Annotated in this window: 48 protein-coding genes and 1 tRNA gene (2 of these 49 cut by a window edge); 40 read left to right on the forward strand and 9 right to left on the reverse strand. The window is 41.7% G+C overall.

Annotation, left to right across the window (positions count from 1 at the left end):
* From NQ560_RS00305 to NQ560_RS00330, 6 genes are all read left to right on the forward strand, one after another.
* Positions 1-1,024 carry the end of a cation-translocating P-type ATPase gene (locus NQ560_RS00305; RefSeq protein ID WP_005331780.1) on the forward strand. Its footprint begins 1,520 nt before the window's first position, so 1,024 of the gene's 2,544 nt are visible here — the last part of the coding sequence; its start codon lies off the left edge, out of view; the stop codon is at positions 1,022-1,024.
* A gap of 37 nt (positions 1,025-1,061) precedes the next feature.
* Positions 1,062-2,222, forward strand: a complete 1,161-nt coding sequence (locus NQ560_RS00310) for an AI-2E family transporter (RefSeq protein ID WP_005331781.1) — start codon at positions 1,062-1,064, stop codon at positions 2,220-2,222.
* A 312-nt stretch (positions 2,223-2,534) separates the two neighbouring features.
* The gene (locus NQ560_RS00315; protein WP_181973726.1) at positions 2,535-2,750 is read left to right on the forward strand and encodes a hypothetical protein; all 216 of its coding nucleotides are present in this window, start codon (positions 2,535-2,537) and stop codon (positions 2,748-2,750) included.
* A 220-nt stretch (positions 2,751-2,970) separates the two neighbouring features.
* Complete coding sequence (locus tag NQ560_RS00320) at positions 2,971-4,956, forward strand: RCC1 domain-containing protein (RefSeq protein ID WP_005331783.1); 1,986 nt, start codon at positions 2,971-2,973, stop codon at positions 4,954-4,956.
* An 11-nt stretch (positions 4,957-4,967) separates the two neighbouring features.
* Positions 4,968-5,486: a hypothetical protein gene (locus NQ560_RS00325; RefSeq protein WP_005331784.1), complete on the forward strand. Its 519-nt coding sequence runs from the start codon at positions 4,968-4,970 to the stop codon at positions 5,484-5,486.
* Positions 5,487-5,747: 261 nt separating this feature from the next.
* Entirely contained in the window at positions 5,748-6,686 is a 939-nt protein-coding gene (locus tag NQ560_RS00330) for a hypothetical protein (RefSeq protein WP_005331785.1), read from the forward strand.
* 178 nt (positions 6,687-6,864) lie between these two features.
* Here the strand turns inward: NQ560_RS00330 and NQ560_RS00335 are convergent, their stop codons facing one another.
* A complete protein-coding gene (locus NQ560_RS00335) occupies positions 6,865-7,416 on the reverse strand; it encodes a hypothetical protein (protein WP_040015364.1) in 552 nt (183 codons plus the stop codon).
* Positions 7,417-7,523: 107 nt separating this feature from the next.
* Between NQ560_RS00335 and NQ560_RS00340 the strand changes: the two genes are divergently transcribed.
* From NQ560_RS00340 to NQ560_RS00350, 3 genes are all read left to right on the forward strand, one after another.
* A complete protein-coding gene (locus NQ560_RS00340) occupies positions 7,524-8,231 on the forward strand; it encodes a LytR/AlgR family response regulator transcription factor (RefSeq protein ID WP_005331788.1) in 708 nt (235 codons plus the stop codon).
* Positions 8,232-9,539, forward strand: a complete 1,308-nt coding sequence (locus NQ560_RS00345) for a sensor histidine kinase (protein ID WP_005331796.1) — start codon at positions 8,232-8,234, stop codon at positions 9,537-9,539.
* Positions 9,540-9,643: 104 nt separating this feature from the next.
* Complete coding sequence (locus NQ560_RS00350; RefSeq protein WP_005331798.1) at positions 9,644-10,120, forward strand: hypothetical protein; 477 nt, start codon at positions 9,644-9,646, stop codon at positions 10,118-10,120.
* 159 nt (positions 10,121-10,279) lie between these two features.
* Here NQ560_RS00350 and NQ560_RS00355 read toward each other — a convergent pair whose 3' ends face one another.
* A complete protein-coding gene (locus tag NQ560_RS00355) occupies positions 10,280-10,804 on the reverse strand; it encodes a hypothetical protein (RefSeq protein ID WP_005331799.1) in 525 nt (174 codons plus the stop codon).
* A 119-nt stretch (positions 10,805-10,923) separates the two neighbouring features.
* Between NQ560_RS00355 and NQ560_RS00360 the strand changes: the two genes are divergently transcribed.
* Together NQ560_RS00360 and NQ560_RS00365 are read left to right on the forward strand one after the other, a co-directional pair.
* Entirely contained in the window at positions 10,924-12,225 is a 1,302-nt protein-coding gene (locus tag NQ560_RS00360) for a sensor histidine kinase (protein WP_005331801.1), read from the forward strand.
* A 215-nt stretch (positions 12,226-12,440) separates the two neighbouring features.
* A complete protein-coding gene (locus NQ560_RS00365; protein WP_233420461.1) occupies positions 12,441-12,815 on the forward strand; it encodes a hypothetical protein in 375 nt (124 codons plus the stop codon).
* A gap of 25 nt (positions 12,816-12,840) precedes the next feature.
* Here the strand turns inward: NQ560_RS00365 and NQ560_RS00370 are convergent, their stop codons facing one another.
* Together NQ560_RS00370 and NQ560_RS00375 are read right to left on the reverse strand one after the other, a co-directional pair.
* Positions 12,841-13,461, reverse strand: a complete 621-nt coding sequence (locus NQ560_RS00370; RefSeq protein WP_005331805.1) for a nucleoside recognition domain-containing protein — start codon at positions 13,459-13,461, stop codon at positions 12,841-12,843.
* Positions 13,462-13,523: 62 nt separating this feature from the next.
* The gene (locus NQ560_RS00375; protein ID WP_052302911.1) at positions 13,524-14,930 is read right to left on the reverse strand and encodes an MATE family efflux transporter; all 1,407 of its coding nucleotides are present in this window, start codon (positions 14,928-14,930) and stop codon (positions 13,524-13,526) included.
* Positions 14,931-15,026: 96 nt separating this feature from the next.
* Between NQ560_RS00375 and NQ560_RS00380 the strand changes: the two genes are divergently transcribed.
* From NQ560_RS00380 to NQ560_RS00395, 4 genes are all read left to right on the forward strand, one after another.
* A complete protein-coding gene (locus tag NQ560_RS00380) occupies positions 15,027-15,554 on the forward strand; it encodes a spore maturation protein (RefSeq protein ID WP_040015365.1) in 528 nt (175 codons plus the stop codon).
* A 116-nt stretch (positions 15,555-15,670) separates the two neighbouring features.
* Positions 15,671-17,134: a Wadjet anti-phage system protein JetA family protein gene (locus NQ560_RS00385; RefSeq protein WP_081445657.1), complete on the forward strand. Its 1,464-nt coding sequence runs from the start codon at positions 15,671-15,673 to the stop codon at positions 17,132-17,134.
* A 77-nt stretch (positions 17,135-17,211) separates the two neighbouring features.
* Complete coding sequence (locus NQ560_RS00390; RefSeq protein WP_040015366.1) at positions 17,212-17,856, forward strand: DUF4194 domain-containing protein; 645 nt, start codon at positions 17,212-17,214, stop codon at positions 17,854-17,856.
* Positions 17,813-21,175, forward strand: coding sequence for an SbcC/MukB-like Walker B domain-containing protein (locus NQ560_RS00395; protein ID WP_040015394.1), 3,363 nt, complete (start codon positions 17,813-17,815; stop codon positions 21,173-21,175). Before NQ560_RS00390 ends, NQ560_RS00395 begins: the two co-directional genes overlap by 44 nt.
* A gap of 49 nt (positions 21,176-21,224) precedes the next feature.
* On the opposite strand, the gene NQ560_RS00400 is transcribed toward NQ560_RS00395, so the two are convergent.
* Positions 21,225-23,027, reverse strand: a complete 1,803-nt coding sequence (locus NQ560_RS00400) for a DUF885 domain-containing protein (RefSeq protein WP_005331818.1) — start codon at positions 23,025-23,027, stop codon at positions 21,225-21,227.
* Positions 23,028-23,196: 169 nt separating this feature from the next.
* Between NQ560_RS00400 and moaC the strand changes: the two genes are divergently transcribed.
* From moaC to NQ560_RS00480, 16 genes are all read left to right on the forward strand, one after another.
* Positions 23,197-23,706 carry a cyclic pyranopterin monophosphate synthase MoaC gene (gene moaC / locus NQ560_RS00405; RefSeq protein ID WP_005331819.1) on the forward strand — a complete coding sequence of 170 codons (510 nt, stop codon included), beginning with the start codon at positions 23,197-23,199 and terminating at the stop codon, positions 23,704-23,706.
* An 85-nt stretch (positions 23,707-23,791) separates the two neighbouring features.
* Positions 23,792-24,760: a LysR family transcriptional regulator gene (locus NQ560_RS00410; protein WP_154104215.1), complete on the forward strand. Its 969-nt coding sequence runs from the start codon at positions 23,792-23,794 to the stop codon at positions 24,758-24,760.
* 78 nt (positions 24,761-24,838) lie between these two features.
* On the forward strand, positions 24,839-25,639 hold the full coding sequence (gene yqeB / locus NQ560_RS00415; protein ID WP_005331821.1) for a selenium-dependent molybdenum cofactor biosynthesis protein YqeB: 801 nt from the start codon (positions 24,839-24,841) through the stop codon (positions 25,637-25,639).
* 270 nt (positions 25,640-25,909) lie between these two features.
* Positions 25,910-26,932, forward strand: coding sequence for a molybdopterin-binding protein (locus tag NQ560_RS00420; RefSeq protein ID WP_040015367.1), 1,023 nt, complete (start codon positions 25,910-25,912; stop codon positions 26,930-26,932).
* A gap of 10 nt (positions 26,933-26,942) precedes the next feature.
* Complete coding sequence (locus NQ560_RS00425) at positions 26,943-27,965, forward strand: XdhC family protein (protein ID WP_005331823.1); 1,023 nt, start codon at positions 26,943-26,945, stop codon at positions 27,963-27,965.
* A gap of 6 nt (positions 27,966-27,971) precedes the next feature.
* The gene (gene moaA, locus NQ560_RS00430) at positions 27,972-28,979 is read left to right on the forward strand and encodes a GTP 3',8-cyclase MoaA (RefSeq protein WP_040015368.1); all 1,008 of its coding nucleotides are present in this window, start codon (positions 27,972-27,974) and stop codon (positions 28,977-28,979) included.
* Positions 28,980-28,983: 4 nt separating this feature from the next.
* Positions 28,984-29,919, forward strand: a complete 936-nt coding sequence (locus NQ560_RS00435) for an MOSC domain-containing protein (RefSeq protein WP_005338178.1) — start codon at positions 28,984-28,986, stop codon at positions 29,917-29,919.
* A 173-nt stretch (positions 29,920-30,092) separates the two neighbouring features.
* Positions 30,093-30,983, forward strand: coding sequence for a molybdate ABC transporter substrate-binding protein (gene modA / locus NQ560_RS00440; RefSeq protein WP_005331826.1), 891 nt, complete (start codon positions 30,093-30,095; stop codon positions 30,981-30,983).
* A gap of 115 nt (positions 30,984-31,098) precedes the next feature.
* Positions 31,099-31,803: a molybdate ABC transporter permease subunit gene (modB, locus tag NQ560_RS00445; protein ID WP_005331828.1), complete on the forward strand. Its 705-nt coding sequence runs from the start codon at positions 31,099-31,101 to the stop codon at positions 31,801-31,803.
* A 131-nt stretch (positions 31,804-31,934) separates the two neighbouring features.
* Positions 31,935-32,996: a sulfate/molybdate ABC transporter ATP-binding protein gene (locus NQ560_RS00450; RefSeq protein WP_005331830.1), complete on the forward strand. Its 1,062-nt coding sequence runs from the start codon at positions 31,935-31,937 to the stop codon at positions 32,994-32,996.
* Between the two features lie 94 nt (positions 32,997-33,090).
* The gene (locus NQ560_RS00455) at positions 33,091-33,711 is read left to right on the forward strand and encodes a hypothetical protein (RefSeq protein WP_040015369.1); all 621 of its coding nucleotides are present in this window, start codon (positions 33,091-33,093) and stop codon (positions 33,709-33,711) included.
* Between the two features lie 608 nt (positions 33,712-34,319).
* The gene (gene metG / locus NQ560_RS00460) at positions 34,320-36,266 is read left to right on the forward strand and encodes a methionine--tRNA ligase (protein WP_005331833.1); all 1,947 of its coding nucleotides are present in this window, start codon (positions 34,320-34,322) and stop codon (positions 36,264-36,266) included.
* Positions 36,267-36,422: 156 nt separating this feature from the next.
* The gene (locus NQ560_RS00465) at positions 36,423-37,409 is read left to right on the forward strand and encodes a diaminopimelate dehydrogenase (protein ID WP_005331834.1); all 987 of its coding nucleotides are present in this window, start codon (positions 36,423-36,425) and stop codon (positions 37,407-37,409) included.
* 1 nt (position 37,410) lies between these two features.
* Positions 37,411-38,184, forward strand: coding sequence for a TatD family hydrolase (locus NQ560_RS00470; protein WP_005331835.1), 774 nt, complete (start codon positions 37,411-37,413; stop codon positions 38,182-38,184).
* A 209-nt stretch (positions 38,185-38,393) separates the two neighbouring features.
* Positions 38,394-39,272: a 16S rRNA (adenine(1518)-N(6)/adenine(1519)-N(6))-dimethyltransferase RsmA gene (gene rsmA / locus NQ560_RS00475; protein ID WP_005331837.1), complete on the forward strand. Its 879-nt coding sequence runs from the start codon at positions 38,394-38,396 to the stop codon at positions 39,270-39,272.
* A gap of 3 nt (positions 39,273-39,275) precedes the next feature.
* Positions 39,276-40,661, forward strand: coding sequence for a citrate/2-methylcitrate synthase (locus NQ560_RS00480; protein WP_005331839.1), 1,386 nt, complete (start codon positions 39,276-39,278; stop codon positions 40,659-40,661).
* A 94-nt stretch (positions 40,662-40,755) separates the two neighbouring features.
* Here NQ560_RS00480 and NQ560_RS00485 read toward each other — a convergent pair whose 3' ends face one another.
* Positions 40,756-41,103: a sporulation initiation factor Spo0A C-terminal domain-containing protein gene (locus tag NQ560_RS00485; protein ID WP_005331841.1), complete on the reverse strand. Its 348-nt coding sequence runs from the start codon at positions 41,101-41,103 to the stop codon at positions 40,756-40,758.
* A 228-nt stretch (positions 41,104-41,331) separates the two neighbouring features.
* Here NQ560_RS00485 and NQ560_RS00490 point away from each other — a divergent pair, with 228 nt between their 5' ends.
* From NQ560_RS00490 to NQ560_RS00510, 5 genes are all read left to right on the forward strand, one after another.
* Positions 41,332-42,027 carry a response regulator transcription factor gene (locus tag NQ560_RS00490; protein ID WP_005331843.1) on the forward strand — a complete coding sequence of 232 codons (696 nt, stop codon included), beginning with the start codon at positions 41,332-41,334 and terminating at the stop codon, positions 42,025-42,027.
* A 51-nt stretch (positions 42,028-42,078) separates the two neighbouring features.
* Entirely contained in the window at positions 42,079-44,721 is a 2,643-nt protein-coding gene (locus NQ560_RS00495) for a sensor histidine kinase (protein WP_005331845.1), read from the forward strand.
* 132 nt (positions 44,722-44,853) lie between these two features.
* Entirely contained in the window at positions 44,854-46,005 is a 1,152-nt protein-coding gene (locus NQ560_RS00500) for a class I SAM-dependent methyltransferase (RefSeq protein WP_005331848.1), read from the forward strand.
* Complete coding sequence (locus NQ560_RS00505) at positions 46,006-48,438, forward strand: hypothetical protein (protein ID WP_005331849.1); 2,433 nt, start codon at positions 46,006-46,008, stop codon at positions 48,436-48,438. It abuts the gene before it with no gap.
* Positions 48,439-48,541: 103 nt separating this feature from the next.
* Positions 48,542-49,924 carry a hypothetical protein gene (locus NQ560_RS00510; protein WP_005331851.1) on the forward strand — a complete coding sequence of 461 codons (1,383 nt, stop codon included), beginning with the start codon at positions 48,542-48,544 and terminating at the stop codon, positions 49,922-49,924.
* Between the two features lie 116 nt (positions 49,925-50,040).
* Here the strand turns inward: NQ560_RS00510 and NQ560_RS00515 are convergent, their stop codons facing one another.
* Positions 50,041-50,526, reverse strand: coding sequence for a QueT transporter family protein (locus NQ560_RS00515; protein ID WP_005331853.1), 486 nt, complete (start codon positions 50,524-50,526; stop codon positions 50,041-50,043).
* A gap of 841 nt (positions 50,527-51,367) precedes the next feature.
* Here NQ560_RS00515 and NQ560_RS00525 point away from each other — a divergent pair.
* The 4 genes from NQ560_RS00525 (at position 51,368) to NQ560_RS00540 (ending at position 55,503) form a co-directional block, all read left to right on the forward strand.
* A tRNA-Lys gene (locus NQ560_RS00525) sits at positions 51,368-51,440 on the forward strand.
* A gap of 332 nt (positions 51,441-51,772) precedes the next feature.
* Positions 51,773-53,335, forward strand: coding sequence for a glycogen synthase (locus NQ560_RS00530; RefSeq protein ID WP_005331857.1), 1,563 nt, complete (start codon positions 51,773-51,775; stop codon positions 53,333-53,335).
* Positions 53,336-53,503: 168 nt separating this feature from the next.
* Positions 53,504-54,664, forward strand: coding sequence for a phosphopentomutase (locus tag NQ560_RS00535; RefSeq protein ID WP_005331859.1), 1,161 nt, complete (start codon positions 53,504-53,506; stop codon positions 54,662-54,664).
* 113 nt (positions 54,665-54,777) lie between these two features.
* Positions 54,778-55,503, forward strand: coding sequence for an HAD family hydrolase (locus tag NQ560_RS00540; RefSeq protein ID WP_040015371.1), 726 nt, complete (start codon positions 54,778-54,780; stop codon positions 55,501-55,503).
* 771 nt (positions 55,504-56,274) lie between these two features.
* Here NQ560_RS00540 and aroB read toward each other — a convergent pair.
* Together aroB and aroF are read right to left on the reverse strand one after the other, a co-directional pair.
* Entirely contained in the window at positions 56,275-57,336 is a 1,062-nt protein-coding gene (gene aroB / locus NQ560_RS00545; protein WP_005331863.1) for a 3-dehydroquinate synthase, read from the reverse strand.
* 67 nt (positions 57,337-57,403) lie between these two features.
* Positions 57,404-57,671: the end of a 3-deoxy-7-phosphoheptulonate synthase gene (gene aroF, locus NQ560_RS00550; RefSeq protein ID WP_005331864.1), read on the reverse strand. 746 nt of this gene lie beyond the right edge of the window; the window shows 268 of its 1,014 coding nt (coding positions 747-1,014); the start codon falls outside the window, past its right edge; it ends in the stop codon at positions 57,404-57,406.

Here is a 57,671-nt window from a genome sequence, read left to right on the forward strand (position 1 = left end):
AGGAATCAAGCCAATCATGATTACAGGAGACCATAAAGTAACAGCAGCGGCCATTGCAAAACGGATCGGAATTCTGGAAAATATGTCGGAAGCCTGTGAAGGTGCGATTATTGAGGATATGACTGATGAAGAACTTCAGGATTTCGTACCACAGATATCCGTGTATGCAAGAGTTTCACCGGAACACAAGATCCGTATCGTGCGGGCATGGCAGGAGCGTGGAAATATTGTGGCAATGACGGGAGATGGCGTGAATGATGCCCCGGCACTGAAGCAGGCAGATATCGGAGTTGCCATGGGAATCACGGGAAGTGAGGTGGCGAAAGATGCGGCAGCTATGGTGCTGACGGACGACAACTTTGCAACAATTGTCAAGGCAGTGGAAAATGGACGAAACATTTATCAGAATATTAAAAATGCGATTCAGTTCTTGCTTTCTGGAAATTTTGCAGCGATTCTTGCAGTTTTGTACGCATCACTTGCAAGTCTGCCGGTTCCATTTGCACCGGTACATCTGCTGTTCATCAACCTTCTGACAGACAGCCTGCCGGCGATTGCGCTTGGACTGGAGCCGCACAATCCGGAAGTGATGAAAGAAAAACCACGTGCCATGGGAGAGTCCATTTTGACAAAACCATTTCTTACAAGCATCGGAGTGGAAGGTCTGTGTATCGGAATCATGACCATGACAGCATTTATGATCGGATATCGCGATGGAAATGCAGTGCTGGCAAGTACGATGGCATTTGGAACACTTTGCAGCAGCCGTCTGGTTCACGGATTTAACTGTAAAGCAAACAAACCGATCATTTTTACGAAACGATTCTGGAATAACATTTATCTGATCGGAGCATTTGTACTTGGCTGGCTTTTGATTACAGGAGTACTGATGATCCCGGCGCTTCAGGGAATGTTCAAAGTGCAGACACTGACGGTGGCACAGTTGATGACTGTATATGGACTGGCTCTTTTGAATCTGCCGGTTATTCAGCTGCTGAAATGGATCAGAACGCGAAAGAAATAGAGGATTTGACAGGATATTGAATAAAGGAAGGAATTAAATGGAACTGAATAAGGAAAATATGCGGAAAATCCGGGAGCTGATTTTGTTTACAGCACTGCTGATCGTGGTGCTGTGGAAATATGAAGAGGTGTTGGAGGTACTGGGATATGTGGGACATCTGATCTTTCCATTTCTGCTTGGAGGAGCCATCGCATTTGTACTGAATGTACCGATGAACTTTATCGAGCGGCACTTGTTTACGGAAAAAGTAAGAAAAAATAAAGTGGCAGATAAGCTTGCAAGACCGGTGAGTCTGTTGAGTGTACTTTGTATCGTAGTTGGCGTGTTAACGGTAGTGATCTTTGGTGTTGTACCTCAGCTTGTAAATACATTTGGAAATCTGGGGCAGAGTATTACCCAGTTCATCCCACATGCACAGGCGTGGGGGAAAGAGGTCTTTCATGGAAACAAGGAGGTTGTCGAACTGATCAACAGTGTACAGTTTGACTGGGACAAGATTGTGGAGACACTGATTGATTTCCTGAAAAATGGTGCAGGAAATATGCTGAATTCGACACTTACCGCTGCAAAAAGCATTATCAGCGGAGTTTCAACATTTGTCATCGCTTTTGTATTTGCGATTTATATTTTGCTGCAGAAGAAAAAGCTTGGGATACAGGCGAAAAAGGTACTGTTTGCATTCGTACGAAGAGGTCGTGCGGAGGCTGTGGTGGAAGTCTCTTCCCTGACTTACAGTACATTTTCAAGCTTCCTGACCGGGCAGTGCCTGGAGGCTGTGATTCTTGGAAGCATGTTCGTACTGGCCATGACGATCTTCCGGCTGCCGTATGCACTGCTGGTGGGAATTTTTATCGCATTTACCGCACTGATACCGATCTTTGGAGCATTCTTAGGCTGTGCGGTGGGAGCATTTTTAATCTTCATGGTCGATCCGATGAAGGCGCTTATGTTCATCGTGTTGTTTCTTGTGCTCCAGCAGATAGAAGGGAACCTGATTTATCCGCATGTAGTAGGTAATTCTGTAGGACTGCCGTCCATCTGGGTGCTGGCAGCGGTCAGCATCGGAGGCAGCCTTATGGGCGTGGTCGGAATGTTGATATTTATACCGATCGTGTCGGTGGCATATGCACTGTTCCGGGAAATTGTGTATCTGAAGCTGAAGAAACAGGGTGTAGATCCGGCAGAGCTGGAGGTTTAATAAAGACAATTAAGTCAGACCAACGAAGTGCTTATGTGTAGAATAATGTAAAAAATTAAGAAAAGTTCGTGCAGTTTAGTGTAAAAAATAAGGCAAAAATCACACTATTTTACATGAATGCAATATTAGTTGAATAAATCAATTTGGATACAATTCTGACTATATTAATTTTAGAAAAATATCTCGACATAATAAATCAATTGTAGTACAATCCTTTCAAGTATTATATTTCCAAGATGCCGGAACAGAGTGTTTTACGTTTATCCGATGCTTATGAAAGTAAATCGGAAGAACAGAGCAGAGGTGTTAAGGGTGAGCATATTTGAATACGATGAAGAAGAACATATGAGGCAGGAACGAGAAGAAATCAGGCAGGAAGGCTTTGAAGAGGGTGAAAAATGTAGTGAAGTGCGAATAGCAAAATTGATTATAGAATTAAATCGACAAGGTAGAACGGAAGATATTGTAAAAATGGCTACAGATTCCGAATGTAGGAAGAAGTTATTAGAAGAATTTCACTTTGATTAAAATTTTATAGAATAAGACATTAAGATACCGCTGGAGTTGCTTATAGTAATTGCCAGCGGTATTTTCATACAATCAGGAAAATGTGCGAGATAATGCCGGATTGTTACCAGTTATGCCAATGGATTCCATATATATAGAAAAAATGTTATGATAAATGGGGATTTTGGATTTATCAGGATGAACCGGTGAAGCTGTTGATCAGGGGAAAAGAGAGGTGCCTATGGAACGGACAAAAAGAAAAAATGTGTTTCGAGCAGAACTTATTATTTTTCTGGCTGTAATTGTAGTCAGTCTGCTAGTTTTGTGGATTCGCTGGGAGAATTCCCATGCCACTTATAAGAATTATGATATTGTTGTGAAGAAGAATGTGTATTGTGAGAAGACGCAGACAGGGCGAGTGGATCTGCAGATCAGGCGAAAAGGCGGAAAGAAGGCTAAGCTGCTACAGACACAGCAGGAGCTTAAGCAGAGCCAGTCTTTTCAGATTGTAGAAGATTCTTATAAACTGGGGATTGTCGATGATGCGTCTGCCTATGATGGAAATATTTATGAGCAGAAAAATGCCGGCGGGATTCAGTATCTTACGCTTTATTATGTAAACCATGAAGCTTCCGGCAGGCAAGGAAAAATGCATCTGGTGATGAATGACGCAAAAACGGGTAAGGAGCTTATCAACATTAAGACTTCACCGAAAGTCAAAAAGGACGCGCGCAGATATGAGTACCGGGGAAAAGATCTGTATGTGAGTGAGGAAGGAATTCTGTTAGATGCGGGAACTGACGAAGAATTTTACAATTCGCAGGCAATGACCGCCGGGCTTATGACGGTATGCTGGAAAAATGGGAAAGAGAAACAGATTCAGTTTGATCCAAATGCAGACGTATCAGAGTATGAAGCTGCGGATATTATCATCCCGAAAGTAACTTCCACAGGGGAAGAAAAATCAGAAGAAAACCGTTGTTATTATGCCTTGGAACTTAGTGACTGGGAGAATATCCGAGAGATAAAGCTTGGGGAAAATGTATTTGCGAAGGCAGAGAACCTGGAAAAAGCGACAGATGATTTGAACAAAAAGAAGAAAAAATCGAAGGAAGAAAAAGCAAAAGAAGAAGCCGAAAAGAAGGCAGAAAATCAGAAAAAGAAGGAATTTTATACAACAGATATGTCTTTATTGAACCAGCCGGAAGATTTTCACATTTCTGATTATTATATTACGAATAAGGTGATTGCAGGCAACCGATATTATATTGATGAAAATCATGTGCTGTGGGGACAGGGCATGAACTACTATGCCCAGCTTGGAATCAATCACCCGGAAGATGTGGGCAACTGGTATCACGAGGAGTACATGGAACCTCAGAAAATAGCCGAGCATGTTGTTCATGTAGATGCATCAGCCAATGGATATTTTATGATGTATCTTACGGAAAATGGAGAACTGTACGGCGCAGGTGCGAATCTGCAGGGAATTCTTGGAAAAGAACCAGGCGAAAACGATGCCATGAATCCACAGCAAAATGTGGTGAACCAGCCGAAGCTTCTGATGAGTGATGTGTCTTATATGCGGGCTGGTGCGACCTGTGCGGTTGCGCTCAAAAAGAATGGGGAAGCGTACTGGTGGGGTGAGTTTATGTCCGGCGAAGCAAGTAGCATTTACGGGGAAGGAACGCTGATGTACACCGAACCACACAAGATGCTGGATCAGGCAATTTACGTCACGACCACCAACAGACGTTCAGCAGCGATAACGGTGAATGGTGACCTGTACACCTGGGGCGATAACACCTATGGCCAGTGTGGATATACCGGTGAGAAAACATTTCTGACAGAGCCGGAAAAGGTCATGGAAAATGTACGAATGGTCTGGTGTGATGAGATTGAGCAGAATGCAATTTGGACAGATCTGGCCAATGTAAACCCGAATGATTACGGTACGACCTGTTATGATGATACATTTATCCTGACAAAGGACGGAAAAATGTACGCGGCCGGAACTAACATTGGAACTGATTCCAAGCGGAATACTCCATACGGAGAAGGGGAAGACGATGAGCGGTCGGACGAGAATAAATGTACGACATATTCCGCAAAATTCCTGCCGATAGAAGTAAAAGAATATGTGCCGGAAAGCAATCCGACAGAAGAGTATACCGGAGAAAAGAAGATTCAGATTGAAGGAACCGCGGCAGAAGGACTGGCGGAGTAGGGGAAGCTGCTATGAGAAAGAAAATATGTATAGGTCTTTTGGCAGTTCTATTGGGAACAGGATTGGGAGCTATGCTTGTCAATCACATATGGAAAGAACCAAAACAGGGAGTAGATCTGGGAGCGACACAGATGATTGTAAAAGATTTGACTGTGCAGACTCTGGGGCAGGTTTCTTGCAGTGACTCTGTAAAGGAAAACCTGAGAGAATCAGGAAAAGATATCAAGATTCCGGTTTTGACGGTAGATATAAAAAATCCTACAAAAGACTGGCAGTCATTTACCATTTACAAGGTGAATCTGGAAGTTGGAAAATGGTCTTCAGCAGTGAGCTGGGATTTATTCTCGAAAATGAATGACAACTCAGAGTTAGTTTGGTCGATACCAGCAGGCAAAACGAAAACAATCGTCATACCATATGTGGCGTACAGACAACTCATGTCTGAAAGTGACTGGGAAAAATTAGATCAGGATAATATGAAGCTAAGATTTAGCGTAGTGCAAGGCAGTATTACGGTGAATGTAAAGTAAAAAGCAATTAATGGTTATAGTTGCTTTCCAGTAGCATTATTTTAGGAAAATATCTCGACATAATATATTAATTGTGGTACAATTCTTTCAAGCATTATATTTTCAAGATCTTGAAGGTTTGTACCATTTCTAATTTCAATATATTTTCTAGGAATTTTCAATGCTTGAATTACCACAATGAACAAGCAGAAGGGATTCTTAGAAAGCTTAGAAAAAGTCAGGAGGAGAGTCCTTTCGAACACAGAAGAAGGAGGATACTGAATGACAAAAAGTATGAAAGCAGTAAGGGACAGAAAAACAGATAACAGAAGAATCTCACAAAATATGGAGAAAGCCTTTAAGAAAATGGCGCAAGTATTTGGATATCCAAATCGCGAGTACAAAGACCGGGTGTTCCGAATGTTGCTGAAGGAACCCAAAGTAGCACTGGAAGTTTACAACGCTATGAATGGAACTTTGTACGATAATCCAGACGAACTGATTATAACAACGTTGGAAAATGCAGTTTATTTAGGCATGAAGAATGATGTGTCATTTATATTGGGAACACAGTTGGTTTTATATGAACATCAATCAACGCCGAATCCTAACATGCCATTACGGAATCTGGCATATGTGGCTTGTGTTTATATGGCGTATGTATTTGGGGATAATCTGTATGGACGGAAGTTGATTAAGATACCAGAACCGAGATTTGTAGTATTCTATAACGGAACAGACAAGATGCCGGAACAAAGTGTTTTACGTTTATCTGATGCTTATGAAAGTAAGTCTGAAGAATTAGATTTAGAGTTGAAGATTCGGTTTGTAAATATAAATCCTGGATATAATGAGGAAATGGTAGAAAAAAGTCCGACATTATATCAATATGTGAAATTTGTAGATATAGTTCGCAAATATCAGAAGGAAATGCCATTTCCGGAAGCTGTGGAAAAGGCAATTGACGAATGTATCAAAAAAGGTATTCTTGCAGAGTTTTTGAGGAAGAATAGAGCAGAGGTGTTAAGAGTGAGCATATTTGAGTATGATGAAGAAGAACATATGAGGCAGGAACGAGAAGAAAGCAGGCAGGAAGGTATAGAACAAGTGAATGATTTGTATGATAAATTGCATGACTTAAATCGAGAAGAAGATATTTGGAAAGCTATAAAAGATGTTGAATACAGAAAGAAATTGCTGGAAGAATTTCACCTTGATTAAAATTTCATAGAGTAAGACATAAAGATACTGCTGGAGATGCTAGAAGTAATTGCCAGTGGTATCTTTTAATATTGAAAAATATACGAGATATATCATGATTGATACCAACTATGTCAAAAACACCAATGAATTAAGAAAAAATGCTATTATGAAACATAAAGTAAAAAGCAACTAATGGTTATAGTTGCTTTACAGTAGCGTTATTAAAAATGGATTTGTCTTTTATAAAGTTATAAAAATCAAATTGATTACCAAAGACAAAGGATTTTTTCATAACAGGTATTATATAAGTTCTGTCTAATTTTAGACTGAGACAATAGAGAGAAGAAGTTATCGTAATAGAAATAATATTTGCGTAGGAGTAGGTAGCGGTGGAAGTAAGCTGATCATTACTATATACCTGAACTTGAAATGAATCTTTATAAAAAGATATCCTTTCAAAACCGGTTTCTTTAAAAAATTTGGTGCCGGCTTTTAATGCAGAACGGGCGCGCAGCCATGGTTCCATAAAGAAACATACGAAATATAAACAACCCGCGGGTAACGGAATAAGCCATGAGAAATCACGAAATCCGGACATTCCCCAAAGAACAAGAAAGAATATCATAATAAGGATTATGACAGGTGTAAATATAAGAAAATTTCGAGAGGGCTTTTTTCGTAAAATAGGTACCATTTCATAATAGCTTTTATTATCGAATTTACATTCTGTTACAAAAAGTGGTTCCATAAACATATCCTCCATAAATAGCGTTATGTTATGATAGCATAATTTTATGTCTGGAGGAAGCAGATTGGCACAGATGGTATGTTTTTGGATATAGAAGGGAAGAAATTATGTTACATATATCAATTTGTGATGATGAGAGAATTGCTGTGGAAAAGATGCAGCGAATTGTGGAAAATGTGTTGGAGCAGGAGCATTTACTGGTAAAACTTGAGACTTTTGAAAATGGGGAAGAGTTTCTGAAGCAGTATGTCATCAGGGACGATGAACTGGTGATACTGGATCTTGATATGCCGGTAAAAAATGGAATTGATGTCTTACAGGAGCTTGAAAAAATTCAGAGAAATGAAGTCGTGATTCTAGTCACAGCGTATGATAATCTGGCACTGAAGACTTTTTCTTATGGGCCATTTCAGATTGTCAGAAAAGAGCAGATGGAAGAGGATTTGCCGAAGGCGATAGGCAGATTTCTGAATATACGAAAAAGAAATCAGGAGGAATTGGAATTTCGGATAAAGGGAGAACTAATTCATGTGAAACTGGAGGATATTGTATATTTTGAAAAATATAAACATCAGGTTTATGTGCATTTGGCGGATCAGACGGTTCTTACCGTTCGGGAAAATATGCAAGATTTTGAGAAAGAACTGGCGGGAAAAGGATTTGTCAGAACACATGCGGCATATATAGTTGCGCTCAGGTACTGCCGGAAATTTGAAAAAAACGATATCGTGCTGGAAGGTGATGTGAAAGTTCCGGTGAGCCGAGAGCGCAGACAGATGGCAAAAGAGCAATTTATGATAAGCAGGAGAAGGTAGATGGATATAGCAAATTTTATAATTGGACAACTGGTGGGATTGGCAGAACCATTATTAGTTCTAGGATTTATCATAAAATGTCTTGGCTGGAAGGAGTCTATAAAACATCAAAAGAGAATTTATATAGGAGCGAGTTTATTTGTTTTTCTGGTAGCGCAGGGTAATGGGAGATTTCCTGGAAGCTATGTCATAATTATTGCAATTGACGTTGGACTGCTATGCATATTTAGTCTTCTGTTTTTAACTAAAAATTCTGTAATGAAGATTATGATATGTATTTTGGCAGAAGTGATAAATCTTATATGTCCACTAATTGTTATGCAGGTGACATCGTATATTATAAATACATCAATTTTTGATTTCCTTCAAAATGAAGGGTCAATATTTGCAGCAGGTGCAATTGTGTCGAAGATTCTGTTATGGCTGGTATACAAGGGACTATATTCTTCTTTCCAGTATTTAGTACTCTATTTTCCAAAAGAGCAGATTATTCTTACAATTGTGCTGGTTGGCTTTGCGGTAATCAGTGAGAATTGTATCTTTCTGGCGGTTTCACAGAAGGGAGTCAGTCATTATACAGTTATCTTGCTTCTGATTGTTTCTTTTGGAATCATTGCTTTGTGTGGGTATGTTATTTATATGATGATTACGATTAGTAAGAAAAGTGAGAAAATGCAATTGTACAAACTGATAGAGTTAAAAAGTCAGGAGCAGGAGCGGCAATTGGAAGAGTGGAAACATTCGGAAGAAAGTATACGGAAGTTTCGACATGATTATAAGAATCACTGTATGAATATGGAGCATTTGCTTGAAGAAGGCGAGTATGAAAGTCTAGGTAAGTATTTAAAGCAGTTCGCGATGGGAGAACTGGGAGAGGTCAGATCAATTTATTCAGACAGCCCGATTATAAATGCAATATTTCATAATAAAATGTCCGTGTGTAAAGAAAAAGGGATTGATATTTCCTGTGATATTACAGGAAGCGTGAAATGTCTTGATGATATGGGCGTTGGAAGTATTTTATTTAATCTGCTGGACAATGCAATCGAGGCATGCGAGAAAAATAAAAAAGAGAAGCGAATCATTTGCCGGATTGCCAGAGAAGCGGACGAGGTAAATATATTTGTAGAAAATAGTATCGAGCAGTTGGTGCTGGCAGAAAACCAGTCACTTGAAACTACAAAGGACAAGAAAGACCAGCACGGCATGGGACATTTGATTGTAGAAGAACAAGTGAAAAGACTAGGTGGTATGGTGGAATATTACGAGGACGAGATGTTCTGTGCGCATGTGTATTTACCGATGTAGAGGAAAGAAATTCAGAGACAAATCTGACTATATTAATTTTAGAAAAACATCTCGACATAATATATTAATTGTGGTACAATCCTTTCAAGCATTATATTTCCAAGATGCCGGAACAAAGTGTTTTACGTTTATCTGATGCTTATGAAAGAAAGTCTGAAGAACTGGATTTGGAACTGAGGATTCGATTCATAAATATAAATCCTGGATATAATGAGGAAATAGTAGAAAAAAGTCCGACATTATATCAATATGTGAAATTTGTAGATATAGTTCGAAAATATCAGCAGGAAATGCCATTTCCGGAGGCGGTGGAAAAGGCAATTGACGAATGTATCAAAAAGGGTATTCTTGCGGAGTTTTTAAGGAAGAACAGAGCAGAGGTGTTAAGAGTGAGCATATTTGAGTATGATGAAGAAGAACATATGAGGCAGGAACGAGAAGAAAGCAGGCAGGAAGGTATTGAACAAGTCAATGATTTGTATGATAAGCTATTCGAACTTGGAAGAAGTGAAGATGTTAAGAGGGCGGTTAAAGATGCTAAATATAGAGAAAAATTGTTAGGGGAGTTTCACATTGATTAAAAATTTATAGAATAAGACACTAGGATACCGCTGGAGTTGCTGATAGTAATTGCCAGCGGTATTTTGTACAATGAGGGAAATGTGCGAAATATATTATAAATGTTACTAGTTATGCCAAAAGCAACAATGAATTAGGAAAAAATGTTATAAATGAAAAGATTACAGCAAATATTTGTCTTTTAAAAATGCGTGAAAATCTTCTTTGTTACCTTTGACAAAGGAGTCTTTCATAATTGGCATCAGATATTTTTGCTTGCCTATTTTTAGAAAAAAGCAGTAAAAGAAATGGGTTTCTGTAACGGAACGAAAAGTGGAATAGGGATAAATTGCGGAAGATTCTACTTTTCCGTCAGAAATCTGAAGTTTAAGCTCATCATCAAAAAAAGCAGCCTGAAGGTTACCCTGTTCGGAGAAACAATTTTTGTAAGATTTGAAAAACATTCGAATTCTTAATCGAGGTTCGAATATATGGCATAGTGCAAAAAAAGCAGCTACGGATAACAGAAATATTCCAGAACCGTCAAAGAGACCATTTTCATGAGGAAAACAAAAAAAGAATACGATAAAAAGTGGGACAGCAAAAGTAGCTGTACTAGATAGCACAGAATTTTTACGAAAAAGTGGTATTAATTCATATATTGTTTTTTTGTCGTATTTCCATTCTGCTACAAAAAGTGGTTCCATAATCAGATTCCTCCTAAAATGCTTTTGAGTATAATAACATAATTTTATATCTTGGGGAAGTAAGCGGGAATACATGGCATGTTTTTGCGTATAAAAGGAAAGAGAGGGGTTTGAAAAATATGATAAATTTTATAATTGGACAACTGGTGGGATTGGTAGAGCCATTTTTGGCGATTGATTTTATAATAAAATGTCTTGACTGGAAAGAACAGGTGAAGCATCGAAAGCAGTTATATATAGGTGTTTGTATGGTATGGTTTATAGTTGCACAGGGAAACGGAAGATTTGCAGGAAGTTATACGATTATTGCGGCATTTGATATGTGTCTGGCATATTTGTTCAGCTGCCTGTTTTTAAGAAAGACAGCAGGCGTGAAACTTATGATTTGTATTTTAGAGGAAGTTATAAGTAATATTTGTATATTAAGTGTTATGCAATTGACAACGTATATTATTAATACGTCTATTTTTGATTTCCTTGAAAATGAAGGAATGATTTTTCAAATAGGGGCAATTGTATCTAAAATTGTAGTATGGCTTGTATATAAAGGTGTGTATACTTATTTTAGATACATGGCAATACATTTTCCGAAAGAGCAAATTGTTCTTACTAATGTGATGATTGGCTTTACGGCAGTCAGTGTGATATGTATTTTTCTGGCGGTTTCACAAAAAGGTGTCAGTCATTATACAGTTGTCTTGCTTCTGATTGTTTCTTTAGGAATCATTGCTTTATGCGGTTATGTTATCTATATGATGATAACAATTAGTAAGAAGAATGAAAAAATGCAATTGTACCAACTGATAGAGTTAAAAAGCCAGGAGCAGGAGCGGCAACTGGAGGAATGGAAGCATTCGGAAGAGAATATACGGAAGTTTCGACATGATTATAAGAATCACTGCATGAATATGGAGCATTTGCTTGAAGAAGGTGAATATGAAAGTCTGGGTAAGTATTTAAAACAGTTTGTGGCAGAAGAACTGGGAGAGGTCAGATCAATTTATTCGGACAGCCCGATTATAAATGCAGTATTCCATAATAAGATATCTATATGTAAAGAAAAAGGGATTGATATTTCATGCGATATTACAGGAAGTGTGAAATGCCTTGATAATCTGATCGTTGGGAGTATTTTATTTAATCTGCTGGACAATGCAATCGAGGCATGCGAGAAAAATCAAAAAGAGAAGAGAATTATTTGTCGGATTGCCAGAGAAGCGGACGAAGTAAATATATTTGTAGAAAATAGCATTGAGCAGTCGGTGCTGGCAGAAAACCAGTTACTTGAAACTACAAAGGACAAGAAAGACCAGCACGGCATGGGACATTTGATTGTAGAAGAACAAGTGAAAAGACTGGGCGGCATGGTGGAATATTACGAGGACGAGATGTTCTGTGCACATGTGTATCTGCCGGTGTAGAGGAAAATTCAGAGACAATTATGACTATATTAATTTTAGAAAAATATCTCGACATAATATATTAATTATGGTACAATCCTTTCAAGCACTATATTTCCAAGATGACGGAACAAAGTGTTTTACGGTTATCTGATGCTTATGAAAGTAAGTCGGAAGAACTGGATTTGGAATTGAGGATCCGATTCATAAATATAAATCCTGGATACAATGAGAAAATGGTAGAAAAAAGTCCGACATTATATCAATATGTGAAATTTGTAGATATAGTCCGCAAATATCAGCAGGAAATGTCATTCCCGGAAGCTGTGGAAAAGGCAATTGACGAATGTATCAAAAATGGTATTCTTGCGGAGTTTTTAAGGAAGAACAGAGCTGAGGTGTTAAGGGTGAGCATATTTGAGTATGATGAAGAAGAACATATGAGGCAGGAACGAGAAGAAAGCAGGCAGGAAGGCTTTGAAGAAGGCGAAGAGAGAATTAATGATTTGTATGACAAATTACATGAATTAAATCGAGAAGAAGATATTTGGAAAGCTATAAAAGATGTTGAACACAGAAAGAAATTGCTGGAAGAATTTCATCTTGATTAAAAATTTTACAAGACCAGATGCTGTGTTACTGTCCAGCATCTGGTTTTTCTTTACATTTGCAATATATCACGGCCACTAATGTGCTTACAGCGGTCGCCAGTATGCCGGGTCCGACGATGGCAGCAGGATTGATACTGCCGTACTGGCTGCGGTAGGCAATGACATTTACAGGAATGAGCTGCAGGGATGATATATTAATGATAAGAAATGTGCACATTTCATTACTGGCGGTTCCAGGAGCGCGCACTTTTCCCGGGAGGTGGTATTTGCGTCGGTCGTCTTCCAGATTTTTCAGTTCTTCCATTGCGTTCAGTCCGGCAGGTGTCGCAGCCCAGCCAAGTCCTAGAATGTTAGCAATGATATTCGTGGTGATGTGGGTGGCAGCAGGGTGATTGTCCGGAAGATTTGGGAACAGGAAATGAATCAGTGGCTTCAACTTTCGAGAAAGCTGTTCGATGATGCCGGCTTTTGTTGCAATTTCCATAAGCCCTACCCAGAAGGACATGATACCGATCATAGTAATGCACAGCGTGATTGCTTCTTTGGAGGAATCCAGTGCGGCATTGGTGATGTCGGGCATGCGTCCGGTAAATGCGGCGTAGATAATCCCAAGCATCATCATACCGCCCCAGAGATAATTGAGCATAAGAAAACCTCATAGTTTTCGCTTTATAAAAACTATGAGGTTTGTGTAATAAGTATGTCATATTATTTTAGAGAATCATCCAGTTTTCTCCACACGGTAAAGATCATCGTGACGAAGCAGGCGGTTCCGCCGATGAAGTTGGAAACCGGCTCGGCAAGAAAGACTCCATTTGTTCCAAGTCCGCCTACAGTCGGAAGCCACAGTGTCAGTGGAATGACGATGATTGCCTTTCGCAGCAGGGAGAAGAATACGGCTTGTTTTGCTTTTCCCAGTGCAGTAAATGTGGACTGTCCGGCAAACTGCAGCGACATCATAAAGATTCCAAAGAAATATAAATGCATCGCAGGTACGCCTTCGGCTAACAATTCCGGTTCGCTGTTGAACATGTGAATGAAGAAGCGTGGGAAGGCGAGCAGTAATGCCCACATAAAACAGGAAAATAAGATACAGACAATCGTTGTAAATTTGATTGCTGATTTTACACGCGCATGTCTTCTAGCACCATAGTTAAAGCTCATGACAGGCTGCGCACCACTTGTAAGACCGGTGACCGGCATGGTAATGATTTCCCGGACGGAGTTAATAACGGTCATGATTCCAACGTACAGGTCACCACCGTATCTGGAAAGAGTTGCGTTACAGACAATCTGTACCGATCCATTTGTAATCGCCATAATAAATCCGGCAAGTCCAAGAGCACAGATTTCCTTTACTAATCGGAAGTTCAGTTTCATATAAGCAAGTGAGAGTGTAAGGATTGCTTTCTTTCCGGTCAGAAAATGTAATACCCAGATTGCAGAGATTCCTTGCGAAATGATGGTCGCAAGAGCGGCTCCGCGGACTCCCATATGGAGAACGAAGATAAAAAGAGGGTCAAGGATCAGGTTCAGGACAGCACCGATGGAGACGGTGAGCATTCCGGTCATTCCAAATCCCTGGGCGTTGATAAAATTGTTCATGCCAAGACTGATCATGACAAAAAGCGTGCCGATAAGGTAGAGGCTGATGTATGCATTTGCATAAGGATAAGTAATATCACTGGCGCCGAACAGGTAAAGCAATGGGCGCTTGAACAGGTAGCACAAAATCATGAGAATACCGCCGGAAATCAGGAGCATGGAAAAGGAGTTGCCGAGAATTTTCCGGGCGCGCGCAGGTTCACTGGCACCTCTTGCCATAGAAAAAAGCGGTGCGCCGCCCATACCGAACAGATTGGTAAAAGCGGTGATGATTGTAATGACCGGCAGAGTCAGACCGATTCCGGTCAGCGCCTGGGTGGACACGTCTGGGAGATGACCGATGTAAATGCGGTCAATAATGTTGTAAAGGACATTAATGAGCTGCGCAAGCGTCATAGGAATTGCAAGACGCAGAATATTTCCAGAGATGCTGCCCTCACCAAAGTCATGAGTGTCCGTAGATTTTGCTTTTGGTAAAGCATTTGTATTATTTTTATGTAAAAGATTCAATTTCGGAAACTTCCTTTCTGATGCCGGTATGGATTTTATCCCACCGGCATAATATACAACAGATAGTATAGGGCAAGCAAAAGGAGAATTCAAGAATTGAAACTATTTCTTTACCTGTCGGATTTTATTGTACCACTCATGATATTCGGGATTATCTGTTACGGAATTACAATGAAAATTCCAGTTTATGACACATTTGTAAAAGGAGCGAAGGACGGATTTTTGACTGTTATCAAAATTATGCCGACTATGGTAGGGCTTATGGTAGCAGTCGGAGTACTAAGAGCATCCGGATTTCTGGAATTTCTGGCACAAATGATTGGAAAAGTTACACAATATATCGGATTTCCGGGCGAATTAGTTCCACTCACGATAATAAAGATGTTCTCCTCGTCCGCAGCGACAGGATTACTCCTTGATGTCTACAAAGAGTACGGGACAGATTCCTATCTGGGACTTGTGGCATCCATCAGCATGTCCTGCACAGAAACAATATTTTACACTATGAGCGTTTACTTCATGACCGCAAAAGTAACAAAAACAAGATACACACTGCCAGGAGCATTACTGGCAACACTCGCCGGATTGGCGGCCAGCGTAGTACTAGGGGGCGTAGTAAAATAGAAAAGTTACGGTAGAAAACGCAGAATAACTACGTCCCCAAAAGGTTGCTCTTAGGGGCAAAATTCGGTATACTAATAGGAGCAAATCCCGTGTGTTTGTGGGTGAAGGAGGAACGAATGAATCTGATCAGTCGGATTCCGAAGGATTTTTACAAGGTATTCGGAAGTAAATATATGGAATTCTATATGCAGTTTCTTGTGGCGGTTTACGAAGAGAGCAGCCAGTCGTATTCGCTTTTGGGGTTGACTGAGGGCGAGTGTCAGGCGATTATGAATGAGCAGCTTGCCCGTATGACGTTAGACTGGAGTGAGGAGCGTTTTGATGAGGAAGGGGAGCTTTTGACGCGGTCGAACATGGCGATGATAAGTTTACGGCATTTTGAAGACTGGGGATGGCTTAGACGTGACTATGACGAAACGCTAAACAGCTATGTAGTATCTTTCCCGGAGTATAGTCAGTTGTATGTGGAGTTGTTCCGTAATCTTTATAGTGATGAGGACAGCAAGGAGCGCGAGAGTGTGCTGGCAGTGTACAGTCACCTTTATACATATAGTTCGGATCGGGAGAAGAATAATGATATCCTGAAAAGTGCACTGCATACGTCAAGATCCCTGCTTCAGATGCTGGCAAATATGCAGGAAGGAATGCGCGGATATTTTGATGAATTATCGAGCCAGCGAAGTTTTTTAGGAATCCAGGAAGTTCTTGTAAAGGAAATCAACAATAGTGACAGCCAGAAATATGCGATTTTGACGACAACCGACAGCTTTTATCGTTACAAGGAAGCGGTCAAAGAGCTGATAGAGAAGAATCTTGGGGAAAATGAGACAAGGCGCGAAGGTTTTGTGGAAAAGCTCCGGGATATTCAAGTTCAGCTGGCGCGAGAGGAGCAGGAGAAGTCTGAAGAACGAAATGTGCAGAATAAGCTGAGCATTCAGCGTTACCGCCTGGAGCGGGCAGTGAAGCTCTGTGACGAAGCGAATGAAATGTTGTACCGCATTTCCAGAGAGTTCGATGCCATTGAGCGAAGATACAATATGCTGATTGAGCAGAAGACTGTATTTGCAAGCCGGGCTGCTGCGAGAATCCGGTACATTTTGATGGAAGGCGCGGTCGAGGAAGATCAGACAATTGCCTTTGTAAATCTTCTGACTCAGAGTGAAAAATGTGATGAAATTTTGGACAAGCTGTCTCAGAAAATGAAGCTGACCGAACCATACCGTGTGATGAACGAAAAGAGTCTGTATCAGAGACGTGACCGGAAAAAAGAAGCATTTGTACCGCAGGCGGTGACAGAGGTAACAGAACAGGCAGATTCGGAAGAAATGAATGAGTATGTTCTGAAGCCGCTTTACACGCAGAAGGAAATCCGAGAGTTCCGGAAACAAAACGAGCAGGATGGAAACTTTATTGTGACGAAAGACACAGTAAAATCCATGGAAGATCTGGAAAAGCTGTTTCTTGTTTGGCAGGATGCTACGGAAGTTGCGGAAGGAACAGAAGAGATTGAGGTCGGAGAAGAACTTGAGAACGAGAATGGTCTGAGATTCTCTAAGCTTGTGATTAAAAAATCTCAGTAATCATCAGGTGTAAATATCATAGATGGGGGCTTGTGCCCCAACATCATAATAAGAAAGACAAGGATAAGGGAAAACATATGGTAAATTATATGGAAGAATTGTCTGTGACAGAGGCGGAGAATCTGAAGAAAACCATTTCCGCGCTGTTTCGGCAGACATGCATTTTACAAGTAAAATACGATCCGGTCACATTAACGCCGAGGGATAACCTTCACTATGAAATCTGTGTGAGACACCGGAAATTTATAGAAGACTATCTGTCCGTACTTGGGTGCGAACTGGTACACGACCCACAGGAACACATTTTCAGGCTGACCGGGGAAGGCGTGGCTGTGGAACGTTTGAATGTGACGGCTACGAAGATCATTCTTCTTATTAAAATAATCTATCGGGATAAGATTCTCGGCGAAGGTCTGAATGCGACAGTGACGAATCTGGCGGAGATCCGTGAGTATGGAAAGAACACGAATCTGATCAATGAGAAGCTGACTATGGCAGAGTGGAAAGACGCGCTGTATGTTATGAGCAAGCATCAGATCATCGAGGTGCCGGGCGCGATTCAGAACGTAGAAGATCAGACGAAGATTTACATTTACAGCACAATTAATCTGTATTGCAGTGGTGTAGATATTCAGGCATTGATGAAAGAATATGTTGATGAGGAAGGCGGTGCAGAAGTTGAAGCAGGCGAAGAAGATATTTACAAGAATGCTGATGAATAATTGGGGCGGTGTCAGCCACAAGGTCATGGAGTTCCATGAGTATGTGAATCTGTTCAGTGGTAAGAGTGGCTCTGGAAAATCAACAGTTATGGATGCCATTCAAGTCGTTCTGTACGGAAGTATTTCTGCTACATTTCTAAATAAGGCGGCGGACGATGCGAAGAACCGCCGAAGTGTGCTCAGTTACCTGCGAGGTGCGCAGAAAGACGGCTCTTACAATCGTGATGGACAGGACTTCTGCTCTCAGATCGTACTGGAGATATTTGACACCGGAACGAAGGTGAGCACTTGTATCGGTGTTGCATTCGAAGTTGGAAAAAATGATACTGATATCCGAAAGTATACATTTTTCAGCCATTCCGGGAAAATTCCGGAGGACGAGTATCTGACGGAGAAAGATGTGCCATATACAATTGCAGGACTCAGAAAGCTTGTGGAAAAGCGGGTGGAATCTTCGGACAATCGTGGACGAGGTGATGTGAATCGCCTTTATCCGTCAAAAGAGGCATATCTGAAAACGGTTTATGATGTGATCTTTGGATATGTGGAGCCGGGGCGCATGATGACCATGGAAAAGAGTGCGATTGCCCTTCGCATGACAAATGGAACGGGTCAGTTTATCCGTGATTATATGTTCCCGAAGAGTAAGGAGGACACGGTTTCGACCATCAGTGACCAGCTTGGTGCGTACCGTGAGATCAAAGAGCGTGTGGAAGACCTGGAGAATCGGATCCATCTTCTGGATGAGATCAGCCGGCAGAATCTGGCACTTCAGACGACGCGTGCGGATAAGATCCATGTGGAACAGGTGTTAAAATATATTGATATTGAAAGCTTCAAGACGAAGATTGAGGCGAGAAGTCAGGATCTTATGGATATCAATGAGAAGATTCGTGCCAGAGAAAAACAGCAGAATGAGAATAATGAGAAAAAGACACAGCTTACGAACGCACTTGTTGAGGTAGAAGCGGAACTAAAATCCAGTGATTATGGTCAGAAGGAGAAGGAGCTGAAGAGTCTTAAGGAGACCATCAAGCTTCTGGCCCGCAACAGTGAGCAGTGGCGCGAGGTTGTAAAAGGACTTGCCCGCTGGGAGGAAGATGAAGAGATCAGTGCCTATGTGAGCAATCCGGCACTTCAGAGGATTGATGAGATCAAGTCGGGAAATGTTTCAAAGGAAGCAATTGAGAAGCTAAAGAAACAACTAAGTGACGCGCTGGAGAGCATTAATGAAGAAGTTGATGAAATCGGTACAAGAATCAGTCAGAACCGCAAGGATTTGAAAGAGAAAAAGGAAATGGTGGAGGATCTGAAAAACGACCGCAAACCGTACCGAAAAGAGTTGAAACAGGCAAGGCAGGAGTTACAGAACCGTCTGAGCACACAATATGGAAGAACCATTCACGTCAACATTTTCGCAGACCTTTTTGATATTACAGATGAGAAGTGGAAAAATGCGATTGAAGGTCGTATGGGGCGTGTGAAACACAGTCTTGTGACCGCACCGGAGTACGCCCTTGATGCAGCGAAAGTATTTCGTAAGCTTCAATATCTTGGTGGGATTGATGAAGTAGATCTGTTAGATACGGCCGCAATTGTGAAGTCCGAGCCAAAAGTTCATGACAATTCGATCTATGAGGCTGTTCATGCAGAAGAACCATACGTGGACCAGTGCCTGCGCCGTTATCTCGGAAGAATTGCCAAATGCGAGACAGAGGAGGAACTCCGTGCTTCCGGAAATGGTGTGACAGCCGACTGTTATTCTTATAATAATTACATTTTCCGTCATTTGAAGAAAAATGATTACGAAAAATATGCCTGCATTGGAACGAAGGTTTCTAAGGCAAAGCTTCGTGAAATGGAAGATGAGGTTCTGAAGCTGAGTGAAGAAATATTGCAAGATCAGCAGATGCAGCAAAGTCTGAAAGCAGCCCAGGGATTTGAGCGGCTGAACCAAAGCACAGATCAGATTCTGCATTTGGCCGGGGCAGGCGAAGAACTGCAGACATTTTACGAGAAACAGGATCAGCTGGAGAAGGAACTGAGAGAGCTTCGTGAAGGAAGCAGAACTGCGGAACTCAATCAGCAGAAGACAGAATTAGAAGTAAAAATCCGGGAAATTGAGAAGATATCTGAACAGCTTCAGAAAGAAGTACTGGGCTTTGCCAAGACACAGGGACAGGCAGAGCAGGATATCGTGAATTTCCAGAATCGTATGGATTTCCTGATGCAGGGATTTGTGCTGAATGAAGAACTGCAGACCGAAGTCCAGGAAGCGTTAAAGATACAATCCGAGCAGACGTACCGACGTAAGAAGAGCAAAGAATCTGAAGATCTGATGAAGCAGGAAGAGGAAGTACGCGATCTTCTGACCCGTGCGAGAAATCAGTTCAATCAGGCATATCCATCCTATGGACTGACAGGTGTAGAACACGAAAATGTTTCTTATGACAGGATTTTGAATCAATGCAGACAGGACTTTGAGCCGAAGTATAAAGATGAATTTCAGAAACAGTATGATTTGATCTACCATACGCTTCGTGAAAATGTAATCGCGACGATCCACGGTGAAATCAAAGCGGCATACCGTCACAGGAAAGAAATCAACCGTATGCTGGCAAAGATTAAATTCTCTGACAGTATTTACCAGATTGATATTCTTCCGGCAGAAAATGAAAATGGACAGTTCTATGAGATGCTGATGGCACCGGAATTGGATAGCAAAGTGCTGGACGATGATGGTTTCGACGGACAGATCACGCTTGGCGAAGACACATTTTATCAGAAGTACGAGCAACAGATCCTGCGCCTGACAGAGAAATTCATGCCTCCGAAAGACGAAGATGCCAAGTCCTTAAGCCAGCACCGTCAGCAGATGGAGCAGTACGTGGATTACCGGAATTATCTGACCTTCAGTATGTACGAACGAGTGGAAGATGAAGATGGAAATGTGAAGAAAAATGCGGTCGATGACATGGCAGGGCGTGATTCCGGAGGAGAAGGACAGAACCCGAAATATGTGGCACTTCTGGCAGGATTTGCAATGCTTTATATGCAGCAGACAAACCGCGATTCCAAGATAAGACTGGTACTTTTGGATGAAGCATTTTCCAAAATGGACAAAGAACGAAGTGAAGTCTGCTTGCACTACGCAAGAGAACTGGAATTGCAGTTGATCGTGTGCGTACCGGACGAGCGGCTGCAGTCCTTGATCCGAAATGTGGACAGTGTGTACGGATTTAGAAGATATCAGAATCAGGTAAGTATGATGCATATCGATAAAGGAGAATATCTGGATATGATAGAGGGGAAGATTTGACTCGTATGAGTCAAATCTTCCCTTGAAACTTTCCCCTGAAACTCTTCCGCTAATACGCATTTTTAATTTGCTTCTGTAGAATTTCAAATGGCGCCGGTCCAGTATCGAGGATGCATTGGTGGAACTGATTCTGGGTAAAATCATCTCCCCAGGTTTTTATTGCCAGTTTCTTTAATTCCAGAAATTCCACGTATCCGATGTAATATTTGAGATAATTGCCGGGATCTGCGACAATCAGATCAAAAATGTCCTCGATTGTCTTTTCATTCGTGATTCCATAGGTTCGGAAAAAGGCAACTGTTTCAGCAAGAGTCCAGCCGTCATAGTGGATGCCCATATCGGCGAGGGCGTAAAGTCCGAGAATGACGGAGGCATTATGTTGGAGAAGTGTTGCCATATCATGAGAAAGCGGGGAATAGTAATAACTCAGCATTTCACAATATGTAGCCCAACCTTCGGTATATCCGCCAAATGACAGAAGATCTCGAATCGGAGGGTGTTTGGTGGCGGAGTAGTAGACCGTCTGATATAAATGCCCCGGATAACCTTCGTGTGCCAGAGTTGTAAAGAGAGTCAGGTCATCAGAAATGTGTCCGGGATTAATATAGATGACGTTTTCGCCACTGTTATCAATTGGCGGAATCATGTAAAAAGCAGGACTTAAATATTCTTCCATAGCTTCCTGAACATATTTTATTTCGAAAGAAACTTTTGGAGGTTTTGGGAATGAGCCGGATATTTTATCTTGCAGCGTATTTAAAATGTTGACCGGATCATCAGAAGAAAATTCGGTACCGTGACCTTTGAATAAATCAGAAGCTGCTCCCGGCGTGGTACCTTGTACAGAGCCAGAATGAGCTTCAGAGTTCTTATGGGAACTGGAATTGTTTAATAATTTCTGCATCGTTAGCAGGTCACTTTGAATTTGTCTTTGTGCAAGTTTCTGAAGCTGTGGAATGGTTCTGGCAGAACCGGTCTGTTCTTTTACTGAGAGTTCATAATATTTTTTCCCATCAGGAAGATAACAGAGTCCCCGTTTGTTGTTTCCGGTATCACGAAGATTTTGGAGTCCGTCACTAAGAAAAGTGAACGCCGGAAGAACGTAATTTAAAACGGCGTCACGATTTTGTTTCTTATAATCTTCAGAAGTTGCAGCAGGCAAATTCAAAGCGTCAATTTTAGAATCAAATGTGGCATAAAGATAGTTATTTTTCATGGTGGCAAATGTCTGACATTCCGTGATAATGTCGTCGGCGACGTAGGAAGCCATGAAAAGTCCGGCGTTGCTTTTTGCTTTCTCAAATGTGAGAATAGATTGGAAATAATCGGGAATGGTAGTCAGAAGTTTCAGGTAAGTGTCAATATCATCAGTATTATAAAAACGATATTCTGACAGAAGAATAGGAAGCTGTGCCTGAGTACCGGTAAGTGGTGTGAGAGGTTCTTCATATAAAAGATAAGGCCCCATTTCCAAAGAAGAGGTGTAAGAGTGTTCAAGAATGTCGTAAGTCAGCTTATTATAATCAGACAGCTTGTTCCGTTTGAACTGATGAAGGCTTGCAAGAGCATTTTCCGCAGAAGCACATATAAGCGCCGAGTCTGTTCCGGCGTATCCACAAGAGACAGGTGGATTTTGAATTCCATAAGATTCCGGATCTTTTACTGTGTAATGAAGCGTGATCGTATTCGCAGACACCTCCTGCCTAAATAGTTCCTCCACGTATCGGTCGAAGCGGGAATTCATATTCAAAGCTGAATTTCCACCAACAATCGCACTTAGAAGCAGCGTAAAAATCAGCAGGCCGGACATAAAACCAACCAATAGAAAGTGCCGTTTTTTATAAAGAGACATACAAAGAATCCTTTCAGTGCCTTTCTATAATATTTATGAACAGAGTTCGGAGAAAATGTGTTATCATGGAATACATGACATAGAAAAAATCAGGCATTCTTGAAAAAAAGTGATTTTTGTAAAATGTGTAGTGAATTTGCAGAAAATCACATTTGAAAGGAGTTAGAAAATGCAGCTAACACATTTTGATGAAAATGGAAAAGCAATCATGGTCGATGTTACGGAGAAAAATGACACAGTCCGGGAGGCTACGGCAAAAGGACGTATCCTGGTGAGCAAGGAAGTCTACGATGCGATTGAAGCCGGAACAGTCGGAAAGGGGGACGTGCTCGGAGTGGCAACAACTGCCGGAATTATGGGTGCAAAGAGAACTTCCGAACTGATTCCGATGTGCCATATTCTTCCAATCACAAAATGCCGTGTGAATTTCGAGATGAAACCAGAGGAATGTGCAATTGACTGTTATTGTACAGTAAAAGTGACTGGGAAGACAGGCGTGGAGATGGAAGCCCTCACAGGTGTCAGTGTGGCACTTCTTACTGTATATGATATGTGTAAAGCCATCGATAAATCTATGGAAATCGGAGAGATTTATCTTTGTCATAAAAGTGGCGGAAAAAGTGGTGAGATCAGAAACGAAAAGATTAACGGTCAGAAAGCAAGGCCTTGCCAGAACTAGGGAAGTTAGGGGAGAGCTAAATTCGTTGACAAATAAGAGGTTATTGCTATAATAATTTTATTACATATTAGAAATGGTGGGACAGATGAAGTTAGGCGCAGTAATATTGGTGGCCGGAATCGGGATACCAGATGAGGAGATGGAAAAGTTTCTTGAGATGAAGAGACCGACCATTTTCGAACAGATGATTGTAAGCTATCAACGTGCGGGTGTGGCAGACATTGCTCTGGTCACACGGGATGGAATGGCAGATAAGATAGAGCAGACATTGCACCGCCGCGGGGTTACATTTTTGGATATAGAGTCGGATTCCTTTGAATTAGCAGTTCTGAAGGGACTTTCTTATCTATCGGATACATGCGAACGTATTTTTGTCGGAGATATTCGTTTTCCTTTTTTTCAACCGGATATATTGGTAATGATGCAGAAGCGTCAGGCAGAATTGCTTGGTGCAGTATATGGAGGTATGTTTGGCGACTTAATCTGTACCAGTCAGGCATGCGCAAGAAATATCTGCAAAAAACTGGAACAACAGATTGAAGAGAGTGCAGAGATGGCAGAAGGAACAGTCAGAAGTACCGGTGTGGCGGCTTTCTGGAAGCAGTTCGGTTATCGGATCGCGCATATAGAGGTTGAGAATGAAGGGATTCTTGTGAAGGTGACATCGGCACGGGAATATGAAGAAAGACGGCAGATATTTGCAGAGAAGCAGATACGAGGTCATGTGAAAGTAAGTCTTGCAGTGAATCGTTCTTTTTTTGGACCGGGTGTTGTAACACTTCTGACTCAGATCGATCGTCTGGGTTCTGTGCGGGAGGCCTGCGCAAAGACCGGTATGTCTTACAGTAAAGGCTGGAAGCTCATCCATACAGCGGAGGAAGAGACTGGCTGGAAGATCGTGGAGCGCATGAGCGGTGGAAAGAATGGTGGCGAAGCCTATATAACTGAGCGTGGGCATATGCTTCTTGAAAAATATGAACTTTACAGGGAACGCGTTGAAGCGGCAGCTCAGGATATTTATAAAGATGTTTTTCAAGATGGTGAATTATTTTAATTAAATTCTGGAATTAAGTTAAAAGCACTTCTACAGGGGACGAGCAGCTAATAACAAAAAGGGAAAGAAGACTGGCGCATGAGAATTTTAATAAGAGGAGCAGGAGATCTGGCTACAGGAATTGCATATCGCCTATATAAATGCGGATTTGAAATTATTATGACAGAGACGAAAGTTCCATTGACTGTACGACGGACAATTGCATTTTCTAGAGCAGTGTATGAAGGAAATGCAGAAGTAGAACATGTTACTGCGAAACTGACTGACGGACCGGAACAGATAGATGATAGAATAAAAAAGGGGTATATACCGCTTCTTGTGGATCCAGGACTTAAGTATCTGAAAGAGTATAAGGCAGATGTAGTTGTAGATGCAATACTGGCAAAAAAAAATCTTGGAACAACGATAGACGCTGCTGAATTTGTAATTGGGGTCGGACCTGGATTTACCGTTGGAAAAGACTGCCACGTAGTAGTGGAGACTATGAGAGGACATAATCTTGGTAAAGTGATCCATGAAGGCTGTGCAATTCCGAATACAGGAATCCCGGCAGAAATAGGAGGATATTCTATTGAAAGGATCATCCGTGCATCGGCAGACGGACTTTATGAGCCTGTGGTTAAAATCGGTGATTATGTGGAAAAAGATCAGATTGTTGCTTATAGCGGTGGAAAATCTGTCCGAGCGTTGATGAGTGGTATTGTCCGGGGAATGCTGCAGCCAGGGGTAAATGTTACAATTGGCATGAAGTGTGGAGATATTGATGCCAGATGTAAGGAAGAATATTGCTATACAATTTCGGATAAAGCCAGAGCAATCGGTGGCGGGGTGCTGGAAGCAATCATGGAGCATTTCAATGGAGAAAAACATATCCTATAAGAAATGATGCGAGGGACAGGATAAAAGAATTTGTGAATTTTGAATGACTGAAGAATATGACGAATTGGTTGACAAAAAAACCTGTTTTGTTATAATATATTATATAAATTTGAGCGAAATTATAGGGGATTTTGTTTACCTTAGATAAAAGGTGAAAAATCCCTATTTTAATATCAAAAAAATTGATATTAAAATAACTGAGAAATGTTATAAAAATATTTTTTTAAACTGCGAATAGTTTTGAAAAAATATTCGAAGGGAATGGATAAAATGAAATTAATGCGAACGGAAGATGCAGTGGGGCAGGTATTGTGCCATGACATCACACAAATTATCAAAGGCGTTACGAAGGATGCCGTATTTCGAAAAGGCCATATTATTACAGAGGAAGACATACCGGTACTTTTAAGTGTGGGAAAAGATCACATTTACATTTGGGAGAATAATGAGAATATGCTTCATGAAAATGATGCGGCTAAGATCTTGTATGATATGTGTGCAAATGAGCACATGACCCCATCGGAAATCAAAGAAGGAAAAATTGAACTGATCGCGGAGTGTGACGGTCTTTTAAAGGTTGATACAGAGCGATTGAATGCAGTAAATGCGCTTGGTGAAATGATGATTGCCTGTCGTCATGGAAACTTTCCGGTAAAAAAGGGCGATAAGATTGCCGGGACAAGGATTATTCCTCTTGTTATTGAAAAAGAAAAAATGGAGCGTGCAAAAAAATTAGCTGGTGAAGAACCGATTTTTGAGCTGATTCCATTTAAAAAGATGAAAGCTGCAATTGTAAATACTGGAAACGAAGTATTTTACGGAAGGATCAAAGATACATTTACACCGGTTATTATCGAAAAATTGAAAGAATATGGAGCAGAGGTCGTCGGGCATGTAGTAAGTGATGATAACCATGAACATATTACAGCGGCTATTCAGAAATTTTTGGATGAAGGGGTGGATATGGTACTTTGTACAGGAGGAATGAGTGTGGATCCAGATGACCGTACTCCGCTTGCGATTAAGAATACAGGTGCTGAGATCGTAACTTACGGAGCACCTGTACTTCCGGGAGCCATGTTCTTGTTGTCCTACTATGGAGAGAAAAAAAGACCAGTCATTGGTCTTCCGGGATGCGTTATGTATGCGAAACGGACTATTTTTGATTTAGTTCTGCCACGGATCGTGGCTGGAGAGATTCTGAAAAAAGCAGATATTGATACACTGGGAGAAGGCGGCTTATGCTTGAATTGTCCGGTCTGTACTTTCCCGAATTGCGGATTTGGAAAGTAGGTGAGTGCAGATGTGGGAATTCTTACAAAAATTAAAACAACTGCAGCCGGAGAGCAAAAATATCGTTTTGACAGGACTGACAGGAGAGGCACTTGGGGAAAAAGCGCTTGTATCGAATGGAAAGCTGGTATGGGCATCTGTTGCAGGGGGATTTTTAGAACAGCATGACCAGCAGATAGAGCAGGTAGAAGTAAATGGTATAGCGCTTGTTGATGGCGAAAAAATATTTGGTGAAGTTGTAGGTGGACAGAAGAAAATCGTGATCTGTGGTGGGGGACATGTTTCCATGCCGATTATTCAGCTTGGCAGACAGATTGGATGTTATGTAACAGTACTGGAAGACAGACCGAAATTTGCAGATAACGCCAGAAGAGCAGGAGCAGACAAAGTTATTTGTGACACATTTGAAGCGGGACTGGAACAGATTCCCGGTGATTCAGATACGTTTTTTGTAATCGTTACCCGCGGACATGTGTATGATCGGATCTGTCTGGAAAGTATTGTAAGAAAACCACATGCGTACATTGGAATGATGGGAAGCCGCAGAAGAGTGGCACAGGTAAAACATAGTGTCCTTGAAAATGGAGCCGATCCACAGGTGATCAGTCAGTTACATTCTCCAATCGGCCTGGATATAAAGGCGGAGACACCGGAAGAAATCGCAATATCCGTTATGGCAGAAATTATACAGGTCAAGAATCAGGATAAACGAGGAGCCGGTTATTCGAATGAAATCCGGGATGCAATCGTGAAATGTGAGGATCAGAAAAAGATATTGGCGACGATAGTCGAACGAAAAGGAAGTGCGCCAAGAAGTATTGGAACGAAGATGTTGATAATGGAAGACGGACGATGTGTAGACACTATTGGGGGCGGCTGTATTGAAGCCGCGATTGTCAGCAAAGCGTTATTAATACTGCGAGGATGTGCAAAAGCGCCACAAATCGTGCATGTGGATATGACTGGTGAAGATGCCGAGAAAGAAGGCATGGTGTGTGGTGGTAAAGTAAAGGTATTGTTGGAGGAAGTTTAAAGATTTATGAAGGATCAGTATGGAAGAATAATAGATTATATGAGAATTTCCATTACGGATCGGTGTAATCTCCGGTGTCGGTATTGTATGCCGGAAGGAGTAGAATTAGTTCCGATGAAGAACATTCTTTCTTACGAAGAAATTGAGATGGTCTGTCAGGCGGCTGCAAAGGCCGGAATCCGTAAATTCAAAATTACAGGAGGAGAACCGCTGGTAAGACTGGGGTGTCCGGAATTGATTGGAAAGATTAAGAAGATTCCGAGAGTAGAGCAGGTAACAATGACTACGAATGGTGTCCTGCTGTCAAAATATTTGCCAGAACTATTGAAAAATGGGCTGGATGCGGTGAATATTAGTCTGGATACACTGGACCGGGAACGTTATCAGGTAATTACCGGACGGGACGAACTTTTCAGGGTGCTGGAAAGTGTGGATCAGGCAGTAGATGCCGGAATCCCGGTGAAAATCAACAGTGTACTTCAAAAAGGCATGAATGAGGATGAATTTCTGGCACTTGTAAGATTGACGCTGGAGAAAAAACTGGATGTACGTTTTATTGAGATGATGCCGATTGGGCTTGGAAAAAAGTTTGAGACGATTTACAATGAAGACATTTTGGAAGAGTTAAAGAAACAATATCCTGATATTCAGGAAGATCGACAGATTCATGGAAATGGACCGGCAGTTTATGTGAAGCTTCCGGGAGGTCAGGGAAGTGTAGGATTTATCAGTGCACTTCATGGAAAATTCTGTCAGTATTGTAACCGGATACGCATGACGGCGCAAGGGTGTTTAAAACCTTGTCTGTGCTATGGAAAAGGCGTGGAGCTGAAGGATATTTTTGACAGGCATGAAAAGTCGCAGAGATGCAGAACAACAATGGCAGATCAAGAAACATTGGAATATTTGTATCAGGCAATCACGGAGGCAATTCAGTTAAAGCCAAAAAGCCACCGTTTTGAAAATTTAAGTGAAATTACAGAAGATAAGAAAATGAGTCAAATTGGGGGATAGAGCTGTGGGAAAGATATTAGCAATTTGTATTAGTGAGAAAAAAGGAACTCAGAAAAAACCGATTGAGTCTGCAAGACTGGTGGAAGAATGGGGAATTGAAGGAGATGCCCATGTGGGTAAATGGCACCGTCAGGTGAGTATGCTTTCATTTGAAAAGATTGAAGCATTTCGAGAGAAAGGTGCGGACGTAGACTTTGGAGCATTCGGAGAGAATCTTGTTGTGGAAGGGTTTGATCTGAGTAAAGTCCCGGTAGGAACGAAATTTCAGATTGGAGAAGCAATTTTGGAATTGACGCAGATTGGAAAGGAATGCCATAGCCACTGTGCGATTTACAAGGTTATGGGTGACTGTATCATGCCAAGAGAAGGTGTGTTCACAAGGGTTCTGAAAGGTGGCGAGATTAAGGCTGGTGATGAGATTACAATGCTTCCATTAGAAAAAGATCGTCCGTTTACGGCGGCGGTTATTACTTTGAGTGATAAAGGTGCTGCAGGAGAGCGGGAGGATAAGAGTGGTCCATTGATTCAGGAGATGCTTATGAAGGAAGGATATGACGTGATAGAGACATTACTGCTTCCGGACGGAGAGCAGCCTTTGAAGCATCAGCTTATGAGACTGGCAGACCAGAGACAGGTCAATGTGATCTTTACGACAGGTGGGACCGGATTTGCAGAAAGAGATGTGACACCAGAGGCAACACAGGCAGTCTGTGACCGCATGGCGATGGGAATTGCAGATGCAATCCGTCAGTATTCACTTTCTATTACCGGAAGAGCAATGCTAAGCCGGGCTGTATCCGGAATTCGAAAAAAGACGTTGATCGTTAATCTTCCGGGAAGCCCGAAGGCTGTAAAAGAGAGTCTGGAGTATGTATTGCCACATCTGGGACATGGACTTGGAATTTTGCGTGGCACAGATGGTGAATGTGGAAATAGCTGATAATTCATGATATCAGTGAGGATAATAATAGCGGTTGCATGTGAGAGCAGACATGAAAATGTGTAAACACGCATAAACGACCGCTATATTATTTATAACACCGATTGTTTTTGTAAAACGAATCGCATTTTCAAAAACAGTCATTATGATAATCCAAAAGAGGGAGAAACGAGATGAAAAAAAGAGTATTAGCAACATTACTTGCAATGTTTATGGTATTAGGACTTGTAGCATGCGGAAGTAAATCCGACAGCAAAGATGACAAAAAAGAGGAGACAAAAACAGAGGCGAAGGCTGATGATGCAGAAGATGTAGAGCTTCAGGTATTTATTGCCGCCAGCTTGAGCAAAGTTATGGATGAAGTCGCAACAGAGTATCAGAAAGATCATCCAAATGTGAAGATTACATTTAATGCAGATAGTTCAGGAACACTGCTTACACAGATCGAGGAAGGATATGCGTGTGATGTATTCTTTTCAGCAGCTCAGAAACAGATGGATCAGTTGGAGAAGACAGACGGACTTGTAGTTGACGGAACACGTAAGAATGTTGTAAACAACCAGGTCGTAGTTGTAACACGTAAAGACAGTGGAACAAAAGTTACCGGACTTGAGACTTTAAAAGATGCTTCCAGTATCGCTCTTGCAGGTGGAAGCGTACCGGTTGGAAAATATACAAGACAGGCACTTGTAAACCTTGGAATTCTTGAAAAAGTTGATGATGTATCCACAATTCCTACAGAGACAATCTCCGAGAAACTTGGCGGAGTTGAGATCAGCGAGCAGGATAACGTAAGTAAAGTATTGGCAGCAGTTGTAGAGGGATCTTGTGAAGTTGGTACAACATACTATTCTGATACATATGGATATGAGGATGAGCTTAATATCCTTCAGACAGTAAGCTATGATCTTACAGGAAATGTAATCTACCCGATCGCTCAGGTTAAAAATGACGAAGCAAGTGATGCAGAAGTCTCAGAAGCAAAAGATTTCATCGATTTTGTAACATCTGATAAAGCAAAAACAATTTTTCAGAAATACTACTTTGATACAGATGTAGAGTAAGAAATATCTTTCCTAAGCCAGCAAAAAGTTGACTGGGAATTAAAAAAGCAAAAAAAGTCCCGTTCCTGTCTCAAAACAGGTCAGGGACATTCTTGAAGTCGGAGGAGGAATATAGATGGATGCAATGGAATCGATTATTAAAAATCTGGACTGGAGCCCGCTTTTTATATCATTAAAAACAGGAATCGTGGCGACTTTTATATCATTTTTTTTAGGAATTTATGCGGCGAGAAAAGTGGTAAAGACAACACCGGGCAAGAAAGCGGTCATTGATGGAATACTGACACTGCCGATGGTACTGCCACCGACTGTCGCAGGTTTCTTCCTGCTTTTGATCTTTAGTAAAAGAAGACCATTTGGAATTTTTTTGTATGAGACATTTGATATTAAGGTCGTGCAGTCATGGCTTGGTTGTATTATTGCAGCAACCGTTATCGCATTTCCGCTAATGTATCGTAATGCAAGAGCTGCTTTTGAACAGTTAGATGTCAATCTGATTTATGCAGGTCGCACACTTGGTATGTCTGACATCCGGATTTTCTGGAAAGTTGTGATTCCAAGTGCAGGACCTGGAATTGCATCCGGAACCATTCTTACATTTGCAAGAGCCCTTGGAGAGTACGGAGCAACATCTATGCTGGCTGGAAATATTCCCGGAAAGACGGGAACAATTTCTCAGAAAATTGCTATGGTCATTCAGGATGGAGATTATGCAACAGCGGGAGTATGGGTAGTGATCGTTATTCTCATCGCATTTCTTGTAATCTTTTCCATGAATTTTATATCCGGCACAAAGATGAAGAATATCAAACGCTGGTAGATCCGGTTAAACAACATACTGCATCTTCTGTATGTTGTTTGAGTTGCCAGGCATACGACAAAAAGAAATTGTGGATGGAGAATGCATGGGATTGTACGGGAAATTGTGGAAAGATGCGGGAAGGATAAAAAATGGGAATTAAAGTAGATATTAAGAGAAAACTGGGAGAATTCAGTCTTGATATACATTTTCAGACAGAATCGAAACGAATCGGGATTCTGGGAGCATCTGGTTGTGGAAAAAGCATGACGCTTAAGAGTATCGCGGGGATTGAGACACCGGATTTTGGAATGATACAGATTGATGATAAGGTGCTGTTTGATTCGGCCAATAAAGTGGATTTAAAACCACAGAAAAGAAATGTCGGATATCTCTTTCAGAATTATGCGTTGTTTCCAACTATGACAGTTGCAAAAAATATTGCGGCAGGTCTGAAAGGCAGCAAGGAAGAAAAGCAAAAAAAAGTACAGGAAATGATTGAAAAATTTGAGCTGACAGGACTTGCTGACCGGTTGCCGGGACAGCTTTCCGGTGGGCAGCAGCAAAGAGTTGCACTGGCGAGGATCATGGCGTATGAGCCGGATGTCATTCTGTTGGATGAGCCATTTTCCGCATTGGACGTATTTTTAAAAGACCGGCTTCAGCAGGAACTGATCGAGATGCTGAAGGATTATGAAGGAACTGTTATTATGGTATCGCACAGCAGAGACGAAATTTATCGTTTCAGCGAGGAACTGTTGATCATGGATCAGGGGAAACCGGTCATTTATGGAGAAACGAAAGAAATATTTGCGAAGCCTGTATATAAAGAGGCTGCAAAACTGACCGGCTGTAAGAACTTTTCCAGAATAAAACGTGTAGATGCACATACGGCAGAGATCCTTGACTGGGGAATTACATTACATACGAATCAGGAGATTGATGAACAGGCAACCTGGTTTGGGTATCGGGCTCATGATTTTGTGCCGGTGTGGGGAAAGCGAAAGGAGAACTGTCTGAAGATAAATGTTGAAAGTGAGGCAGCACTTCCTTTTGAAAGAAATTATTACCTTTACCCGGAGGGGGAAGAAAATCAGAATAAACAGACGATCTGCTGGTTTCTTCAGAGAAAAAAGCTGGAAAAAATCGGAGAGAAAGGAATGCCGGATTATCTGGAACTTACGGAAGAGGGCATGATGTTCCTGAGAGGATAAAAAAGAGGTTTAAGTAGTTGCGGGTTTTATAGGGGTATGTTAGACTGAGCATAGAATAGATTTGAAAAAAACTCAAAACAAGGAGGAAAAAGGTATGAAGAGAATGAAAAGAGTATTGGCTTTGGGGATGGCGGTACTGATGTGTATGGGGCTGACTGCATGTGGCAAAGATTTTGATGCAGCAGGATATACAAAATCGGTATTAGATGCAAATTATCATGCGCAGTATGATAAATATGCCGAATACCGTGGAATTTCTGAGAGTGATGCGAAAAAAGAAGTGACAGAAGGTATGAGAACTCAGATCGAGAGCGCATTTTCAGGAATGGACGTTAGTGATGAGATGATGGATAAATACATAGAGGTAGCTGATAAGGCCTATGATCTGGCAGATTTCACAGTAAAAGATGCCAAGAAACAGGATGATGACAGCTATGTAGTAACTGTAGTGATCAAGCCATCAGATGTATTCAGTAATTCTTCCAATTATATAAATGATATTGCAACAGAGTATGCAGATCAGGGAAAAGATCCGACACAGACAGATGTGCTTATGGATATTTTAGTTGAGAGCTTGAACCGTGCGATTGAAGCAAACTCTTACGGTGATGAGACGACATTGGAAGTTCACGTAACAGCGGACAAGGATGGGGCATACGGAATCGAAGAATCGGAGATGGAGACACTGGAAGCAACTATGTTCCCAGGCGAATAAATTAGACAAAACAAAGTATCTAATAGCTAGTTTAATAGCTGAGTTTAATAGCTGAGTTTATAGCTAGTCATAGGAAAGCGATATAAAAGGCTTGACATGCCAGTCCTTACTGTGCTACGATTTTTACGTTGAAATTCTTTTATATCTATTATAGAAGAGATGTAAATATTCATAAGATAACCAGAATGATTCATGGGAATTGCTGAATATTAAAAATGAAACAGAAAATGCGTGGAAAAAGAGAGTACGGTTGGAAAGATTCTACAGAGAAGCCCCGGTTAAGCTGAGAAGGGCGGATTGGAACAAGCGGAAGATGGCTTTGGAGCAGTGAGTGTGAAGAGTGGCAGACAGGTCAGAGATTTAGCACTTAATGGGATTCGCCCATTACAGCGAAAGAGTGTAGATGGCACTCGATGAGGTTCTGATCCGTGAGGATAGAGCGAAAAGAAGTGGTAACGCGGAATATCCCGCCTTCTCAGTATGAGAAGGCGGTTTTTTTGTATAGGTAGGAAATTGCATTTCCTACCTATACAAAAGGCCACCGGCAGGATGTGAAAAAAATTATCATTAAATAATGAAAAATTAAGATTATAGAAGGAGAGAAGAATATGTGTGAGAAATGCAACAAAGGAAAGTATTATATTACTACAGCGATTGCTTATGCATCAGGCAAACCGCATATTGGTAATACTTATGAGGTCGTTCTTGCAGATGCAATTGCAAGATACAAAAGAAGTCAGGGATACGATGTATTTTTCCAGACAGGAACTGACGAACATGGTCAGAAAATTGAACTGAAAGCGGACGAGGCAGGTATTACACCAAAACAGTTCGTTGACAATGCAGCGAGAGAGATTAAGAAAATCTGGGATTTAATGAATACTTCCTATGATAAATTTATCCGTACGACTGATGAGGATCATGAAGCACAGGTCAAGAAAATTTTCAAAAGACTGTACGATCAGGGAGACATTTATAAGAGTTCATACGAGGGAATGTACTGTACTCCTTGTGAGTCCTTTTGGACAGAGTCTCAGTTAGTAGATGGAAAATGTCCGGATTGTGGACGCGAATGTAAACCAGCGAAGGAAGAAGCATATTTCTTCAGAATGAGCAAATACGCTGACCGTCTGATCGATTATATCAACACGCATCCGGAATTTATTCAGCCTGTATCTCGTAAAAATGAGATGATGAACAATTTCCTTCTTCCAGGTCTTCAGGATCTGTGCGTGTCCAGAACATCCTTCACATGGGGAATTCCGGTTGACTTTGATCCAAAGCATGTTGTGTATGTATGGCTGGATGCCTTGACAAACTACATCACAGGAATCGGATACGATTGTGATGGAAACAGCACAGAGCAGTTCAAGAAAAACTGGCCTGCAGATTTACATTTGATCGGAAAGGATATTATCCGTTTCCACACCATTTACTGGCCAATCTTCCTGATGGCACTGGATCTTCCACTTCCAAAACAAGTATTTGGACATCCATGGCTTCTGCAGGGCGATGGTAAGATGAGTAAATCCAAGGGAAATGTATTGTATGCTGATGAATTGGTAGATTTCTTCGGAGTTGACGCAGTACGTTACTTCGTACTTCATGAGATGCCATTTGAGAATGACGGAGTTATTTCCTGGGAGCTTATGGTAGAGCGTATGAATTCCGATCTGGCAAATACACTTGGAAATCTGGTCAACAGAACCATTTCTATGACAAATAAATACTTTGGCGGAACGGTGACGAATAAAGGTGTTGCTGAGACAGAAGAAGACAAAGCAGTTGATGCGGATCTGAAAGCAATCACAGAGGATACGCCAAAAAGAGTGGAAGCTAAGATGGACGAGCTGCGTGTGGCAGATGCGATCACAGAGATTTTCGTACTCTTCAAACGCTGCAACAAATACATCGACGAGACAATGCCGTGGGCACTTGCAAAAGAAGAGGCTAAGAAAGACCGTCTGGAGACAGTGCTCTATAATCTGATCGAGAGCATCAAAACAGGCGCAAGACTTCTGGAGTCCTTCATGCCAGAAACATCTGAGAAGATTCTTGCACAACTTGGTGACGGAAAAGTGACAGAAAAGCCGGAAATTCTTTTCGCAAGATTAGACGTAGAAGAAGTAATGAAGAAAGTAGAAGAACTTCACCCACAGATGACAGCAGAAGAGAAAGAGAATCAGGCAGATGGTGAAGAAGAGACAGTAATCGATATTGATGCAAAACCAGAAATTACATTTGACGACTTCGGAAAAATGCAGTTCCAGGTAGGTGAGATCATCTCATGCGAGGCAGTTCCGAAATCTAAGAAATTACTGTGCTCACAGGTAAAAATCGGAAGTCAGGTAAAACAGATTGTATCCGGAATCCGCAAACACTATACACCAGAAGAAATGGTCGGCAAGAAAGTTATGGTACTTGTGAACCTGAAGCCGGCAAAACTTGCAGGAGTACTTTCAGAAGGAATGCTTCTGTGCGCAGAAGATGCAGAAGGAAATCTGGCCCTGATGACACCGGAAAAAGCAATGCCGGCAGGGGCAGAGATTTGCTAATATACAGAACTTAAAATTTGTGTACGGCGAAGCACAATTCAAAAAGGGACAGGTTAACAATCGCTGTAAGAAGCGGAAAAAGGCAGTTTAAATAATTACACAATTTAATTGGGGACGGGGTTTTTTTGAAAAAACCCCGTCCCCAAAGGAGGAAATATGAGTAAGATTAGAATTGGTATTGTAGGTTATGGTAATATTGGCCGTGGCGTTGAGCAGGCAATTAAGAGAAATGAGGACATGGAGTTGGCGGCAGTTTTTACAAGAAGAGATCCTGCGTCTGTCAAAGTTGCGACTGAGGGTGCGAAAGTAGTGCACATGGATGATATGTTATCTATGAAGGGTGACGTGGATGTAATGGTTCTGTGCGGTGGTTCTGCAACGGATCTTCCGGTCATGGGTCCAGAGATTGCAGCGAATTTTAACACAATTGACAGTTTTGATACACATGCCAAGATCCCAGAGTATTTTGCAAATGTGGACAAAGCTGCAAAAGAGGGAAATAATATCAGTATTATTTCTGTTGGCTGGGATCCGGGAATGTTCTCTTTGAACCGTCTCTATGCGGAGTCTATTCTTGTCCAGGGAAGCACATATACATTCTGGGGCAAGGGTGTAAGCCAGGGACATTCTGATGCTATCCGCCGTATCCCGGGTGTGAAGAATGCGATCCAGTATACAGTTCCTGTTGACGAGGCTGTTGCTCAGGTGAGAAGTGGAAGTGAGCCAAAGCTGACTACAAGAGACAAACATACGCGTGAGTGCTATGTCGTAGCGCAAGAGGGTGCCAACAAAGCTGAGATTGAAAATGCGATCAAGACTATGCCGAATTATTTTGATGAATACAACACGACCGTTCATTTTATTTCTGAGGAAGAGCTGAAGAGAGACCACAGCAAGATGCCTCATGGTGGATTCGTGATCCGCACAGGTGAAACTGGAGAAGAGGGCAACAAGCATGTGATTGAGTATTCTCTGAAACTGGATTCTAATCCAGAGTTCACAGCGAGCGTTCTGATTGCTTATGCAAGAGCAGCTTACCGCCTGAATCAGAAGGGCGAGAACGGAGCAAGAAGTGTATTTGATATTGCGCCTGCATTGTTATCTATGAAGACACCAGAGCAGCTCAGAAAAGAGATTCTGTAATATGATTATCGATACACATGGACATTACGATGACGAACAGTTCGATGTGGACCGGGAAATGTTGCTGACGAACTTAAAGGAGCGTGGGCTGAAAGCAATTGTGACGGTGGGTGCTTCTATGCAGACAAGTGAAAATGCACTTGCGCTGGCACATCAGTATCCGGCAGTTTATGCGGCTGTCGGTGTCCATCCGGACGAGGTCGGCGAGTTGAACGATGATGCGCTGGCGCGTCTGGAGGAAATGTGTCACGATCCGAAAGTGGTTGCTGTCGGTGAGATTGGTCTTGATTACCACTGGGATGTGGAGCCGAGAGAGGTTCAACAGAAGTGGTTCATCAGACAGCTTGATCTGGCGAGAAAGGTCGGGCTTCCGGTAAATATCCACAGTCGTGATGCGTCGGAAGATACATTTCTTATTATAAAGGAGCACGCATCGGATCTGACCGGAATTATCCACTGTTTTTCCGGTTCAAAAGAGCTGGCGGCTGAGTATGTGAAACTGGGATATTATATCGGAGTCGGTGGTGTCGTCACTTTTAAAAATGGAAAGAAACTAAAAAGTGTCGTGGAAGCAATACCACTGACATCGATTGTACTGGAAACGGATTGCCCGTACCTGGCACCGGAGCCGAACCGCGGCAAGCGAAATGAATCTGCATATATCCAGTATGTGGCAGAGGAGATCGCCCGGCTGAAAGGAATTTCTGTGGAGGAGGTTCTTACACAGACTGAGATAAATGCGAAGCAGGTATATCAGCTGCGGGCAGTATCATAAATTAAAAATATGTGAAGTGATATGTCGGAAATTTCATACAATCTTAATAACATTTTTTATCGACATAGTGTATAATATCTTTAATGGCAACAGTGCCGGTACGAGGAGGACAATCCTTCCAGTACCGGCACTTGAGCCAAATGAACATAAATTGCTGTTTGTTCATCTGGCTTATGGTTTGATGGAATGAAGGAGTAATAGAAAGAAGTATGAGTAAACCAACACTTGGAAATCCACAAAATACAATTGAAATATTGCAAAAGTATCATTTTAATTTTCAGAAGAAATTCGGACAGAATTTCCTGATTGACACGCATGTGCTTGAGAAGATCATCAGTGCGGCCGGAATTACAAAAGATGACATGGTTCTGGAGATTGGACCGGGAATCGGTACCATGACCCAATATCTGGCTGAGGCAGCAGGAAAGGTAGCTGCCGTGGAGATTGATAAGAATCTGATCCCGATTTTGGAAGATACCCTCAGCGAGTATGACAATGTCATGGTGATCAATGATGATGTACTGAAAGTAGATATCCGTGGTCTTGTGGAGAAGGAGAACGGCGGACGTCCGGTGAAGGTGGTTGCGAATCTTCCATATTACATTACGACTCCGATCATTATGGGGCTGTTCGAAGGAAATGTTCCGGTTGAAAGTATTACGGTCATGGTGCAGAAGGAAGTTGCAGACCGTATGCAGACCGGACCGGGAAACAAGGATTACGGAGCATTGTCACTGGCTGTCCAGTACTATGCAGATCCGTATATAGTGGCAAATGTACCTCCGAACTGCTTTATGCCAAGACCGAAGGTTGGTTCCGCAGTCATTCGTCTTACAAGACATGCGGCTCCTCCGGTGAAAGTGGACAATGAGAAGTGGATGTTTGATATTATCCGAGCATCCTTCAACCAGAGAAGAAAGACACTGGCAAATGGATTGTCTAATTCTGACAAGATTGATTTGCCGAAAGATGTGATTACAGAAGCAATTGCAAAGCTTGGCAAAGGAGAAAGTGTTCGCGGTGAATCATTATCGCTGGAAGAATTTGCTGCGCTTAGCAACGACTTGTGGGAAAAGAAAGGGAGATGATTTATGGTAGGAAAGACAGTGAATAAAAGCGTAGACCGTGCATTATTTGAGATTACTCCGGAGATTCAGCATTTTGCAGGATTGTGTGAGAAGAATAATGCCATTGATAAAGAGCTGTATACTAAGTACGAAGTAAAAAGAGGGCTCCGTGACCTGAACGGAAAAGGTGTGCTTGCAGGACTGACCAATATTTCCGATGTATGCGCCAAGAAGATTGTGAATGGCGAAGAAGTTCCATGTGCCGGCAATCTTTATTACAGGGGTTACAATATCAAAGATCTGGTTGGCGGTTTCTTGAAAGAAGATCATTTTGGATTCGAAGAGATTGCTTATCTGCTTTTATTTGGTGAACTTCCGAATAGTTCTGAACTTGAGATGTTCCATGAAACTCTGGTGGAGAGAAGAACGCTTCCTCCGAATTTTGTGCGTGACGTTATCATGAAGGCTCCGAGCGGCGACATGATGAACAGTCTGTCCAGAGAAATCCTGAATCTCTATTCCTACGATGATAAAGCAGACGATACGACCATCTCGAACGTACTGAGACAGTGTCTGAACCTGATCAGCCAGTTTCCGATGCTAATGGTCTATAGTTATCATGCATATAACTTCCGCATGGGAGAAGACCTGTATATTTATGCACCACAGCCGAATCTGTCCACAGCTGAGAACATTCTGATGATGCTCCGCGAGGATAAGAAATATACGAAGCTTGAGGCAAGGATCCTGGACATGGCACTGGTGCTCCACATGGATCACGGCGGTGGTAATAACTCAACATTTACCACTCACGTAGTTACGTCCTCAGGAACAGATACGTACTCTACAATGTCCGCAGCGATGGCATCTCTTAAGGGACCGAAGCATGGCGGTGCCAATATCAAAGTAACGCAGATGTTCGCAGACATGAAGGAAAAAATTTCCGACTGGACGGACGAAGACGAAGTACATCAGTATCTGGAAGACCTTTTGGATAAGAAAGCATTTGACCAGAAAGGGCTGATTTATGGCATGGGGCATGCGATTTATTCTGTATCCGATCCGCGTGCGGAGATTTTCAAGCAATTCGTAGAGCAGCTTGCGAAAGAAAAAGGACGGGAAGAAGAGTACGCACTGTATGCTATGGTAGAGCGCATGGCTCCACAGGTCATCGGCGAAAAGCGTAAAATTTACAAAGGTGTAAATGCAAATGTGGACTTTTACAGTGGTCTTGTGTATAGTATGCTGGATCTTCCGGCATCTCTTTACACTCCGATTTTTGCGGCGGCCCGTATTGTAGGCTGGAGCGCCCACAGACTGGAAGAGCTCAAGAATGTAGATAAGATTATCCGACCGGCTTATAAGCCGTTGTCTCCATACCGTGAGTATGTGAAGATGGAAGATCGTTAGTCTCCGGTAAAAAAAATAAAACCCTGCAGCGGCCCAAAGCTTGCGGGGTTTTACTTTGTTTTTGATAATAAAATTCCGTTTCTTTTACTTAGGATCATACAGCCTGAAGAACTGATTTGTTACGGCTTAGATAGGCGACAAGGATGTCGAAAAATTCACCGGCCGTTGGACGGACATGTAATGGCCGGAACGAGTAGGACTGAAGCTGATCGTAACCATTTTCCCAACAGACTCTTATAACAGTGCGGATATCACGTTCAACACTTCCGACTGTCGTCTTATACTTTCTGGCAATCTCCGGATAAAGCTGTTTACTGATAGCAAGCAGATATTCCTCGTCTGTCAGACATAATTCAATCCCATAACTTAGATAGCGATATCCCCTATATGTAGCACCTACTCCAAGGGTACGGATTACATAGTCAATGTCGTGAGTGTACATAGAAAACTCCCCCTTTACAAACTAGAAATTATGAAGTCTAAGTAAGTTTTATCTTTTGGTATTTTATCAAAATTTGTTGAAAATAAAGGGTCTTAGATTTCGTTTACATTATTTTAGACATTTTTCGACGTTATTCTTGAAAATATTCATCATTTCTTAAGAAATCCATTCCTATGTCTTAAATTTTATTTGCTAATCTTGTATAGTAGATATGAGAGGTGAAATGAGATGGCAAAAATATTAGTATGTGATGATGATAAAGAGATTGTAGAGGCGATCGAGATATATCTGACCCAGGATGGACATCAGGTTCTGGAAGCTTACGATGGAATCGAGGCAGTGGAGATCTTGAAAAAAGAAAGTGTAGATCTTCTGATCATGGATATCATGATGCCGAGAATGGACGGAATCAGGGCAACTTTAAAAATTCGCGAGAAGCACAATATTCCGATTATTATTCTGTCTGCGAAATCCGAGGATGCGGACAAGATATTGGGACTTAATATCGGAGCTGATGATTATATAACGAAACCATTTAATCCGCTGGAGCTGGTTGCCCGTGTGAAATCACATTTGCGCAGATATATGCAGCTTGGAAGCACGGCGATAAAGGAGAGCGAGGCAATCTATACAGTCGGCGGACTGGCGATCAACGATGATCTGAAAGAAGTGACAGTAGATGGCGAGCCGGTGAAGCTTACCCCGATTGAGTACAACATTTTGCTGCTGCTTGTAAAGCATCAGGGCAAAGTATTTTCTATTGACCAGATATATGAAAATATCTGGAATGAAAATGCGGTGGGTGTTGATAATACAGTGGCAGTGCATATTCGTCATATCCGTGAGAAGATTGAGATCAACCCGAAAGAACCAAGATATCTGAAAGTCGTGTGGGGCGTAGGGTATAAGATCGAGAAGCAGTAAAAGCAGGTCGGGGTAAGACCAGTAAGAAAAAGCTAACAGAAGGGAGACGTTATGGAAAAGATATGGCATAAGAAAAAAAAGACCAGAATTTTGTTGATCATAATTGCAAATGTTATGGTTATTTCGATGATGCTCGGCGTTATGAGCATCATGTCTTACGCAGAACTTTTCGATGACCTTATAACAGGAAAACTTACGCAGAGCTATGAAGATTCCTATGACTTTGATACAGAGCTTATGAACAGTGCGTATCAAGTGATGTCCGGCATTGACAGTGAGCAGATGTTTGAGACAGATGGAAAGATTGACGAGGATAAGCTGGTCGATATTCAGGTATATAACAATAGTGAGACGATCAGTGGTCAGAATGAAAGCGGTCTTTCATATCGATTGGGAGATTTGTTGAATTGGTATCAGGAATTGATCTACAGTGAGAGTACCAGTTATGTCGGAGATACAAACACGGATTCAGCAGAATTAGAAGGCGACGACGCAGAAGATCTGAAGGCTCCAATCGTTTGTAAATTATCAGATGGAAGTTATCATTACTATAGCCAGGATGATTTTAATGAAAAGGTGTTAAATGGTGAATTAAAATTTGTAATGACAGATGGAATAGGTGCGGAGACATCGGAGCAGATCTTAGATGAGCTGGAAAATGTGGATATATCAGATAGAAATGAAATGACGGAAGAGGAAAAGAATTTTCGGGGAATCGAAGATGCAGAGGGAACTATGCTCTATGTAGATTGCTGGAAATATGATGGAGTGTTATTCCGTGAGGAGGCAGCTCCACTGGAAGCAGAAAATCTCTTGCAGATAGTTAACGAGAATTCCAACTGGAATGGCAGGCTCAATGAAGCTTATAATATGCTGGAAAGCTGTATTTATCAGATTGGAGAGCGCTATGCAAATTATGAGAGCCTGACAGAGCAGTATAAAGAAGGAGATAGTAATTTTTTCTATTATTATTTAGATTTAAAGAGTGGAAAAGTCGTCACAAATCGGGAGGAGCTGGGGCAGGAAAATAATATTAATGATGTTGCTAAAAGTGTTCGTAAGATGGGGAAATATGTCATAGTAAAATCAAAACTGTCAGAGTTTGAGACGAATATTCAGGAAGCAGATGCAGAACTATGGCAGTCACAGACCGTTTATCTGAGTAATGCAGATAAAGGAGAGTTTGTGTTTATGACAGGTGTGGATACGAAGTATCCTGTGAAAGATAGTTATTATAAAAATGCACATTTTTATGAAAAGTATAGTCCGTTTGTCCGAGGAGTCAGTGCAGGAATGATTTTGGCGTTTTTAATATTTTTTGCCAGTGTAGTATGGCTTGTTGTAATCGCAGGTCGAACGGAAAGAGATGGAGAACTGCATTTATATAAATTTGACAGATGTAAGACAGAAATCGGAGCTGCAACAGTTATATTTGCATGGTTCGTACCGTCACTATTGACCGTGCTTTTCATGGGAGCTGCAGGAATTATCTCCCAGAAAACATTTGCAGTAGGAAATGGTATTCTTTCTTACGAAACATTTTTTGGAGTGATTGGATTCGGAGGACTTGCAGTCTATACATGTAATATGTTTCTCGTTGGTATTTTGAGTCTGGCCAGAAGAATAAAAGCAGGAATTGCATGGAAGAACAGTTTTCTGTACAGTGTCGTAGAGTTTGTGAAATTATTGATTCGAAATGCCAGACACATAGCAAAAATAATTGTTTTATATCTTGCGTATGCAGCAGTACATTGGGTGGCATATCTGGCATCAGGCTGGCCAAGTGCATTTTGGTCATTCGTGATTTTCATTGTGCAGACAGCAGGATTTGTAATCCTTGTCAACTGGGCAGTCGGACGACAGAAAATTAAAGAAGGTATTGAGAAAATCAGTGAAGGTGAGCTGGATTACAAGATTGATCTCGAAGATATACATGGAGAACAACGCAAGATTGCAGAACAAGTCAATTCTATCGGAAGCGGACTTGATGCGGCAGTCGAGAAGAATATGAAAAGTGAGCGGTTAAAGACAGATCTGATTACAAATGTATCTCACGATATCAAGACACCGCTGACATCCATTATTAATTATGTAAATCTCTTGAAACAAGAAAAATTTGATGATCCGAAGATTCAAAGATATATTGAAGTTCTGGAAGAAAAATCTCAGAGATTGAAGACTTTGACAGAAGATGTTGTAGAAGCATCGAAAGTCAGCTCAGGTAATATTTCTCTCGAGTTTATGAATATTAATATGATAGAACTCATCCAGCAGACGAGCGGAGAATTTGAAGAAAAATTCCAGGCCAGAAATCTGACACAAATTATGAACCTCCCGGAAGAAGATGCGATTGTTCGGGTAGACGGAAGAAGAATGTGGCGCGTGCTTGCAAATATTTATAATAATGCTGCAAAATATGCTATGGAAGGAACACGCATCTATGCAGATCTGCAGACACTGGACGGAAAAGTAATCTTCAGTCTGAAAAACATATCTGAGCAGCCACTTAACATTTCCTCGGCAGAAGAACTGACTGAACGATTTATCCGCGGCGACCTGTCACGAAGTACCGAAGGAAGCGGACTTGGATTGTCTATTGCGAAGACATTGACCACAATGATGGGTGGAACATTTGATTTGTATCTGGACGGTGATCTATTCAAAGTCGTGATTATATTTGATAAAATAGATTGATAAATTTTTAGTTAGGGACGTAGAATTTCGCCAAAGTACTACGTCCCTAACTTTAATTTGCCTTGTCCCCAATCAACTTTTGCCCTGTCCCAAATTGACTTTTTCCCGTACCGCTAGTACAATATTACTACTATGAATGAATTAAAAAATATATTAGAACAAAATTTAAATGACAATTTTATATCGGCGGTTTTGAGTAATCCGAGAGATGAGAAGCTCTCGGCAAAGGTTAAGGTGCGCCCGGTGCTCATGAAAGATACAAGAGTCTATCAGATGGAGACGTTTCGTGGGAATCAGGCATTTCATGAGAATTTAAGTGCGGATGAGGCGTGCGAAAAGATGCTGGAGGCTATGGAGAATATGAAGCAGATGCAGCTTGTAACGGTGGATGCGGAATTTTCTGTGCTTATCAGCAAGAAGGGAAAGGTTACAATTAAGAAGAAGCAGAAGAAAGCAAAGATGCGCCCGCTGGATCTGAATCATAACCGGAAGAAACAATATATCCTGCAGGAAGGTGTACCGGTTCCGTTTTTACAGGATCTTGGTGTTATGACGGAGGAAGGAAAGATTGTGCATGCAAGGTTCGACAAGTTCCGGCAGATCAACCGGTTCCTGGAATTTATCGAGGATATTTTACCACAGCTTGATTCTGGAAGAGAGCTTACAATTCTGGATTTTGGCTGTGGAAAGTCTTATCTTACATTTGCTATGTATTATTATCTTCATGAGCTGAAATCTTATGACATCCGGATCATCGGTCTGGATCTGAAGACGGATGTAATCCGGAAATGTAACGAGTTGGCGAAGAAGTATCAGTATGGTAAGCTGACGTTTCTGGAGGGAAATATTGCAGACTATACGGGCGCGGAGGAAGTAGATATGGTTGTGACACTTCATGCCTGTGATACAGCAACGGATTTTGCGCTGGCAAAAGCAATTGGCTGGAATGCGAAGGTTATTTTATCGGTGCCTTGCTGCCAGCATGAACTGAACCGGCAGATGAAGAACGATGTGCTTTCGCCGATCATGAATTATGGACTTTTGAAAGAACGTATGGCGGCGCTTGTGACAGATGGATTACGTGCGGAGTATCTAAAGAGGGAGGGATACGACGTGCAGGTTCTGGAATTTATTGACATGGAACATACACCGAAAAATATTCTGCTTCGTGCGGTGAAAACAGGTCGTCGGGCAGACAATGAAGAGAGCATCCGCGCATGCGAGACATTTCTTCGCGTGACACCGACACTGGGGAGACTGCTAGACGAAAAAGGGGAGCTTTAAATGAAATGGAAAAATCGCGTGATCCACGCAGGGGTACTGGTTCTGGTATTTCTTGCTGCGGTGGTCATATTTGGCTATGTGACAAATAAAAAGAACAGTAACATGACGACAGATATGGGGGCAGCAACACGTCCCCAGATTGCGTTTTCTTATAACGGTTATTCGCTCAATGACCTGCCCGGATATAAGAATGAGATGGATTTGACAGGCGTACGTGATTCCATCACACCGGTCAGCAATGGCCAGCTTCAGGTCACCATTAAAGCTTATGAAAATGTGATCGACAGCCTGGACTATACGGTTTATTCGATCGATGGCAAAGAAAAGCTGTTGGAACAAAAGGTGAAGAATCCAGGAGAGAATGCAACGCTGGAAGTAGGAAATGTCGATGGTGAAAATATTTTGTCTGAGGAGCGTATGCTTCAGATCACGCTGCATATGGACAATCACGACATGTATTATTATACGAGAATCGTGGACGGAGCCAAGTTAAATGCGGCGCCAAGCCTGGATTATGTACAAAGTTTCCATGAAAATGCACTGGCGAAAGCGGAAGGTGTTGGAATTGGAACGGCGATTGAGCCCAGTGATGAAGGAGACAACACGACATTACAGCATGTGACGATCCACTCAGATTACACGCATGTAACATGGGGAGATCTGGCCCCGAAGGTTGATGGAAGTGAGCGTTGGACGATTAAAGAGTTGAACAGCACATATATGGCAGTGGAGCTGGAATATCGTGTGAACTGTACTGGTGAGGAAAATGAGCAAGACGAATACCAGGTGCGGGAATATTTCCGCGTGCGTTACATTTCCGGAAGCCAGAAGACATATCTGTTAGATTATGACCGGACGATGGACCAGATATTTGATGCGACGAAGAAGGTGTTGAATGAAAAAGGTGTACTTCTTGGCATCACAGACAAGAATCCGGTCTACATGGTAAATAAAAACGGAACCGTTGTGTCATTTGTGCAGGCGGGAGAACTATGGAATTATAATCGTGACCGGGATGAAGTTTCTCTTGTGTTCAGCTTTGCAGATGCGGAGAATACGGATATTCGGAATATGCTGATGCAGCATGATATTAAGATTTTAAATGTAGACGAAAAGGGAAATACAACATTTGCCGTATGCGGATACATGAACCGGGGCAGCCATGAAGGTGAGACTGGATCAGCAGTCTACTATTATAATATTGAACAGAATTCTGTTGAGGAAAAATTATTCGTATCCAGTGACAAGGCTTATGACCGTGCCCAGGAAGAAGTGGGCGGACTGGTCTACTATAATGTAGAAAATGGCTGTCTGTATACGATTGCAGATGACGTACTCTACAAAATGGATATGAATAAAGGTACGAAAAAGGAGCTTGCGACAGGACTGAATGAAGATCAGTATGTTGCAAGCGAAGATGGACATCTGGTAGCTTATGAGAAAGAAGATCCTTCGAAGTCCAAGTCTGTGACAGTTATGAATCTGGAGACTGATCAAGAATATGAAGTGACTTGCAAAGATGGCGAGTGTATCAAACCACTTGGCTTCATGGATGGTGATTTTGTCTACGGTGTTGCAAAAACGGAAGAAGTCGGAACAACACTGTCAGGAGCCCAGGTCATTCCGATGTATAAAGTGGAGATTACAAGTAGTAAAGATAAGGTGATCAAAACTTATGAACAGTCAGGAATCTATATGTTAAGTGCTACATTTGAGGATAATATGATCACCCTTGACCGTGCGGTAAAAGACGGCGATACTTACACCGGAACAGCACAGGATTATATTACAAGCAGCGAAGAGGCGAAAGAAAGCAATATTTATGTGCAGACATATAAAACAGATCTGAAAGAGACACAGGTTCGCCTGACGTATGATGATGGCATTTCTGACAAGGAGCCGAAGCTATTAAAACCGAAACAGGTGGTACTTGAAAATGTTCCACAGGTCAGTCTGGACCGCAAAAAAGAAACAGACGCATTTTATGTGTATGGTCATGGAAGGCTTCAGGGAACTTATAATACTGCAGGAAAAGCGATTCAGAAAGCCAATGACTGTGGCGGAGTCGTGGTTGATGCTGATCAGAATTACATCTGGGAGCGTGGAAACCGCGATCTGAAATATTCGATTGACACGGAAGATGCAGATACAGAACAGCTCAGACAGGCACTCGCAGGTGGAAAATCTGTGGTTGATGCAATTACAGAAGTTTATGGAAGCGTGATGGATTTAAGTGGCTGTACGATAGACGAACTGCTTTACAATGTTAATCAGGGACGACCGTTAATTGCCGTCTTAGATGCGCAAACAACGCTGATGATTGTTGGTTATAGTGACGGAATAGTCAGCTGTGAAGATATTGGAAGCGGTGCACGCAGCAATCATGCACAAAGTGACTTTGCAAATGTCAGTGTATATCTGGCAGCAAAATAGAAGTGAAATATTTGTTTTGGCATTACGAAGAGCCAGAACCGGCAATTGTCGGTTCTGGCTCTTCTCGATTACAGATTCATTTTGCTCTCGTGCAATAATCAGAATGACAGATAAAAAGTTCAAATATAGCCAGAGTGCAGAGGCAAATGCCGCAGCGCACACAGCGGTGGAAAAGGCTGAGAAAGAAGCCCAAGAAGCGCGTCAGGCGGTGAAAACGCAGCAACAGGCAGTAGACCAGGCACAGAACGAGCTGAATCTTGTACAGGCTTCCCAGGAAGAAAAACAAAAAAATTACGATTATGCATTTGCAAAGGTAAAAGCACTTGGCGGAAATACAAGTGCCACGGCGGAATCTGCAGCCACACACCAGACGCAGGCAGAAGTGGCACTTGCACAGGCGAGGGCAGAGAAAATTGCAGCAGAGAATGAAGTGAATCAGAAACAGACACTTTTAAATCAGGCACAGGTGGAATCAGATGCGGCAGACGAAAATGTCAAGGCAAAAGAGAATGCACTGGAAAAAGCAGAAAATGCACTGAAACAATTGGAAGCTGAAACCAACAGCAGTATTGTAAAGAAACGTGCGGATGTTGATGAAAAGCAGAATGCACTGGATATTGCAGAAAAAGAATTAGAGGAGAAAAATGTGTCCATATCTGATGCCGTGGAACAGAAAAACAAAGCAGAACAGGCACTGGAAGAACAGGAGGCAGAATTGTCTGTGCTACAGAGAGAGCTGGCAGCACAGACAGAAGATGCTGCAGCAGCGCAGATAGAAGTGGATAAAAAGCAGGCAGCATATGACGAAATAAAGGCAATGATTATGCAGCTTCTTCATGCACAGGCAGATTATAATCAGAAACAGCAGGAAGAGGTGACGGCAAAAACGGAGTATAAAAATGCCCAAAATATAGTGAATACACTGGAAGCAGCTCTGGCAGATGCGAAAGACACTCAGGCAGAAGCCCAGTCAAAGGAAGAAAGGGCAAAGGCATTGTCTTATGATGCTGCATTTCTAAATCAGATTACAGATCCGGATTTCACGTATTTAAATGATGAGATTTCGAAAGTAAAAGATGCCCAAAGCAGAGAAGCCCTGTTGCAGAAAGCTTATGACGCGGCAAAGCAGAAAGCGGCGGAAAGTGAAGAAGCATATGGACAGGCAAAACTGGAAAATGTGAGAACACTTGCAGAACTGGCAGTTGCCCAGACAACCTATGATAAGTATCTGGCGGAACAGAAAGCGCAGGAAGCAGCTGCCCAGGCAAAAGCTGATGAAGAATTGAGAAAAGAGACAGAAAAAATACGACAGGTATTCGAGCAGAAAGATGCCGCAGATAAGTACGATAACAGCAAAATCTCTCAGAAAGCTATGTCGGTTAAGACCGGAGACAAAGCAAATGCAGGAGGAATGCTGGCAGTTGCAGGTGTTGCCGGAATGATAGCGGCTCTGGCGCAGAAAATAAAAAGAAGAGAGCAGGATTAAACCGTTACGCTCTCTTCTTGGAGGAGTTCGGAACATTACTTTAGATAAGTTCCGGACTCTGATAAAAAATTATCTTTGAAATATATGTTTCGATAAAATTGTCAGTGATTGATATTTTACTGTGCAAATAATGTCTTTGCGTATTTTTTAAGTGCAAAGTAAAGAACCATTCCGAGTACTGCACAGGAAATAATCTCTCCGATACCAACTGTGCACATCATAAATGGAATTGGAAGTGCAACTCCGTATCCGTAACGCAGAACGAACGGAACGATCAGGATATTTGCAATAATCGGTGGAACCGGGGCAAGGTAAGGACTCTTCTCGCGAAGCTTCCATGTAAAGAATGCTCCAATTAATGTTGCGATACTTCCAAAGATAATGTCAGGGAGTATTGCGCCTCCGAGGATATTACCTATCAGGCAGCCGATAAATAATCCTGGAATTGCTGCTGGTGTGAATACCGGAAGAATGGTCAGGGCTTCTGAAATACGAACCTGTACCTCTCCGAATGAAAATGGTGCGAATACATAAGTGAGCACCACATAGATAGCTGCAATCATAGCAGCCTGTGTCATGAAACTGATGTTTTTGTTCTTCATTTTAAAATCTCCTTTAGTTTTGTTTTACGTGTGGAAGGTCACGAACACACGATTCATTTTCGCGTAGCAATGAGTCAGGCGTGCATGTTTGCATGGACATCTGACGAATGCCGCGGAGGCATATATGTTGATATATGACCTACGCCGGAAATCGGCGAAACCCTTGTAAGACCTTGGTTTTTCGGGTTTTACATCGGGTGATAGTATAGCATGGAAGTTCTGAAAAATCAAGGGAAGTACAAAAAAATGGCCAAAATGGGAAAAGAGGGATTTTCAAGGATATAGGGGAAAAACCTTAGAAATAGAGAAAAAATTATTGATAATGCGAAATCTGGAAATATAAAAATATACTAATAGAATCAATCTGGTTGTCTGTTCGTTAATGCTATGTTATGATACAGATAGGGAAACCAAAGCCAGGCGGCTACCCTTCTTTTACGGAGGGATAAAACACCCTCCTAACGAAAGAAAGGAGGGCGATGCGATGGTCACATATTCTGATATGATTCAGTTTTGTATATTCATTGTTGCCCTTGTAGGTCTTTGCTATGAGATTTTCAAGGGCAAACGAAGATAGCCGCCACTACCGCAAATAGTGACGGCTATTGTACAATAGCTTAATATTATAACTAAGGTAGCCGCTTGCGGTTTCCCTCTTTGTATCTTAAATATAGCATATCCGGTAGTGGGACGCAAGAGCATCAAGAAAATTACTGATGTTCCAAATGAAAAATTTTCTAATAAAAAAATTTGTAAAAAAAGAAAAAAGTGCTTGCATTTTCAGAAAGGCTATTATATAATAACACTTGTCGTTAAGAGATGCGACAGAAAAATAAGAGATGCGCGATTAGCTCAGTTGGTAGAGCACCTGACTCTTAATCAGGGTGTCCAGGGTTCGAACCCCTGATCGCGCACTATTAAATCACTGTTTTTAGAGGCTTAGAGCTCTGGGGACGGTGATTTTTTTGTGCCTGAAAATAGAGGCTTTAGGGGGGATAAAACGGAAATCACCAGGGAAAGCAAGGGTGAAGTGTCTTTGTCGCAGATTCTTAATCCGTTAAGATTTGCCAGAATGCTGGATTCGATGATTTATCATTGATAATCGTTGCATTATTCGCTACAATTATTATATCAGCTGGGAGATGACTCCCACCTCGCAGCAAGAATGCTGAGGCATTCTTGAAATAAAATAATAGGATGATATTATCCGTGATGGGGCAAATGTTTTGCAGATTGGAGACCAGATATGAGTAGAAAAAAGAATAGAAAAAAGAATTTTGTTAAGCAAATAGCAGTTGTAAACAAAACCCCTGTGAAACAGGAGGAACAGATGGTACAGCTGGATTTAGGACCGCGAAGAAGTGTTGCGTTCATCGGTTCGGAATGCTATCCATTTGTTAAGACTGGCGGACTGGGAGATGTTATGTCTGCGCTTCCAAAGACTCTGGCGAAGTTAAATCTGGATGTTAAGGTAATTCTTCCAAGATATAAATGTATTCCTCAGAAGTTTCAGGAAAAGATGGAGTACAGAGGTTCTTTTTATATGGATCTTTGTTCTGACGGGAAACAGTATTATGTAGGAATCATGGAATATCAGAAAGATGGAGTTGTCTATGATTTTATCGACAATGACGAGTTCTTTTCCTGGGGTAATCCGTATACGAACCTCATAGATGATATTCCGAAGTTCTGTTATTTTGCGAAGGCATCGCTTGCCGCACTCAATTATCTGGACTGGACACCTGACATCGTACATTGTCATGACTGGCAGGCAGCTTTAGTACCGCTTTATTTAAGAACCTGTTTTCAGAATACGAATGTTGGACGGGCAAATGCAGTACTTACGATACATAATCTGAGATTCCAGGGAATATATGACAGAAAAATGATTCAATACTGGTCAGGTCTTCCGGATTATGTATTCAATAAAGACTGCATGATTCAGAACTGGCTGGATGCCAATATGTTAAAGGGCGGTATCGCTTACTGTAATAAAATTACGACAGTTAGCAATACTTATGCGGGCGAGATTCAGACGGAAGAGTACGGTGAAGGTCTTGCGGAACATTTGAGATATCATAATAATAAAATTAGAGGAATTGTGAATGGAATTGATACAGATAACTGGAATCCTGCAACAGATAAACTGTTAACAGCTAATTATGATGCCGAGTCAGCAGTAGAAAATAAAAAGATAAACAAGAAAGCACTCCAGGAATCTTTGGGATTAGAAGTGGATGACCATAAGATGCTGATCGGACTTATTTCACGTCTTACCAACCAAAAAGGTCTTGATCTTGTAAATGCTGTAATTCCGGGGATTATGGATGGGAATACACAGGTGGTGGTTCTTGGTACCGGTGATGCCTGGTATGAAAATACATTCCGTTATTATGAATATAAATATAAAGGCAGTTTCTGCGCATACATTGATTACAATGAAAATGTCGCCCACGGTATTTATTCGGGCTGTGATGCGATCCTGGTTCCGTCAAGATTTGAACCATGCGGGCTTACACAGCTGATAGCTATGAGATATGGTGCGATTCCGATTGTCAGAGAAACAGGAGGACTTAAAGATACCGTTTCCCCTTATAATATGTACGACAATACAGGGAATGGTTTTACATTTGACCGGTATGAAAGCGGACTTCTTTACGATGCCATTAACAGGGCAAAGACGCTCTATTTTGAGAGCAGGAAGTATTGGGATGATATGGTGATCCGGGATATGAACAAAGATGTTTCCTGGGAAAAGAGTGCAAAACAATACAAAGATTTGTATGTAGAGCTGACACCGAGAAACTAAAAAAATATATGCAATAAAAAGTCCTTCTTGATAAACTTTTATTTATACATGGGAAAGCAAGAGACGATAGTGATTTAAAGAATTTGGATATAAGGATGCATTTTTGAGTCCTGAAGAGTTTGTTGCCTATAAGAAAGCGAACGCATAATACGAAAGGCAGGGGTTATTATGAGAGCATTTTGGATCGTACTGGACAGTGCAGGAATAGGAAATGCACCGGATGCAGAAGCATTTGGTGATAAGGGAAGCAATACATGGAAGACTTGTTATGATTCCGGAAAACTGCATATTCCGAATATGGAAAAATTGGGGATTTATAACATCGACGAGATGAATTATGGGGATAAGTCTTTAAGTCCAATTGGATGTTACGGAAGACTTCATGAAAAATCTATGGGAAAAGATACGACCATCGGGCATTGGGAGATGGCAGGTATGATATCTCCGAAACCATTTCCGGTATATCCAGACGGATTCCCGAAGGATGTGCTGGATGAATTCCGAAAGCAGACAGGACGGGAAGTGCTGTGTAATAAACCATATTCCGGAACAGAAGTTATCAAGGATTATGGGCGTGAGCACATGGAAACAGGTGCGTTGATCGTATATACATCCGCTGACAGTGTGTTCCAGATTGCAGCTCTTGAAGATGTTGTGCCGGTAGAAACTCTGTATGAATATTGCAAAATAGCAAGAAAGATTCTGATGGGCGCTCATGCAGTAGCAAGAGTCATTGCAAGACCATTTGTAGGACAATATCCGAACTTCGAAAGAACAGACCGTAGACATGACTTTTCGCTTGTGCCGCCAAAACAGACGGTGCTGGATGATTTGAAAGATGCCGGAAAAGATGTCATCGGTGTTGGCAAGATATATGATATATTTGCCGGAAAAGGAATCACAGAGACAACTGCGAACCATGGAAATAAAAAGAACATGGAGAAAGTATTTGAGTTGCAAAAGAAAGATTTTAATGGACTGTGCTACATTAATCTGGTTGATTTTGATATGATATATGGCCATCGAAGAGATATTTTAGGATATACAACTGCATTAAATGAATTTGACAAGGATCTTGAAATATTTCTTGCTAATATGCGCGGCGATGATGTGTTATTTATCACAGCTGATCATGGCTGTGATCCGGGATATAAAGGAACTGATCATACGCGTGAGTCTGTACCGCTTCTGGGTTACAGTAAATGCTGGAAACAGGGCGTGAATATCGGAACAAGAGATACTTACGCTGATATAGCGGCCACCCTTGCACAGATATTTGAAATCGAGTATCATGGTGATGGTACAGGATTTCTTGAAATGCTAAAATAAAGACTGAAAATGAATAGTAATTAAAGTTATGAATGGGGCAGAAGCGTCTGGCGGGCGATTTTGCCCCTGTAACTGTAATAAGCGAAAATAGAAAGGATGATAGAAAACGAAATATGATAAAACATGTATTATTTGACTTGGATGGGACATTACTTCCTATGGATCAGAATGAATTTGTAAAGTATTATATGCCACTTCTGGCAAAGCGATTTGTAAAATATGGAATGGAGCCGAAAGCGCTGATCGGGACGATCTGGAAAGGTGTGGAGGCAATGGTACTGAATGATGGAAGCATGACCAACGAGGATGCCTTCTGGGAATGTTTTGAGAAAATATCTGGGCTTTCCAGAGCAGAGGTAGAGCAGGAGACGTTGGATTTTTATGCAAATGAATTTAATGAGGCAATTGCATCTACAAAACCGAATCCGCGCGCAGACCAGGTTGTTAAACTGTTGAAAGAACATGGTGTGAAAGTGTACCTTGCGACCAATCCGATCTTCCCGCGTGTGGGAACTATGAACCGTATCCGCTGGGCAGGAATCGATGCAGAAGACTTTGAAGTTATTACGACCTATGAAACATATCATTACTGCAAGCCGAATCCGAAATATTTTCAGGAAGTTATGGAGGAGTTTGGACTTAATCCAAAAGAATGCCTCATGGTAGGAAATGATGTGCAGGAAGACCTGACGATCCGCTCCCTTGGCGTAAAGACATATTTATTAACAGATACACTGGAAAATAAAAAGAACATTCCATTAGAAGAAGTTGAGACAGAGTACAAAGGGACTATGGAAGAATTATATGAATGGTTTCAGTCATATTTTGTTCACAATTAGTTTTCATTTTAAACATAGTTTCATCACACTTTGTGTCTATACTATTAATTGTTCGAAAGAACAAAACAATTTTCTTTTTCATAACTTTTTCCTCAGGGCTGCAACCTCCCAAACATGCAGTCCTATTTTATTGTCTAAAATTAAATTTAAGGATATATACAGCACCAAATAGCTGCTCTACAATATGAGTTATTTTCTATAGTTGCTGCGCCACTTATATTTTGCTGATTATACAAACTCGCCCAAAAGCGGCTCAAACAGTGTATAATCAGCAAAGCTATGCTCGCAACTATGACGAAAATGACTCAATTATTGTAGAGCAGCTATTTGGTGCTTTGTATATAGCGTTAAATTTATGCGGGAGGAGAGGGAGCTCTTGCCTTTTTCGCTTCGCGTATGCGAAAGTTGTGAAGGTTAGGTTATTTTATATTTCATAAGAAGAAGGAGTAGTGGGAGTCGGCGGAAGTTTCAAGAATAGGAAAATTTCATGAAGGTCTGCTTGCGGTTCAGATAACTGCTTAGTGGCGGGAAGAAGATATAAATTGTAAATTCCCGGCTATAGAAATAGTAACCCCTGAATAAAATAATTGAGCAATTTGCGTTGTAGTTGCGAGCATAGCCTGTGTGATTATACACTGTTTGAGCCGTCTTTATGGCGAGTTTGTATAATCACACAGAGATAAGCGGCGCAGCAACTACAGAAAATTGTCTCATTTTTTATTCAGGGGTTACTATTATATATAGGGTCAAAATTACAATTTATATTTTCGTTTACACCATCCGATCGTGCTCTGTGAAAAATTCCGTTGTAGTCGGGTAGGTATAACTCTTACCAATTTCCTTGAGCAGCACGACATTTAATTTTCCGCCCAGGTTTTTCTTGTCGAGGGCAATGGCTCCGATCAGGTCGTGGAGCATAAGGTCACACTTGTGTGGAAGTCCATAGACATCCAGGACTTTGCGTATATGTTCCGCTTCGCCGGGGTTCGTCAGTCCCATTTCCTCTGCAATCTTTGTAATCTGATACATTCCGATGGCAACTGCTTCACCGTGGCTTTCGCGTGTGTAGTGGTAATGCTGTTCGATTGTGTGTGCCAGAGTGTGACCAAAGTTCAGGAGCATGCGCTCGCCGGTGTCGAACTGATCGTGCTCAACAACGATTCGCTTGATATCTACACAGCGATAGATAACTTCGGTCAGATCTTTCTTCAAATCTTCAAATGAGGTGTGTGCCTCCAGATTTTTGAATAAATCAGCATCCCAGATGCAGCCGTATTTGATGACCTCGCCCATACCGTCGTTGATGTAACGCTCTGGCAGTGTATTTAATACAAGTGGGTCGATGAGCACAAGAGCCGGCTGATAAAAAGCACCGACCAGGTTCTTGCCTTCCGGCAGATCTACGGCGACTTTTCCACCGACGGAAGAATCGACCTGTGCCAGAAGTGAGGTCGGAATCTGGATAAACTTGATCCCGCGAAGGAAGCTTGCGGCTGCAAATCCTGCCAGATCTCCGATGACGCCGCCTCCGAGGGCAATGATCAGATCACTTCGTGAAAAACGGGCTTCCAAAAGTGCGGAATAGATTTTCGGAAGACTTTGAAAACTCTTGGTTGGCTCACCGTGTGGGAGAATAAGAGAATGAACCTCATATTTATCTTCCAGTGTTTTTACAATAGTATCTCCGTACAGAGGAAATACGTTGTCGTCTGAGATGATCATGATTTTTTTTCCGGAGTAAACTCTTTCGATATGGCTTCCGGTATCTTTCAAAATATTATTTTCAATATAAATGGAGTAGCTGTGTGCTCCGAGGTCTACATATAATTCCATGCTGATAATCCTCTTCTTTCTTTTACACCTGTGAAAACGTCAAGACTCGCGAACGGGTCTTGAATAGTTAAAATGTTTTTCCGACTACTTTTGCAATCTCAGCAACCTGTTTCAGCAGTGCATCATATTTCGCAGGTTTCAGAGACTGGGAACCGTCGCACAGTGCCATCTCAGGATTGTTATGAACCTCGATCATCAGACCGTTTGCTCCTGCAGCAACAGCAGCCTTAGCCATTGGTTCAACCAGCCACCATTTTCCACCGGCATGGCTTGGATCAATGATGATCGGAAGATGTGAAAGTTTTTGGATAACCGGGATACTCTGGAGATCCAGT

The sequence above is a fragment of the Dorea formicigenerans genome (assembly GCF_025150245.1).
GTDB classification, from domain to species: Bacteria; Bacillota; Clostridia; order Lachnospirales; family Lachnospiraceae; genus Dorea; species Dorea formicigenerans.

Coding starts and splice junctions, on each gene's coding strand:
- NQ560_RS00310 (WP_005331781.1), top strand. CDS start 1,062: ATGGAACTGAATAAGGAAAATATGCGGAAAATCCGGGAGCTGATTTTG.
- NQ560_RS00320 (WP_005331783.1), top strand. CDS start 2,971: ATGGAACGGACAAAAAGAAAAAATGTGTTTCGAGCAGAACTTATTATT.
- NQ560_RS00325 (WP_005331784.1), top strand. CDS start 4,968: ATGAGAAAGAAAATATGTATAGGTCTTTTGGCAGTTCTATTGGGAACA.
- NQ560_RS00330 (WP_005331785.1), top strand. CDS start 5,748: ATGACAAAAAGTATGAAAGCAGTAAGGGACAGAAAAACAGATAACAGA.
- NQ560_RS00335 (WP_040015364.1), bottom strand. CDS start 7,416: ATGGAACCACTTTTTGTAACAGAATGTAAATTCGATAATAAAAGCTAT.
- NQ560_RS00340 (WP_005331788.1), top strand. CDS start 7,524: ATGTTACATATATCAATTTGTGATGATGAGAGAATTGCTGTGGAAAAG.
- NQ560_RS00345 (WP_005331796.1), top strand. CDS start 8,232: ATGGATATAGCAAATTTTATAATTGGACAACTGGTGGGATTGGCAGAA.
- NQ560_RS00350 (WP_005331798.1), top strand. CDS start 9,644: ATGCCGGAACAAAGTGTTTTACGTTTATCTGATGCTTATGAAAGAAAG.
- NQ560_RS00355 (WP_005331799.1), bottom strand. CDS start 10,804: ATGGAACCACTTTTTGTAGCAGAATGGAAATACGACAAAAAAACAATA.
- NQ560_RS00360 (WP_005331801.1), top strand. CDS start 10,924: ATGATAAATTTTATAATTGGACAACTGGTGGGATTGGTAGAGCCATTT.
- NQ560_RS00365 (WP_233420461.1), top strand. CDS start 12,441: ATGGTAGAAAAAAGTCCGACATTATATCAATATGTGAAATTTGTAGAT.
- NQ560_RS00370 (WP_005331805.1), bottom strand. CDS start 13,461: ATGCTCAATTATCTCTGGGGCGGTATGATGATGCTTGGGATTATCTAC.
- NQ560_RS00385 (WP_081445657.1), top strand. CDS start 15,671: ATGAATCTGATCAGTCGGATTCCGAAGGATTTTTACAAGGTATTCGGA.
- NQ560_RS00390 (WP_040015366.1), top strand. CDS start 17,212: ATGGTAAATTATATGGAAGAATTGTCTGTGACAGAGGCGGAGAATCTG.
- NQ560_RS00400 (WP_005331818.1), bottom strand. CDS start 23,027: ATGTCTCTTTATAAAAAACGGCACTTTCTATTGGTTGGTTTTATGTCC.
- moaC (WP_005331819.1), top strand. CDS start 23,197: ATGCAGCTAACACATTTTGATGAAAATGGAAAAGCAATCATGGTCGAT.
- NQ560_RS00410 (WP_154104215.1), top strand. CDS start 23,792: ATGAAGTTAGGCGCAGTAATATTGGTGGCCGGAATCGGGATACCAGAT.
- yqeB (WP_005331821.1), top strand. CDS start 24,839: ATGAGAATTTTAATAAGAGGAGCAGGAGATCTGGCTACAGGAATTGCA.
- NQ560_RS00420 (WP_040015367.1), top strand. CDS start 25,910: ATGAAATTAATGCGAACGGAAGATGCAGTGGGGCAGGTATTGTGCCAT.
- NQ560_RS00425 (WP_005331823.1), top strand. CDS start 26,943: ATGTGGGAATTCTTACAAAAATTAAAACAACTGCAGCCGGAGAGCAAA.
- moaA (WP_040015368.1), top strand. CDS start 27,972: ATGAAGGATCAGTATGGAAGAATAATAGATTATATGAGAATTTCCATT.
- modA (WP_005331826.1), top strand. CDS start 30,093: ATGAAAAAAAGAGTATTAGCAACATTACTTGCAATGTTTATGGTATTA.
- modB (WP_005331828.1), top strand. CDS start 31,099: ATGGATGCAATGGAATCGATTATTAAAAATCTGGACTGGAGCCCGCTT.
- NQ560_RS00450 (WP_005331830.1), top strand. CDS start 31,935: ATGGGAATTAAAGTAGATATTAAGAGAAAACTGGGAGAATTCAGTCTT.
- NQ560_RS00455 (WP_040015369.1), top strand. CDS start 33,091: ATGAAGAGAATGAAAAGAGTATTGGCTTTGGGGATGGCGGTACTGATG.
- metG (WP_005331833.1), top strand. CDS start 34,320: ATGTGTGAGAAATGCAACAAAGGAAAGTATTATATTACTACAGCGATT.
- NQ560_RS00465 (WP_005331834.1), top strand. CDS start 36,423: ATGAGTAAGATTAGAATTGGTATTGTAGGTTATGGTAATATTGGCCGT.
- NQ560_RS00470 (WP_005331835.1), top strand. CDS start 37,411: ATGATTATCGATACACATGGACATTACGATGACGAACAGTTCGATGTG.
- rsmA (WP_005331837.1), top strand. CDS start 38,394: ATGAGTAAACCAACACTTGGAAATCCACAAAATACAATTGAAATATTG.
- NQ560_RS00480 (WP_005331839.1), top strand. CDS start 39,276: ATGGTAGGAAAGACAGTGAATAAAAGCGTAGACCGTGCATTATTTGAG.
- NQ560_RS00485 (WP_005331841.1), bottom strand. CDS start 41,103: ATGTACACTCACGACATTGACTATGTAATCCGTACCCTTGGAGTAGGT.
- NQ560_RS00490 (WP_005331843.1), top strand. CDS start 41,332: ATGGCAAAAATATTAGTATGTGATGATGATAAAGAGATTGTAGAGGCG.
- NQ560_RS00495 (WP_005331845.1), top strand. CDS start 42,079: ATGGAAAAGATATGGCATAAGAAAAAAAAGACCAGAATTTTGTTGATC.
- NQ560_RS00500 (WP_005331848.1), top strand. CDS start 44,854: ATGAATGAATTAAAAAATATATTAGAACAAAATTTAAATGACAATTTT.
- NQ560_RS00505 (WP_005331849.1), top strand. CDS start 46,006: ATGAAATGGAAAAATCGCGTGATCCACGCAGGGGTACTGGTTCTGGTA.
- NQ560_RS00510 (WP_005331851.1), top strand. CDS start 48,542: ATGACAGATAAAAAGTTCAAATATAGCCAGAGTGCAGAGGCAAATGCC.
- NQ560_RS00515 (WP_005331853.1), bottom strand. CDS start 50,526: ATGAAGAACAAAAACATCAGTTTCATGACACAGGCTGCTATGATTGCA.
- NQ560_RS00530 (WP_005331857.1), top strand. CDS start 51,773: ATGAGTAGAAAAAAGAATAGAAAAAAGAATTTTGTTAAGCAAATAGCA.
- NQ560_RS00535 (WP_005331859.1), top strand. CDS start 53,504: ATGAGAGCATTTTGGATCGTACTGGACAGTGCAGGAATAGGAAATGCA.
- NQ560_RS00540 (WP_040015371.1), top strand. CDS start 54,778: ATGATAAAACATGTATTATTTGACTTGGATGGGACATTACTTCCTATG.
- aroB (WP_005331863.1), bottom strand. CDS start 57,336: ATGGAATTATATGTAGACCTCGGAGCACACAGCTACTCCATTTATATT.